A 53351-nucleotide genomic window follows, 5' to 3' on the forward strand; every position below is an offset into this window, starting at 1 on the left:
CCGCCGAATACGAAACCCTCTACCGCGCAGAAATCAAGTCAGCTACTCTCGCCCCAGCCACGTAACCCGGTCTCCAACAAACCCGGCGCGGTTCAAGGGGGAGATTGAACGGCCGCCTGGAGCGAACATGTTCACATCCCCGGTGTGCCCGATGGGGTGGGGAAGCAGAGGGAACGGCGGGGAGTCACGGGGAATGCGACCTGCGTGCTGAGCGGCGTCGTTGCAGGTTGAAGTTGCCGCGAAGGTCCGCGCTTGCCGAGGAAGACGAAGGCGTCGTCCGGTAGGACGCTCAGTGAGCCGCGCTGAGGGATTGTCGATCGCCCCGGCGGCTGGCCACGCAGCGGTGATCGTAGGGCTACATCCAACCCCCAGCCGGGTTGGTTCAGTCCAGCTCCACGCCGAGGAGGCGCTCCAGCCTCGGGAGCAATCACGAGATGACGGTCAAGACAGCTTCGGAGAGGCGGCGGTTCTGCGGAGGGCCGCCTCGTATTGCTGCCTGTCGAAGACAAAAGGACCAAGCGCCACGAGATCCCAGTTGGGACGGTGGCCGTTACGGAATCCAGACCAAGTGACGGTCTGCTCGGTTACCGCGACCTGGGCGGTCAACGGCCAGCTTTGAACAAGGCGTCTCAAGGGAGGAGCCTCCCCGAAATCGGTTCGCTCATCGAGGCGGTCGAGGCTCAGGGATGGCGATTGGAGCACATGGCCACCAGCGTCCTGCCGTCCGCCGTCAACCGCCGTAACAACATCACATGCTTGTTCCGCCGGAGTGAATGAGACCTGAGCGGCGGTGTCGTCGTAGCTGTGCCTTCGCAGCGCGTCGGTGATCTGCCGGCTACGCGAAGAAGGTCTGCTCCGCACCGGGCTGAACCTCGTCGCTGCGCGGAACCCGTAGGTCCAGTCGGACTGCGACGCGAGTGCCTGTCATCCGTACGTGCCTCCCACGTTGTAGTCATCGCCGGAGACGACGAGACGGAGATGACTGATGGACGACGGGTTCGCCAAGTACGTGGCGCATCGCCATCTACGGCTGTGCCGGATGGCGTACCTCCTCACCCGGGACTGGGGCACCGCCGAGGACCTGGTGCAGACGGCGTTGGCCAAGGCATGGGTGGCCTGGCGGCGGATCGAGGGCAACCCCGATCCGTACGTCTATCGCATCATCGTCAACACCCACGCCACCTGGTGGCGCCGGCTGTGGCGCGGCGAGGTGCCGGTCGAGACCCTGCCCGAGACGGCCGACCCGCAGGACCACGCGGCCGCCGTGGGGGACCAGGCGGCGCTGTGGAAAGCCATCGCCGCCCTGTCGCCCCGCCAGCGGGCGGTGATCGTCCTGCACTATTTCGAGGGACGGACGCTCACCCAGATCGCCGACATCATCGGCTGCTCGCTGGGCGCGGTCAAGAGCCAGCTCGGCAGGGCCCTGACGCGTCTGCGCGTCGATCCGGACATCCGCACCATGAACCTGGAGGAGCTCCAGCGATGAGGCACACGGAGAGCAACCTGCGCACGCTCCTGGACACGTACGCCCACGACGCGACCGGTAGGGAACCGGTCCCCCACCTCGATGCGATCATCCGCCGAGGCCGCCGGATGCGGCGGGCCCGACGTTCGCTGAACGTCGGGGTGCTGGCCGTCGCCATCGCCGCTGCCGTCATGCTGACGGGCCCCGACCGGGCCGACCAGGCCGCGGTGGCCCAGCCGCCCAGCTCGGCGCGGATCCAGACGCCCCCGGAACCGCCCGAGACGTACCCCGTAGTGCTGGGAGCCGAGAGGTTCACCCTTCCCCTCATCCACTCCCAGAGCTTCGGTACGACAGGCGTCCGCCGGACCGTGACGTTCACACCGACGAGCGCCTCCACCGGTTACAACGTGGTCTGTGCTGATCCCCGAGCCTGGGTCGTCGTCTCGGTCCCGCTCAAGGGTGGTGAATCGGGCGGCACGTCCGGGCGGTGCGGAGCCGGGGTGGGCGGCCACCACGACCGGCTGTCGGCGCCCGCCAAATGGCTCAAGCACCGGCAGACGATCCAGGTATGGGTCTTCCCCTCGGACGCCCCCGTCGTCAGGGTCGTCGAAGAACTCGGCCGCTGCCGGCCGTTCCAGAAGGGGGCGGCGTGCGACGAGCGGGCGGCCGGCGTCTCGCTTCCTCGCCCGGACGTGCTCGAACGCCTCTCGGCGGAGGTCGGTGAGCAGCCCGGCGAGTGGGCGGTCGGCGTCTACGACCGCCCGATCACCGCCCCCGCCACCGTCGATCGTTCCTGATCGCCGGACACGATGATGGCCGGCGTCCCGCCCGACAGGGGCACCGGACGAACGGGACCGCGACCCTCTACCTGGAGCCGGTCCCGGACGGCGGGCGGGACACGACGTGGCCGGCCGGCGTCTGTGCTCGGGTGATCGGGAGCGTGGTTGATCGCCGCGTCCACCGAATGTGGCCGGCAGCCGAACTTCCCGCGCACCTGCCCCGCCCACTAGGCTCCAGCCGTGATCACGGTTGTCGACTACGACCCCACATGGCCGGATCGGTTCGAGGCACTGCGCAGGGAGTACGCCAAGGCGTTGGCAGCCGCCGAAGTCGCCGTGATCTCCATCGAACACGTCGGCAGCACGTCGGTCCCCGGGCTGGCCGCCAAGCCGATCATCGACTGCGACATCGTGGTGGCCGAACAAGATGTCGCGGCCGCCACGGACGTCCTGATCGGCCTGGGGTTCTCGCCGTTGGGCGAGCGGGGGATCCCCCAGAGATGGGCGTTCAGGGAACCCGCACGACTCGCCGGGACCCACACCTACGTCATCGTTGACGGTTCGCTGTCGCTGCGCAATCACCTCGCGGTCAGAGACGTCCTGCGAACCAACTCGAGACTTCGCGACCAGTACGCCATGGTGAAGAAGCACGTCGCCGGGAACGCCGCCGACGGCGACGAATACGGGCGAGGGAAGAACGCGACGGTGCAGGCCATCCTCGCGGAAGCCGGTCTGACTGACGCTGAACGAGCATCGATGAATGACAACCAGGTGCCGTCACACGATGAGATTCCGAAGTGACATGCCCGGTCGCGAGCTTTCGTCGGGCTCGGCGTGAACACGCGAGGTCAGGTGTAGTCCGCGTACGCCAGGTGGATCCCGCAGTTGCGGCATCTGAACAGGTAGCCGGTCGGGTTTCCGTCTTTGTCGAGCGCGGCAAGGAATTCCTCCACCTGCCCGGAAGACCATCCGCCCGTGGATTGCTCGAAGCGCAGCATTTCCCGTGCGTCCGGGTAAGCGGCGAGTTCCGATGCCCCGACCGCGCCGAGGAAAGCGGCTCCGTCGCCACAATGGAACAGCCAACGGTTCCCCTGCCAAGTGGAGAAACCGGGGGTTCGGCGACTGATGACCTCGATCGCCTCCGTCGGGACGTCGCCTGGGGCGTCATACACGTCCACGAGGGTGGCATCGAAGCGGGTTGCGAGACTTCCGTCCGCGACGCACCAGGGGCAGGGCTCGCCGGCGAGAGATTCGACGCAGTAGACCGGCCCTGTATAGACGTAGCCTCTCTGTCTCTCACAGCACACACAGGCGGCATCAGAGGCCGTCACCGATCCCGTATTGAGCGGGTCAGGGTGATAGGCGAAATCGGGCAGCATGGCGGTAGCGTACGCGGGGCTCATGGGGGATCAGGGGCGCGGCGCCACGGGCCGGGCCCGTCCACCGGGCGCCATATCATGATTCGCTGTCTGTGCTGCTGAACTCTTTTGCTCTCGTCGTGCATGATGAGATGCTCTGCCGTGTGAATGAGCCCGATGACGCCGCCACCCCTGAAACCGCGACGGGTGACGCCCTGACTGTGAAGTCCCTGGGGAACGCCGCACTCATACTTGCAGCAGTGGTAATCGCTTTCGGTTTCATTCTCCAGAAAGAGCTCTCCACCAATGCTTTCCTCGGGTCGCTCATTTTCGCTGGAATCGGTGTCGGGCTTCGTATCGAAGCCGCGATTCGCCTGCGCGACTGATGGGCCGTCCCGCTTCAAGCCGCCTGTAGGTGTGGCACGGGGGCAGGTCAGCCGACGACGCCGCTCATGAGCGGTCCTTTCGCGATGTCCGGGGTCAGGAGCACGCCGGTCAGCCGGGCCGCGAGGAGCAGCGCTCCCGACGCCGACGACGGTGCTTCGGCACCGGTTCCGGGTCCGTCCTCGGGGGCGAGGCCCGACTCCCTCATCAGGTCGTTGAGGCGATCAGGATCGCTTCCGTGCCGCCATTCCGGGGTCTTGGGGTTGAAGTAGGTGATCAGCTCTCCGTCCACCGCGTCCGGCGAGCACGGTCTCCGGGGAGAGGCCGTCGTCCAGCAGCTCGTCATGGGTGAGCGGTCGGATGCTGTTCTGGTCAGCGCCCAGTCGGAGAAGCGCCTCCACCTCGCCGACCCCGCGTACGAAGGTCAGGCACCACAGATCGCCCAGCTCATCGTCCTCGGCCAGCCAGGCCACATCGGCGTAGGTGTACGCCATCCGCACCACCTCATCTGTTGATCGTCGTGCCATGAGCGTGCCAGAAGGAGCGGTCGGCAACGGTCGCTCAGACGTGCCCCCTCCGTCGCCGGCCGGGGGTGGGGCGCCGGTGCGTGCGTAAGGCCCGTACGCTCCGAATGTGGCCGATGTCGACCCCGGTGGGCTACCAGGAGCAGAGGGTTTCAGGACGGGCCCGCCTGCTCGGCGCGAGGGACGGGCAACGAGCGGGCTCCTGGGCCCAGCCCTGGTCAACCTCGCGCTCGGCGTGCCCGCGACCCTGCCGCTCGCTCTGGCACGGTGGCTGCTGACCGACTACCTGCCGATGGACTGCAGGAGCACGGAGGACCTTGCCAAACCGGTCCTGGTGAACTGCAACTACACGACGCTCGATCACGCGGGCATCGTCATGTTCCTCCTGGCGGTGACCGGGATCGTCATCCTGACGCTGGTGGTGGTGGTCGACGTGGTTCTCCCGGTCCGGCGCGGGCGGGGGCTTGCGGCACGGCTCGGCACGGCAGTGCTCATCCCCCTTCCGTTCGCGATCTGCCTGGCGCTGCTCTGACGCCGGGACCCGGGCTGTCCGTCGACGGGGGGTGCCCAGCCGAGGTCGGCGGCGAACCGCGGGCCCGAGTGGGCGAACCTGCCTCTCACCGATGGCCTGCTTCACGTGAGTTGTGAATGCCGACAAGCTCGGGCAATGTGGCCGTGATCATGCTGCTCAGCTGTGAGAGGCCGCCCATGTACGTGGTCTATCGATCCTGGAACCAAGGGTTGTTGGGGAAGTCGGTCCGGCGCCTGGCTGAGCCGACGGTGCTGGAGTGGGTCCGGAACGTTTGGAGTGCTGCCGCCGGTCAGGACCTCCATGACTGGCTCATGCGGGAGTTGGGTGCGGATCTCGATGGACTGCCCTGGCTCTTCTCGGAGGGCGGCCCGGCTCCCGAGACCATGCAGGAGCTCCGCACTCTTGCCAGAACGCGGATCCCGGACGTCTATCAGTGCAACGTCGACGAGCACAGCGTTCGCGTCCTCGCCAACGGGCTGGACTACGACGTGGCCTACTATCTCGTCGACGACGCCGCGGTCGCGGCGGCTCCGGAGCGGTGGGCCTTCGCCGTGCACGAGGGGCCGCTGCCCGAGGTCGTCGATCCCGTTGCGGGCGCCACGACGTTCACACCGCCCCTGCGGGTCACCGAGCTGACCGGCCGATCGCCTACGGGGGAAGGGTGCGTCTTCGCGGTACTGCTCACCTGCAAGGCGAGGCACGACAGCATCGGCTGGAATCCCACTCATGCGTTGCCCGGTGTGCGACTGCCGCAGTTCGGTGCGGCGCTACGGGACCTGGACGCCTCCACCGAGGAGTGGCCTGAAGAACTGGACGTGCTGCGCCTGCTGGTCGCACCCGGCGAGGACGGCATAGAGGCCGCGCTGGAGCGCTGCAGCCGATGGCCCGAGCACCCGCGGGGGTCGGGCGAGGAGCGTGCCCTGCCTGACTCGCATGCCGAAGCGGTGCGGCTCCTTGCGGCCGATCAGGAAGGGACCGTCGTCCGGACCGGTGAACACGTGGCCCAGATGTTCGTCCACGGCGGCGACGGGACGTACGAACAGTGGTTCTTCTTCGACGACCGGTGGGCCGGCGCCCACCCTGAGCTCGCCGCGTCGCTGACCTGGTTCGCCTACCACTGGGATCCGCTCTGCTCAGGTGGTCACCTGTACCTCACTCCGTGCGCCGACAACCGGGTCCGGTACGTCGTCGTAGTGGAGGACGACGGCCAGACGCACGTACGACAGGCGCAACCCCACGACGAACCACGGGTGTGGGACCTTCGCCGCTGGTCCTACGAGAAGCGGCCGCCGGGCGATCTGGTGGCCGGAGAAGTGCTCGGCACGGTGGAGATCCAGTTGCAGCAGCCGTCACCGGACACGTGCAGGTTCACCGAGTTCAAGGTCACCCGCAGCCGCCATGGGCAGGCGGTCGCCAACTTGCTCGGCCGGCACGTCCGCCAGGATCTGCAAGGGGCCGGTATCAGCCGCACCACCGGTTGGCTTCCCGTGAACAGCCTGTATCTGCATGGTCGCCGTTTCCTGCGGGTGCTCGGCCGCACTCGTGAAGGCTCTGACGGGGCTCATGTCCTGATCGGCGAGTGACGCATGGCCCGCCTCCGGTGCGGGGCCGGAGGCGGGCGTGGTGGGCGGGGGTGGGATCGCAGTCAGGCGGGGAGCAGGCCGATGGCTGCCTTGGTCTGGCGGATCTTGGCGCCGGCCAGGTCGCGGGCTCGTTCGGCGCCGGACCGCAGGGCCTTCTGGACGTGGCCGGGGTCTTCCGACAGGTGCAGGTAGCGGTCGCGGATGGGGGCGAGGGTGGTCACCACCGCGTCGGCCACCGCCTCCTTGAGCTCGCCGTAGCGGTCGAACCGGGACGCCAGGTCCTCGGGGGCGCGGCCGGTGCAGGCGGCCAGGATGGCCAGCAGGTTCGAGACGCCGGGTTTGCGGTCGGGGTCGTACGCGACCGTGTTGTCCGCGTCGGTGACCGCGCGCATCACCTTGCGCCGCAGCACGTCGGGCTCGTCGAGCAGGCGCAGGACGCCGCCCGGCGTGGCGGCCGACTTGCTCATCTTGTCGGCGGGGGCGGTCAGGTCCATGAGACGGGCGGCCACCGGCGGGTTGACCGTCGTGGGCACGGTGAAGACAGGGGCGTACCGGGTGTTGAACCGCTGGGCGACGGTTCTGGCCAGCTCGACGTGCTGGCGTTGGTCCTCACCGACGGGGACCTCGTCGGTGTCGTACAGCAGGATGTCGGCGGCCATGAGGATCGGGTACGTCAGCAGCGACATGCGGACCTGCTGCTGGCGGCCGGACTTCTCCTTGAACTGGATCATCCGCTGGGCCTCGCCGTAGCCCGTGGTGCATTCGAGCAGGTAGTGCAGTTCGGTGTGCTCCGGGACGTGCGACTGGACGAGGAACAGACAGGACTCGGGGTCCGTGCCGGCGGCCAGCAGCAGGGTGGCGAACTCCAGAGTTCGCCGGTGCACCTGGGTGGGGTCGTGGTCCAGGGTGAGCGCGTGCAGGTCGGAGATGAAGACGACGGTGTCCGTGGTGGTCTGTCCGGCGATGATCGGGGCGATGGCGCCGAAGTAGTTGCCGAGGTGCAGGTCGCCGGACGGCGTGAAACCCGTGAGACGTCGTGGCATCGGTGGAGCTCCCTCAGGTCGGGAGCCGCCTCTCGTCCTGGATCGGCCGAGGGATGAGGACACCGACGGGCCGCCCGGGACTGGGCGGCCGCTGTGTCAGGTCTGCGCGGATGAGCAGTGCCGCCCTGTTAGGGGCGCCACCAACCGAGAAATGAGTGGATCATCCGCATGACGCATACCGTACCACCCGGTTTGGAACGGGCGGTCCGCTGGTCGATGAGTATGGTTAAACGTCTGGTGGTTTGGTGGGTTGGTCCGGGATCATGTGCCCGTGGCGATGCGCCTGGAGATAGGGCAGTTCGTGCTCGCCGTGAAAGGCGTGTGGGCGCGGACTCCTGGTTATCTGCTGGGAACGGTCACGACCCTTTTCGGGGTGCTGGTCGCCACTCAGGCATGGGCCATGGGCGAATGGGCCAAGAATGGCCCGCCCGGGATAGGCGATCCGGACGGCGAAAACGGCTTGGCGTTTCTGGCCACCGCTTCCGGTGCGGTGACGACGGTCGTCGGCCTGTCCATCTTGATGGTGCGATGGTCCGGCTACGACTCCCGGACCGCGCCGGTACGCCGGCGACGCCCCCGCAGCAGGACTGGTTCGTGGAAACAAGGAGTTCGGTGAAGCGCTGGTCATGGCGGTTGCTGTTCGCGGTTGTGTTGGCGTTCTCGGGAATGGCGGGGCAGGCCGAGGCCGGGCCCGTTCCCGAGAGCGATGTCGGCGATGACCAGGAGATCGCGGTCTTCCTGTGCGCGCCGACCGTGTCCAGGTGTGACAAACGGCATGCGACGGCGAGACAGCGGCGCGACATGGAGGCTTTCCTGAACTCCACGCCTGGCGTGACCGAGGTCAGGTTCGTGAGCCGGGCGGCGTCCTATGCGGAGTTCCGGCGGGAGTTCGCCGGTCAGCGGAAGATGCTGGACGAGGTGCGGGCCAAGGACATGCCGGAGTCGTTCTGGATCCGGGTCTCCGAGGTGGCTGATCGGGCTCACATCGTGAATGCGGCCGATCGGCGGCCCGGGGTCGGGCTGGTGGTCGATCAGCTGGAGACCCGTCGCGTGACCCGGCCGGACTGGAGTGTGGAAGTCTCCGTGTTCCTCTGCACGGGCGATTCCTCCTTGCCCGAGTGCCGGCACGGGCGGGGAGGGGCGAACAAGAAAGCCGCCACCGCCAAGGAGAAGAAGGCGATCGTCGCCGTCATCGAGCGGATTCCCGGCCTCGAATCGTATGAATACGAGGACCAGAAGACGGCCTATCGCCACTTCGTCGAGACGTACGCGGACAATGAGACGTTGATCGCGGCTACCAGGGTGTCGGACATGCCCGAGTCGTATCGGCTGTCGATACAGCCGGAGGTGAACCGCGGTCCCTGGCGTCACCGTCTCGCGAAGATGCCGGGGGTCAGCCAGGTGGGGGACCACGAGTGCGTGTCGCAAGGGGCGCGGCTCTGGTCCGAGTACGGGCTGCAGGACGTCGAAGCCCGAACCCGGGAATGCGAGTAGCAGCGTCGACGCGCGAGCGTTCTGTTCAAGACCGGGGGGCGGCGTACGGCTGAGACTGCGCTCATGTCGCAACAGACCTTCACCCCAGCCCTCGGACGGCTGAAGTTCACCCGCCTGTACGACCCGGTCGTCGCTCTGACGCGGGAACGCCTGTGGCGCAGCCTGGTGGCCATGCACGTCGCCCCCAGACCCGACGACACGATCGTGGACGTCGGCTGCGGCACCGGTTCGCAGGCCATGCTGCTCCACCGCCTCGAACCGCGGGCCCGGATCGTCGGCGTCGACCCCGATCCGGAAACGCTGGCCCAGGCGCGGCGCAAGAGCAGGGCGAACGGCACGGCCCCGGAATGGCGGCTCGGCATGGGGGACGCGCTGACCGGCCTGCTGGGGCCGGGTTCGGCCGACACGGCGGTGTCGAGCCTGGTCCTCCACCAATGTCCGCTGCCGATGAAACGCGCGATCCTCGCCTCGATGCACGCCGTGCTGCGGCCGGGCGGCAGGCTGGTGATCGCCGACTACGGGTGGCAGCGGACGGCGTCGATGCGGCTGGCGTTCCGTGTCGTGCAACTGGCCGACGGGGTGCGGGACACGCAGCCCAACGCGGACGGCGTGCTGCCGGAGCTGATGACCGACGCGGGGTTCGCGGACGTCCGCGAGGCGGAGGTCGTGCGGACGGTGACCGGCTCAATCTCCGTCTACGTCGCCGACCGCGGCTGACCGGCGCAGCAGCGGCAGCACGGTCGCCGGCGTGAGCCCCAGCATGTCGCGCAGCTGCCGGTGGAAGTGGGCCTGGTCGGCGAAGCCGCCGTCGAGCGCCGCCTCGGCGATCGAGCGGCCGTCGGCCAGGGCGCGGGCCGCGCGGGTGAGCCGCCGCCAGATGCGCCATCGGGCGAGCGGCATGCCGAGTTGCAGCCGGGCCAGCGCGCGCAGGCGTTGGGGGGAGAGCCCGGCCTGCGCGGCCGCGTCGGCGACAAGGAGGTTGCGCGACGTCAGCACCTCCATCGCCACCACCAGGCGCGGATCGAGCGCCCCGGACGGCCGAGGCGACGCGACGAGACGGAAGTCCTCCTCGCGGAGGGCATGCAGGTCGGCGGCCACGGTGATCACACCGCCGGCGGACGAGGCGCCGGGCTCGGAGGCGCAGCGGTCGCGCAGGGCGGACGCGTACGAGCACTGCGGCTCGACGAACCAGATGCGGACGTGCGGCGCCCCGGGCATGCGGTGCCGGACCATGGGCGGGATGATCAGGGCCGGGCCGCGATGACACGTGCCCCGCTCGTCGATGACGGCCACCTCGCCCGCCACGGCGGCCGTCACCTGGTACGCGGCGTGACGATGGAGCGAGTTGTCCGCCGACGGCCCCTGGTACGACGCGTACCCCTCACCGATGAAGAACCGGCTCGTCATTCCTCACCCCCTCTGCCGGACCACCGCCCATCGTGCCGGAGATCAGGACCCGGGGGATCAGCTCCACGTGGCGCGCTTGAGCACGCCGGCCAGCCCGTAGGTGTTCCAGGCGTCCACCACCAGGATCCTGGACTGCGGCAGGAACCACTCCTTCTCGTTCCACCTGGCGGTGGTGCGGCCGGTGTCGTTCGTCACGCAGCGGTTCGGCCAGGTGGTGTACTTCGCCTTGTGCCCGGCGCCCATCGGCCGCAGCCCGCGGTAGGACGCCTTCTCGCCGGGATACCAGCTCAGGTTGGAGTTGAACGGGCACGGGATCACCCCGCTGAACGGATGGAACTGCTGCTTGCCCGTGTACGTGACGGAACCGCCGCCGACCGGCACGTTCGTGTAGTCCTTCGGCCCGAAGATCCAGAAGCCCTCGCAGTCGGGCGCGAACGGCTCCGGCTTCTTGCACAACAACCCGGTCACCACCACGACGTGGTCGCCCGACCGGTACACCCTCCAGTCGGCGGGGATCCGCAGCGTCATGCCGCGGAAGGAGAGCGTCTTCCCGGCGGAGGAGGCCGAGGCGAGGGACGCGGTCGCGGGCAGCACGGTGGCGGAGGCAGCGGTCAGGGCGGCGAGGAGGAGAGGGATCTTTCTCATGGTTCGGGAAGGTACGCAGCCCCACTTGCGGAGGGCTGGCCATCTACTTGGAGGAGGTCCGTCGTGGGTGGGTATGGGGTAAAGCATGATCTTCCTGAGACGGGCCGCGCTGATGGCCGTCCTCGCCTTTCTGGTCATCCCGATCACCGAGGTCGTCGCCGCGCCGCAGCCGGCCGCGGCGCAGTCCGGCGCGCGCACCCAGGCAGGCGCCGAGGCCAGTACGGCGCGGGCCCGGCGCATGCTGGCCCAGCTACGGGTCGCCAGGCCCTTATCCCTGCGCGGCTACACCCATCGCCGGTTCCAGCCCAAATGGGGACGTCACAAGGGAAGGTGTGACGTACGCGAGACCGTCCTGGCCCGGGACGGGCGGCGGGTGCGCAGGAACGCGGCCTGCCATCCGGTCAAGGGCGTCTGGTACAGCCCGTACGACGGCAGGCGGCTGAAGAGCGAGCGCCTGGTGGACGTCGACCACGTCGTCCCGCTGGCCTACGCCTGGCGCTCCGGCGCCAAGAGGTGGAGCCAGGCGCGGCGGCGGGCCTTCGCCAACGACCTCACCCGTCCTGAGCTGGTCACCGTCAGCCATTCGGCCAACATCGCCAAGGGCGGGCAGGGGCCGCAGAGCTGGCGTCCGCGCCGCCGCGCCTACTGGTGCCGCTACGCGACCTCGTGGATCACCGTGAAACACCACTACCGCCTGTTCGTGACGCGCAGCGAGCGCGTGGCGCTGTCCAACATGCTGCGCACCTGCGGCCGCTGACCGCCCGTGCATCCGGCCGGCCGTACGTTCACGCCTGGCCGGGAGCGAGCAGTTCCTTGAGCGCCCGAGCCGTCGCGCGCGGGAAGGCCGTGTTGCCGTTGTGGCCGCCCGGCAGCGTGACGGGCTCGGTGCCGAGCAGCTCCGCCAGCGCGAGCGCGCAGCGGTAGGTGTGCACCGAAGGCCGGGTGGCACGGCCGATCGCCGGGATCACCCGGGTCCCGGTGCCCACCGTCTCCGCCGGGGCGAGGTCGTCCTCCATGACGGCTGTGAACTCCGTCCCGATGAAGAACCCGAAGTTGGCCTGCCGCCTGGCCGTGAGCGGCTGCGGGGTGAGCCCGTCCTCGCTTTCGTCGTGGGCCGGGTCGATGCCGAGGTGCCGGGTGATCGCGGGGACGGCCGCGGCCAGCCCCCCTTCCGCGTGCGCCCGCTGGATGGCCGCCAGCTCGGCCACGTGCTCGGCGCGGCCGGCGGCGGGCAGCAGGTTCGGCAGCACGGGCTCGTGCGCGATCAGCGTGCCGAGCACGCCGGGGTGGCGGGCCGCGACCCGCAGGCCGATCGCGGCCCCCATGCTGAACCCGGCCATCAGGGCGGGCCCGTCGGCGACCTCGGCGAGCAGCCGCGCGACGTCGTCGGCGTGGTCGGCCATGGTGACGGGCGGCGCGGCGGGGTCGAGGGTGCTGCGTGACAGGCCGCGCCGGTCGTAGGTGACGACGGTGAAGGCGTCGGCCAGGAGCGGCACGAGGTCGGCGGTGCGGTCGGCGTCGCCCTCGCCGCTCTGCGACAACAACAGGACCGGGCCGCTGCCCTCGACCTGGAAGTGAAGGGTGGCGCCTGGGACGGGAAGGGCGTTCATGTGGGTCTCCTCCGTGAGAGAAAAGCATCTAAATCGATGCATCGATATAGATGTATCATGACTTCATGAACGGAGTCGAACTGTTCCTGCTCGGCCGCACCCTCATGAAGATCGGCGAGCAGGCGATGCCTCAACCGAAGGGCGACGGCCCGCGCGGCTCGGTCCGTACGGTGCTCGTCGTCCTCGGCGACGTGGTGGCCCATCCCGGCACGACGGTCAGCGAGATCGCGGCGCGGACCGGCCTGCCGCAGAGCCAGGTGTCCACGGCCGTCGCCCGGCTGGAGTCCACGGGGTCGGTCGAGGGCGTGCCCGATCCGGCCGACCGGCGGCGGCGGCTCATCCGTCCCGCGGCGACGCCGTCCGCCCGGGTCGCCGAGGTCAGGGCCGCCACGATCGACGACGCCCTCGCCGCCGTCCTGCCCGATCCGGGCCCCGAGGCGGTCCGCGAGGTCACCGCCGCCCTGGAGGTGCTGGCCCGCCATCTCACGCCGGAGGTCGCCGCCCGCGTGCGCGATGTCGAGGGGGCGGCGGGCGTCCTACGATCTCAACCGTGAAGACACCGGCACGCAGTCTCTATGTCATCGTGTGCGCGGCCGGTCCGGCCGGCGACGTGGCCAGGCTCGTCGTCCCGGCCCAGGACGAGGGCTGGGCCGTCCAGGTCGTCGCCACGCCTTCGGCGCTCGACTTCGTCGACGTGCCGGAGCTGGAGCGCCTGACCGGGCGCCCGGTCCGCAGCCGCTACCGCAGGCCGCACGAGCCCAGGCCGCCCAGGGCCGACGCGATCATCGTCGCTCCGGCCACGTACAACACGATCAACAAGTTCGCCATGGGCGTCGCCGACACCTACGCGCTCGGGCTGCTGGCCGAGGCTCCGGGGCTCGGCATCCCCGTGGTCGTCCTGCCGTTCGTCAACAGCGCGCTCGCCTCCCGCGCGCCCTTCCGGCGCAGCGTGGAGGAGCTGCGGTCGGAAGGGGTGCGCGTCCTGATCGGGCCGGGGCAGTTCGAGCCGCACGCCCCGAGCGCGGGCGACGGCAACGACACCTACGTCTGGGAGAGCGCCCTCACGGCGCTGCGCCCCTGACGGGAGGCCGGCGGGCCGCGGGCCTTGTCGAACGAGATTCGCGAATGACATTCTGGAATTCGGAACCTCGTCCCCGGAGGACGCATGGACAAGGAAGCCCTCCGCCGCAAATACCTCGAAGAGCGCGACAAGCGGCTCCGCCCGGACGGCAACGACCAGTACGTCCGCCTCACCGGCCGCTTCGCCCACTACCTCGACGACCCGTACACGCCGAGGACCGAGCGCGCACCGAAGACCGACCACGTGACGGTGGCCGTCGTCGGCGGCGGGTTCGCCGGGCTCGTCACCGGCGCCCGGCTCAGGGAGGCGGGGGTCGACGACGTGCGGATCGTCGAGAAGGGCGGCGACTTCGGCGGCACCTGGTACTGGAACCGCTACCCGGGAGCCCAGTGCGACACCGCGTCGTTCGTGTACATGCCGCTCCTGGAGGAGACCGGCCACATGCCGACAGAGAAGTACGCGCACGCCCCCGAGATCCTCGAACACTGCCGCCGCATCGGCAAGCACTACGGCCTGTACGACGACGCGCTCTTCCACACCGAGGTCCAGGACCTGGAGTGGGACGCGTCCCGGTCGCGCTGGACAGTCCGCACGAACCGCGGCGACGCGTTCACCGCCCGGTTCGTGGTCATGGGCATCGGCCCCCTGCACGTGCCCAAACTCCCCGGCATCCCGGGCATCGACGACTTCCGCGGGCACGCGTTCCACACCAGCCGCTGGGACTACGACTACACCGGCGGCGACCCCACGGGCGCGCCCATGGACCGGCTGGCGGACAAGCGCGTCGCCGTCATCGGCACGGGCGCGACGGCCGTCCAGTGCGTGCCGCACCTGGCCCGCGCCTGCGCCGAGCTGTACGTGTTCCAGCGCACCCCCTCCTCGGTGGACGTACGCGACAACCGGCCCACCGACCCCGCCTGGTTCGCCGGGATCGCCACCCCGGGCTGGCAGCAGCGCTGGCTGGAGAACTTCACCGGCAACCAGACCGGCGGCCTGGTCGACGAGGACCTGGTGATGGACGGCTGGACCGACATCGCCCGCCGCGTCCGCGCCCGCATCGCGGCCCTCCCGCCCGAGGACCTGACCCCGGAGAAGATGGCGCAGGCGTACGAGGACTCCGACTTCGAGAAGATGGAGGAGATCCGGGCCCGCGTCGACGCGATCGTCGCCGACCCGGAGACCGCCGCGAGGCTCAAGGCCTGGTATCGCCAGCTCTGCAAGCGTCCCTGCTTCCACGACGAGTACCTGCAGTCCTTCAACGTGCCGGGCACCCACCTGGTGGACAGCGACGGCAAGGGCGTCGAGCGCGTCACCGGGCGCGGGGTGGTGGCCGCGGGCGTCGAGTACGAGGTCGACTGCGTCATCTACGCCTCGGGCTTCGAGGTGACCACCGACTACACCCGGCGCGCCGGCTACGAGCTGACCGGCCGCGACGGCGTCCGGCTCACCGACCGCTGGGCGGACGGCATGCGCACCCTGCACGGCATCCACGCGCACGGCTTCCCGAACGCCTTCGTCGTCCAGCCCACGCAGGGCGCGAACCTCATCTCCAACATCCCGCACAACCTCACCGAGGCCGGCCGGACGATCGCCACGATCGTCAGCCACGCGCTCGACCAGGGCTTCGACGAGGTCGAGGCGACGCGGGAGGCCGAGGACGCCTGGATCGAGCTGCTGCTGTCGGGCCCGGGAAGCATCCTGGGCGCCTCCGCCGACTGCACGCCCGGCTACTACAACAACGAGGGCCACGACCCCGGCAGGAAAGGTCGGCTGAACATCGGCCATCCACAGGGGGCGATGGCGTACTTCGCCTACATCGACAGCTGGCGCACGTCGGGGGCGTTCGAGGGGCTGGAGTTCCGCAAGCGCGCAGAGGCGGAATGATCCGGCCGCTCGCGCTCGGGCGCGGGCTCGGGCTCGGGCGCGGGCTCGGGCGAACGCGATATTTGCGCGGATTCGTCAGGGATGGGCACTAGTTTCGTCCACCATGAGCTACGACCTGTACTTCGGCTCGGAGGGCGACGAGCCGCGCCCGCCGGACATGGTGGCCTGGAACAACGTCGTCACCCAGGCCCGCGCGCTCCTCGGCGACGTGACGATCTTCGAGGACCCGCCCAACTGGGACCTCGAGCACGAGGGCACCGGCATCTCCGTGAACCACTGGGAGGGCGGCTGGGGGATCAGCGTGCCGTACCGGTGGCACGGTGAGGCCGCGAGCCGGGTCGTGGACCTGATGTACCAGGTGGCGCGGATCGTCGAGCGGGAGTCGGGGCTCGACGGCAACGATCCCCAGCTCGGCCGCCCGCTCGCGGACGCGGACGCCGCGGCGGCGGTCAGCATGTTCGACGCGGTCGCGGTGCGCTACGGGAGGGCCTGACCCCACCTATCTGAACGATCGGTCGTTAATGTATGCTGGCGACATGGCCGACGTGAAGGAAGACGGTCGCCGGGCGCGCGGGCAGCGCAGCCGCGAGGCGATCCTCGGGCAGGCCGTGTCGCTGGCCTCGGTGCACGGTCTGGACGGGCTGACCCTGGGCCGGCTGGCCGAAGCCGCCGGGGTCAGCAAATCCGGATTTTTCGCACACTGGCGGGATAAGGAGCAACTCCAGCTCGACACCATCGAGTGGGCCGTCCGCCAATGGACCGACGAGATCGTCAAGCCCGCGCTCAAGGCCCCTCCCGGCGTGGCCCGCGTCCTGGCCCTGCACGAGGCCCGCCTGCGCTTCTACGAGAAGGGCGTCCTGCCCGGCGGGTGCTTCTTCTACACGGCGCGGGTGGAGTTCGACGACCGTCCAGGTCCGGTCAAGGACCGGGTGGCCGAGTCGATGGCCGACTGGCTGAGGTTCATCGAGCGGCTGGTCCGGGAGGCGGTCGAGCTGGGGGAGCTGCCCCCGGAGACCGACCCGGCGCAGCTCGCGTACGAGATCGACGCCCTGGGCGAGGCCGTGGTCACCCACACCCGCCTGCTCGGCAGGGGCGAGGCCGCCTACGAGCGGGCCCGCCGAGCCGTCCACGACCGACTGAAGGAGCTCGCGTGACCCAGACCCGCCCTGCCCAGGTGCACTTCGACGACCTCGACGCGATGGGCCTGCTGCACAACTCGCGTTACGCCCTGCTGGTCGAGCGCGCGATCTCCGCCTACTGGGCCGAGCAGGGCTGGAGCTTCGACCCGGCGATCTCCAAGTTCAAGGACCTCTACCTGGCCGTACGCGAGTTCAAGATCACCTACAGCGCGCCGGTCATGGGGGCGGGCGAGGTGCTGGTCGACTTCTGGATCGACCGCATGGGCCGCACCAGCGGCGTCTACGGCTTCCGCGTCCTGTCCGAGGACCGCTCGGTCGTGCACGCCGAGGGCTACCGCGTCAACGTCAACCTCGACCCGCAGACCTTCCGGCCCACGCCGTTCAGCGCCGAGCTGCGTACCGCCGCCGAGCCGCTGATGGTGGGCTGAGCCGCCGACGGTAGACCCTGCACTACTGCGGGCCGCTCCCGTCCCCGGATACGGTCACCGGGTGGGAAACAGGACCGCGCTCGAAGCGCTCACGCAGCGGCCGCCCGCCTTCCTGCGGTCGGCCTGGCCGTGGCGGTGCGTGGCGTACCTGCTGGGCAGCGTGGTCCCGGGGGCGGCCGTCGCCCTCGGGGTCACGGTGGTCGGGCTCACCGAATCGCCGGCCGGCCTGCTGCTCGTACCGGTGCTGCTGGCGCTGGTCGTGCCGCTGATCGCCCGGTTCGAACGCGTGCGGCTGCGCCTGGTGGACACCGTGCCGCTGCCGCAGGTGCCCGACCGGCGCCGGCGGGAGGCCGGGGTCGCGGTCATGACGGTGTTCGCCATGTGGTGGATCGACCTGGTCATGCTGGGGTTCACCGTCGGGGGGCCGGTCCTGCTGATCCTGTCCCCCGTGGTCCAGCCGGAGGCCGTGCCGGCATTCGGCGCCGTGGCGAGCGTGGCGGGGGTGCTGCTGCTGCCGGTGGCGGCGTACACGATCACGGCGTGGGGCGGGGCGCGCGGCGCGATGGTCAGGGCGGTGCTCGCGCCGGCCGGGTCGGAGCTGAGCGAGGTCATGCGGTCGCGGGCGCGCCTGGTGGACGCGTTCGAGACCGAGCGCCGCCGGATCGAGCGGGACCTGCACGACGGCGCGCAGCAGCGGCTGGTCGCCCTGTCGATGACGCTCGGCCTCGCCCGGCTGGACGTGCCCGAGGACTCGCCGACGGCCCGGATGCTCGACGCGGCGCACGACGAGGCCAGGCAGGCGCTGGCCGAGCTGCGCGAGCTGATCCGGGGCGTGCACTCGCAGGTGCTCACCGACCGGGGGCTGGGCGCGGCGATCCGCGACGTGGCCGGACGCTCGCCCGTCCCCGTGGACGTGGACGCCGAGGAGCTCGGCCGGCTGCCCGCGCCCGTCGAGGTCACCGCGTACTACGTGGTCAGCGAGGCGCTGGCGAACGTGGCCAGGCACAGCGGAGCCACCAGGGCCGCGGTCACCGCCCGGACGGCGGCCGGCACGCTGGCCGTCGAGGTGCGCGACGACGGCGTCGGCGGCGCGGACCCGGCCAGCGGCACCGGGCTGACCGGCCTGGCCGACAGGCTGGCCGTGGTGGCGGGAAGATTGTCGGTGTCCAGCCCGCCGGGCGGCCCGACCCTGGTACGAGTGGAGATCCCGTGCGCGTCGTGATCGCTGAGGATGCCGTGCTGCTCCGCGAGGGGCTGGCCGGGCTGCTCGAACGCTTCGGCCACACCGTGACGGCCTCGGTCGGCGACGCCGACGCCCTGGTCGCGGCGGTCGCCGAGCACCGCCCCGACGCCGTGGTGACCGACGTGCGGATGCCCCCGAACTTCACCGACGAGGGCCTGCGCGCCGCGCTCGCCCTGCGCCGCCGCCACCCCGAGCTGGCCGTGCTCGTGCTCAGCCAGTACGTCGAGCAGACCTACGCGGCCGAGCTGCTGGAGTCCGGCGACGGCGCGGGCGTCGGCTACCTGCTGAAGGACCGGATCGGCGACGTGCGCGAGTTCGTCGACGCGCTCGACCGGGTGGCCGCGGGCGGCACGGTCGTGGACCCGGAGGTGGTGCGCCAGCTGCTGCGCCGGCGGCGCGACCCGCTGGCCCGGCTCACCCCACGCGAGCAGCAGGTGCTCGGCCTGATCGCCGAGGGCCGCGCGAACGCCTCGATCGCCAGGGAGCTGGTCGTCACCGACGCCGCCGTGGCCAAGCACATCGCCGGCATCTTCACCAAGCTCGACCTGCCGCCGGAGGCCGACGGCCACCGCCGGGTCCTGGCCGTGCTGGCCTACCTTCAGGGATGACCGGCGGGAAGTCCGAAAAGTAAGGTTCGTTGGCATGAACGAGCAGTGGCAGGAGGTCGGCGACCGGGTCTACGTGCGTCGCCATGAGTCCTTCGACCTGAACACGGGCCTGATCGTGGGCGACGGGCACTGCCTGGTGCTCGACACCCGCAGCTCCCACCGGGAGGCGGCCGACCTGATCGACGCGATCAGGACGATCACCGGTTACCCGTGGACGGTCGTGAACAGCCATTCACATTTCGACCACTACTTCGGCAACGCGCTCTTCCGTCCCGCCGAGATCTGGAGCCACGTCCGGTGCGCCGAGGAGATCGACGTCTACGGCGAGCGGCACCGCGCGGACGTCATGGAACGGCTGCCCGACCGCCGCGCGGAGATGGAGGAGGTCGCCGTCGTGCCGCCCGACCACACCTTCACCGCCTCGGCCAGCCTCGACATCGGCGGACGCATGGTGCACCTGCGGCACTTCGGGCTCGGCCACAGCAGCAACGACATCGTCGTGCACGTGCCGGACGCCGGCGTGGTGTTCGCCGGTGACCTGGTCGAGGAGGGCGCGCCGCCGGCGTTCGGCGACTCCTACCCGCTCGACTGGCCGGTCACGACGGCCGCGATGCTCGCCGCGCTGCCCGATCCGGTGTTCGTGCCGGGGCACGGCGCGGTGGTCGGCCGGGCCTTCGTCCAGGAGCAGCAGGCCGAGCTGGCGCTGGTGGCGGAGCTGGCCGCGAAGGCCCACGTGGAGGGGCTGCGCGACTCGATCACGCGCTTCCCGTACCCGGAGGAGGTGGCGCGGCAGGCGATCGAGCGGGCCTTCCTCCAGCTCGACAGGTGAGCTATATTGCAAGTTGCAATATAGGGGGAGGCAACATGGCACAACGCAATGGCCTGGTCGACCTGACCGTGCTCGCCCTGCTCACGCTGCACCCGAGCCACCCCTACGAGCTCCACCGCTTCATCATCGACACGCACAAGGACTACATCACCGGCCTGCCGCGCAGCCTCTACCACGCGGTCGAGCGGCTGGCCAGGGACGAGCTGATCGCCCCCGCCGCGACCGGCCGCGAGGGCCGCCGGCCCGAGCGCACGGTCTACGAGATCACCGACGAGGGCCGCGAGGAGCTGATCACCCGGCTCCGGCGGCTGCTGGAGCAGCCCGACCCCGACCGGCGCGCCTTCGTGGCGGCCATCTCGCTGATCGGCTGCCTGCCGCTGCCCGAGGCGCAGCGGGCGCTGCGCACCCGCGCCGCCACCCTCGAAGGCACGCTCGCCGGGATGGAAGGACACATCAAGGCCATGAACGACAGTGGCCTGCCCGAGATCCTCATGCTGGAGGTCGAGTGCGAGCAGGCGCTGCACGCCGCCGAGCTCGCCTGGATCAGAAGACTTCTCGACCGGCTCGACCAGGGCGAGCTCGCCTGGACGAGCACGACCGAGGGGTGAGAGAAGGGCCGCCGGGGTGCGCCAACACCCCGGCGGCCGGACATCCGAACACGGCGCCTGCCCTGCCCGGACGCGCAACTCCCAGGATAGGCGCCGCGACGAAAGGAGCTGTGCCATGTCCGAAGAGATCATCCGCCTGGTGGCGCGGATGACGGAGACCTGGAACGCCGGCGACTCCGCCGCCTACGCCGGCCTGTTCACCGAGGACGCCGACTACATCACGTTCTTCGGCCTGCACCTGCAGGGCAGGAAGGCGATCGAGGAGACCCACCGCGCGCTGTTCGAGACCTCCATCAAGCTCGCCGAGGGCGGCCCCGCGCCGATCGTCAGGCCGCTGACCGACGACGTCGCGCTGGTGATCGCCGGCGGCAACTCGTCGGTGGCCGGCGTGCCCGACCCGAGCAGGGAGTCCGTCGTCACGCTGACCGCGCTGCGCACGCCGGAAGGCTGGCGGTTCGCCTCCTTCCAGAACAGCCGGGTGCGCAAGCCATGAGGAAGCGGCTGATCACCGAGGTGGCCGGGGTGATCGGCGCCCCGGCCGAGCAGGTGTGGCAGGCCCTGACGCGCTCGCTGCCCGCACACCACATGACCGTCGAGAAGGACGGGTACACCGTCGCCTACCAGGGCGGCTGGTGGTACCGGGGCGAGTGGACCGTGCTCCCGCACCCCGAGGGCGCCCGCGTGGAGCACCGCGTTTACGACGTGGCCGAGTGGGGACGCTGGGGCGTGCCCCTGGCCAACCGGTTCTTCATCGGGTTCGGGCAGCGGACGAGGAAGGGCTTCGCCGAGGGCATCGCCCGCATAGGGAGAGAATTGGGGTGCTCCGCCAGGCTGTCCTAGGCTGCTGGCCATGAGCCTGGTGTGGGAACCGTTGACCCCTGACGACGCCGAGGCGCTCGCCGCCCTCCTGGCCGCGATCGAGGCCGAGGATCGCACGGGCGAGGTCCACGACCTCGACGACGTCAGGGAGCAGCTCGGTCACCGCCTGATCGACCTGGCCGCGGGGACGCTCGCGGCCAGGGAGGGCGGCAGCATCGTCGCCTACGGCTACCTGCCGGCCCGGCAGTCCGCCACCGACACCCACGTCATGCGGCTGTCGGGCGGCGTGCACCCGGCCCACCGCAGGCACGGGCTCGGCCGGCGGATCGTCGACTGGAGCCTGGCCGCGGCGCCGGGGCTGAGCGAGCGGGCCTTCCCCGGCGTCCAGCCGGAGATCCACCTCTACGTGCCCGACACCAACCTCGGGCTGAAGGCGCTGGCCGAGGGCGCCGGTTTCGTCGCCAACCGCTGGTTCGCCCACATGGGACGTTCGCTGTCGGGCGACCTGCCGGCCTTCGCGCCGCCCGCCGGGGTGACCGTCACCCCCTGGTCTCCCGACCTGGACGAGGGCGCCCGCCGCGTACGCAACGAGGCGTTCCTCGACCACTGGGGCAGCGTCCCGCACACCCCGGAGAGCTGGCGCGACTACATCGTCGGCTCCCAGAACTTCCTGCCCGAATCGTCGTTCGTGGCCCTGCACGAGGGGCGGGTGGTGGGCACGCTCATCACCCACACCTTCGAGGGCTACAACGAGCTGGCCGGCGAGCGCCGGGCCTGGATCCAGATCATCGGCACGCTCAGGGAGTGGCGGGGCAAGGGCGTGGCCAGCGCGCTGATCGCGCACGCCCTGGCCGCCTTCCGCGCGCAGGGGTTCGACACGACCGGGCTGGGCGTCGACGCCGACAACCCCACGGGAGCCGTCAGCGTCTACTCCCGCGCCGGCTTCGAGATCTTCCAGCGCAGTACGAACTACGCCCTGGCCGTCAAACCGGGCTGAGCGCCGCCTCCGCGAGGGGGAACCGGGCCACGAAACCGGCGTCCGTGTACGTGAGCGTGCCGCCGTGCAGGTGGGCGATGTCCCTGGCGATGGGCAGGCCGAGCCCGGCGCCGCCGGCGTCCCTCGCCCGCGCCTCGTCCAGGCGGGTGAAGCGGCCGAAGACGGCCTCGCGCTGCTCCGGCGGGATCCCCGGGCCGTCGTCGTGCACCTCCAGCACGGCCTGGCCCTCCTCGGCGCGCACCCGTACGCGTACGGCCGAGGCGGCGTGCCGTACGGCGTTGTCGGCCAGGTTGGTGACCAGCCGGTCGAGGTGGGCGCGGGAGCCGTTCAGCACCACGTCGGGCTCGACGTCCAGCTCGACCCTGATCTCCGGCCGCCGCCTGGCGCGCAGCGACTCCTCGGCCGCCACCTGACCCAGGTCCAGCTCGTCGGTGCGCAGCGGCTCGCCGGCGTCCAGCTTGGCCAGCATGAGCAGGTCGGCGGCCAGCGACTGCAGGCGTTCGACGTCGGCCAGCGCCTCGCGGGTGAGCTCGCTCTGCTCGGCCAGTTCGAGCCGGGCACGCAGGGTGGCGATGGGGCTGCGCAGCTCGTGCGCGGCGTCGGCGACGAACCGCTTGTGCCGGCCCACCGCCGTCTCCAGGCGGTCGAGGGTGCCGTTCACGGTGGTGGCCAGGGCCGCGATCTCGTCCTTGGAGCCCGGCACCGGCACGCGCTGGTGCAGGTCGCGGGCCGTGATGTCGGCCACCTTGGCCCTGATCGCGGCCACGGGGGCCAGCGCGCGGCCCACCGAGAACCAGGTCATCCCGGCCACCACGAGCAGCAGGGCGGGCACGCCGGGCAGCAACGCGCCGTACAGGGCCTGGACGGCCTTCTGCACGCCGTCCAGGGAGACCCGCGACCAGAGCGTGGCCGGGCCGGTCGGCGTGCTCACCTGGAGCCCCGCGACGGCGTAGTCGGCCGGCTGCGCCCACAGGGCGGGCGAGCCGGTGGCGCGGCCGGCCAGGACGAGGTCGGGATCGGCGAGCCGTACCACGGACAGGTCGTCCACCAGGATCGTGCTCGACTGGGCGGCGGTCGTCCTGGCCGCCGGCGTCGCCCCGTCGGGCATGATCGGCACAGTCTCCGCGTACGGCATCGCCGCCGCGGCGCGCCGGGCCGCCTCCTCGCCCGCGTTGCCCTCCAGCGTGCCGCGCAACGCCATGACCAGCACCAGGGCGGCCACGCCGAGTGCCAGGGCGACCACCAGCGTCGCCGCGACGGTGGCCCGCACCCGCACCGACGACAGCCCGGCCGGCACCCGCCCCCACTTCGGCCGTCGTTCGAGCAGCGCCCTCATGCCGCCTCCAACCGGTAGCCCGCTCCCCGTACGGTCACCAGCGTCGTCCGGCCGAACGGCAGGTCGATCTTCCTGCGCAGGGCGCTGATGTACACCTCGACGATGTTCGGGTCGCCGTCGTAGGAGAAGTCCCACGCCTGGGCCAGCAGCTCGCTCTTGGAGACCACCTCGCCGGGGCGGCGGGCGAGCGCGTGCAGCACCGCGAACTCCTTCGGCGTCAGCCCGACCTCCACCCCGCCCCTGCGGCAGCGCAGGCCGGCCGGGTCCACCACCAGGTCGCCGACCGTGATCGTCACCGGCCGCTCGGTCCCGCCGCGCCGCACCAGGGCGCGCAGCCGGGCCAGCAGCACCACGTACGAGAACGGCTTGGCCAGGTAGTCGTCGGCGCCGTTGTCGAGCGACTCGGCCTCGTCGTAGACGCCGTCCTTGGCGGTGAGCATCATGATCGGGGTCCAGTCGCCCGCCTCGCGCAGCCGGGAGCAGACCGTGTAGCCGTTCATCCTGGGCAGCATCACGTCCAGGACGATCACGTCGTAGGCGTTCTCGGTCGCCATCCACAGGCCGTCGCGCCCGTCGTGGGCCACGTCCACGGCGAAGCCCTCGCCCGCCAGCCCGCCCTTGATCAGGCCGGCCAGCCGTTCCTCGTCCTCCACCAGCAGCACTCGCACGACGTCCAGAGTGCCTGAGCGAACCTAAAGCCAACCTGAAGATCATTTAGGGCGCGTTCAGGGTCGCTTCAGGTGCGGGCGAGCACGCTCGGGGCGTTCGGATGGATTCCACTGAGGAGAATGCATGTTCAAGCGACGTCTCGCGGTCCTCGGCACGGTGGGGGTGCTCGCGCTCTCGGTCCTGGGCGGCTCCGCCCTGGCCGACGGAACCCCGGCCCCCGACGCCACCACCGCCACCGCCACCACGGCCGCGGTGTCCTGCCGGACGCCGGACGGCAAGGAGGTCAAGCTCGCCGATGGCCCGGCGGCCCGCGTGTTCGTCCTGCGCGACGAGAAGGGGGAGCGGGCGGACGGCGCGCCGAAGCTCAGGGCCGAGCAGGGACGCGTGATCGAGCTCGCCCCCGGGACCGTCACCGAGGCCGCACCGACCACCCCTCAGGCCGGCACCGAGGCCGCGCCCACCGTCCCGGCGACCCCCCTGACCGACGCCGAGAGCGGGCCCACCGAGCCGAGCGACACCCTTTCCGAGGGTGAGGCGGTACGGATGGTCCCGGCGCTGCCCGCGACCGAGCTTCCTCCGGGCGCCGTGAAGCTGGACGACCCCAGCAAGGTCGTCCACATCGTCTGCGCGCCCGCCGAGCCCGCCAAGTAGGTTCACTCAGGGAACGACGGGTGCGGGCCGAGCGCCCAGTACTCGTACAGGCCGTGGCCGACGAGCCCGTCGTACTCGAAACGGCCGACGGCGTCGACCAGGCCCCACATCCTGGCGGCGTCGTCGGGCAGCCGGTACGTCACCCCCTGCACGACCGGCCCCGGCCCCTGGTACATGCCGTGCCGCCACTCCGGCTCCAGCCCGTATCCGGTGCCGGCCATGAGGTGGACCGGCAGCACCGGCGTGCAGCGCACCTCGAACGGCTTGCCGCCCGGCGGCGAGAAGGCGATCACGGCGTCCACGACGTCCCGGGTGCCCGGGGCGTAGACCGGACGGTAGTCCGGCCGGCCGAGGTACTCCTCCTCCCGCCCGTCCGTCCAGACGCGTACGGCCTCCTCCAGCAGCCGCCGGCCACGGTGGTCCTCCTGGATGATGCACAGGATGGCGTGGTCGTCGAACTTCATCGGGGTGTACAGCCAGTAGAACGTGCCGGGGTTGTTCGCCTGGATGCCGGGCGGCTCGGGCTCGCCGACCGGCCGCACGCCCCATGACCGGTCCCTGGTGCCGAGCCAGCGGTCGGGGGTGACCGGGATCACCTGGTCGCCGACGGTGATGCTGCCGGACCAGCGGCCGGTCTGGGCGAGCCGCACCGAGTCGAACATCACCCGTTCCTGCCATCGCAGGAAGTGGCGGGGTTCGAGGGTCGCCGGGATCGTCCCCTCCCAGTCGAGCTCGAAGGACAGGCCATGCTCGGACGGCTCCAGGATCACCCGGAGCCGCTTGAGCCCTTCGATCACCTCGACCCGGAAGGGGCCGATCCTGGTGTCCATCCGGTCGGGGCCCAGCTCGCGCGAGGCCCGCACGACCCGGTGCAGGTCGCCGTGCCGTACGCAGGCGAAGGCGTCGGTGACGCCGAGGTTGGGGTACTGGCCGAGGCCGACGATCAGCATGAGCTCGTCGGTGCCGGCGTGGCAGTTGAAGTAGTAGCGGTCGTAGAAGTTGCGGTCGGAGGTGGCGACGTGCCGCATGACCTGGGCGGTCTGGTGCACGGGGTGATCGTCGAGCGGTGACAGCGCCATGCTCGGGTTTGTAGCAAGCGCTTGGTGAACAGTCAACGGGCCGGAACGCGGAAGCGCGCCCCCGCTCTGGTGAGAGCGGGGGCGCGCTTCCGGTCCGGATCAGGGCATGTTGTGCGATGCCTGGTCCGTCTTGTTCTGCACGTTGGACGCCATCCGGTCCGCGGAATGCGCGGTCCTGTCCGCCTTTTCACCGACCCAGCGTGATGCATCGGAGGCAGAGTCCTTCATGTGCTCGGTCCACTGCTGGGCGTTGCGACGGTAGGCCATGTAGCCGATCGCGCCGACCGCAAGACCGGTCAGCAGCACCATCGTCGGCCACCGCCGTGACCGGGACGGTTTCGGGTCGATTCTCTTGGCCGCCGCCGACAGCATCCTGCTGACCTTGGGGGCGACCTGATCCTCGAACCCGTGCGCCGCGGCGTCGAGCCGGGGCGCCGCCCAGTAACGGGCGTCTTCGATGCGCTGTACGGTGGCCACCTTGGCCTGGTCCGCCATTGGCGCCATGCGATGGCCGGTCTTGACGGCCTGGGCCTTCATGCGGCCCATCCACGTGGCGGGTACCTCTATTACCACGCGGCGTCTCTTCAGTGTCAGGGACACGACAACCTCCCCTGTCGTTGGGGCCCCGCGCTTGACCTTCCCTGGACAAGGCGGCTCAATCATGGCGGTCCATGGGAGGATGGCTCAGGAGGCCGAACGGCCATATTCCGCAGAACATCACATACAACCCTGTACATAGAGGGGGGCAGCTGTCTCGTGGCTGAGAAGCTGATCGCAAATCTGAAGACCAATCGCGGCGATATCAAGGTCGAGCTTTTCCCGAACCAGGCGCCGAAGACCGTCCGGAACTTCGTGGAGCTCGCCGAGGGCACCCGTGAGTGGACCCATCCGGAGTCGGGCGAGAAGAGCACCGCCCGTCTGTACGACGGGACCATCTTCCACCGGGTCATCTCCGGTTTCATGATCCAGGGCGGCGACCCGCTCGGTCAGGGCATCGGCGGCCCCGGCTACGAGTTCGACGACGAGATCCACCCGGACCTCTACTTCAACCGGCCCTACCTGCTGGCCATGGCCAACGCGGGCGTCCGGTTCGGCAAGGGCACCAACGGCTCGCAGTTCTTCATCACGGTCGTGCCCACGCCGCACCTCAACGGCAAGCACACGATCTTCGGTGAGGTCGTCCAGGGCCAGGACATCGTCGACGCCATCGCCAAGACCGACACCGACCGGCGCGACCGTCCCGTCCAGGACGTCGTCCTGGAGTCGGTCACCATCGAGCGCGTACAGGGCTGAGCCGATCCCTGACGGGGGCGGGCCATCCACGGGTCCCGCCCCCTTCGGGCAGGCCCGTCACAGCCCTGATCGACCGCACACAGCTGGGTCCGGTACGTCATAGGCTCTGGACATGACCAGCCAGCCGCCCAGCCCGCCCTCGCAGCCCGAGCAGCCCGCCGAGGCGGTCCCCACGTGCTACCGGCATCCCGGCAGGGAGACCTGGGTCCGCTGCCAGCGCTGCGACCGGCCCATCTGCCCCGACTGCATGCGCGACGCCGCCGTGGGCTTCCAGTGCCCCGAATGCGTCGCCCAGGGCAACCAGGGCTTCCGCCAGGCCCGCTCCACCTTCGGCGGCCAGGTCGTCAGCACGCCGTACGTCACGTGGGCCATCCTGGCCATCAACGTCCTCGTCTTCGGCGCCCAGTACCTCGTGCCCGCCGTCACCGGCGCGCTGCAGATGTGGCCGGCCGGAGTGGCGGTCTTCGGCGACTACTACCGGCTGGTCAGCGCCGCGTTCGTGCACGCCGGCGTCTTCCACATCCTGTTCAACTGCTGGGCGCTCTACGTCGTCGGCCCCTATCTGGAGCGCGCCTTCGGCCACGTGCGTTACACGGCCCTCTACCTCGTCAGCGCCGTCGGCGGCAGCGTGCTCAGCCTCTGGCTCGATCCGCTCGGCCAGCCGACCGTGGGCGCGTCCGGAGCCATCTTCGGCCTCTTCGGCGCCGTCTTCGTGGTGGGCCGCAAGCTCAACATGGACGTACGCGGCATCGCCATGCTCATCGTGATCAACCTGGTGATCACCTTCGTGTTCCCCGGCATCAGCTGGACCGGGCACGTCGGCGGCCTGATCACCGGCTCGGTGCTGGCGGGAGCGATGGCCTACGCCCCCAAGAACAACCGGACCCTGTGGCAGGTGCTGGCGATCGCGGGAGCGCTGGCCGTGCTTGCCGTGCTTGTGATGGCCCGGACCTCGGCGATCCTGAGCTCGATCTGACTTCCCCAGGCTGTGGAAAAGACTGTGGAAAGAACTAACGCCAGCGGGTGGAAAGAACCACACCGAAGATGATGAATACAAACCCGATCAGCAGGTTCCAGTTCTGGAGGTCGCTGAAGAAGGGCGCCTGCGGGGCGACGTAGTAGATCGCGATCCACAGGATGCCGATGATCCAGGACACCACCATGGTGGGGGCCAGCCAGCGCGGGCTGACCTTGACCTGCTGGGACTTCTGGGGCGGCGTGTAAACCGCCTTCTTGCGAGCCTTGGGCTTGGGCACTGGGTAACTCCTGCTGAGGGCCTGGGCTTCCGGATCGTCCACAGGCTCTTCGTTAAGCGTAGTTGTAGCGTGCCCCAGGATAGTCGCCACGCGCACGACATGGCGATCCCCCACGTCGGGAGATGTCATGAATACGCTGACGACATGCGGTCCATCTTCCGGGCCGTGGGGGAGCTGAGCATCACCGCCGGCCTGGTCCTCATGTTGTTCTGCGCCTACCTGCTCTGGGGCACCGGCGCCTACACCAAGAGCCAGCAGTTGTTGCTCCAGCGCGAGCTGGCCGCCGACAAGGCGGAGCGCGACCGCGGCCGCATCGACAAGATCGAGCTCGGCAAGGCCGTCGCCATGCTGAGCATCCCGAGGCTCGGCCGCGACTACCGGTACGCCATCGTCGAGGGCGTGGACGCCGAGCACCTGAAGAAGGGCCCGGGACACTACCCCGACAGCGCCATGCCCGGCCAGATCGGCAACTTCGTGGTCTCGGGCCACCGGACCACGTACGCGGCCCCGTTCAACGAGCTCGACGAGCTCGAACGCGGTGACGAGATCGTCGTGGACGCCCGCGAGGCCCGCTACACCTACCGCGTCACGTCCCAGGACGTCGTGGAGCCAACGGAGGTGGAGGTGCTCGCCCCCGTGCCCGGCAAGCCCGACATCCGTCCCATCCGCGCCTACATCACCCTCTCCACCTGCCACCCCGAGTACTCCGCCGCCCAGCGCCTCATCGTGTACGGGGTCCTCAAGAAGACCGAGCTCAGAAAGGAATGACATGTACGGCTGGATCTGGCGCAAACTGCCCGAGGATCCCCGCCGCAAGGTACTGGTGGCCGCCTTGCTGGTCGCTGTCGTGGGGGTCGTACTCTGGTATGCCGTGTTCCCGCTCCTGGAGCCGGCGGTGACGCTCGACGAGGTGACCGTAAGAAGATGACCCGCGTGCTGGTCGTGGACAACCACGACAGCTTCGTCCACACGATCGTCCAGTACCTGCGCGTGCTGGGCGCCGACTGCGACGTGCGCCCGCGCGACGTCGTGAGCGTGCGCGACGGCGACGCCTTCGACGGCGTGCTCGTCAGCCCCGGGCCGGGCACCCCGGAGGCGGCCGGCGTGAGCGTGCCCCTGGTGCTGCGCGCGGCCGAGCGCGGCACGCCCCTGCTCGGCGTCTGCCTCGGCCACCAGGCCATCGCGGTCGCCTTCGGCGCCACCGTGGCCCGCGCGCCCGAGCTGGTCCACGGGCGCACCAGCGCCGTGCACCATGACGGCAAGGGGGTCTTCGAGGGCCTGCCGTCGCCGGTGCCGATGACCCGCTACCACTCGCTCGCCGTGCTGCCGGAGACCGTCCCCGAAGTCCTCGACGTGACCGCCCGCACCGACGACGGGGTCATCATGGGCCTGCGCCACCGCCGGGCGCCCATCGAGGGCATCCAGTTCCACCCGGAGTCGGTGCTGTCCGAGCACGGCCACCGGCTGCTCGGGAACTGGCTGCACGGGATCGTGTAACGCCCGGCTCGCACAGAGCGACTACCAAATGAACGCCCCCGCCGTTGCCCCCGAGCGGCGGGGGCGTTCTTCGCGCCCGCCCTCCAGAAGAACCCCCCACCACCTCTGACCTTCCGGCAAGGCGGGACGCCCGCCGTCCCCAGGCCCGCTGTCCTCCGGCCCGCTGTCCTCCGGCCCTCCGGCCCTCCGGCACGCCGGGACGCCCGCCGTCCCCGGCCCTCCGGCACGCCGGACGCCCGCGCCTCCCGGTCTCCTGGCAAGGCGGGACGCCCGCCACCCTCTGCCCTCCCTGCAATGCGGGGCGCTTGCCGGGCCCTTCGGAGCCTTGTGGTGGAACGACGAAGGCCGCCCTTCCCGGGTGGGGAGGGCGGCCCGTGGTGCTCGGTCAGCCGTTGAGGCCGTCGTCGCCGATCGGGTTGTCCTCGGTCGGCTCGTCGGACGGGAAGTCCGTCTGCTCGTCGGTCGGTTCCTCGGTCGGCTGCTCGTTGGTGGGCGGCGGGGCCGTCTCGGGGCCGGTGGACACCACGATCGTGATCGTCGTGTTCGGCTGCAGCTTCTGGCCCGCACCCGGGTTCTGCTGGATGACCGTGCCCTCGGCCTGGTCACTGGCCTGCGGCGACACCTTCACCTTGAAACCGGCGCCCTTGAGCGCGGCGATGGCGTCCTGCTGGGTGTAGCCGATCACGTCGGGCAGCTCGGTCAGCTCGAACGGCACGTAGAGGGTGACGCTGGCGTCCTTCTCGATCTCGGTGCCGGCCGCCGGCTTGGTCTCGAAGACCTTGCCCTGAGGCTTGGCGGACTGCTTGGTCTTGACCACGCCCTTCAGCCCGGCGTCGTCGAGGGCCTTCATCGCGTCCTCGGTGCTCATGCCGATGAGCCCGGCCGGTACGGCGACCTTCTCCTTGCCCTTGGACACGACCAGCTTGACCGTGGCGCCCTTCTCGACCTTCTCGCCCTCCGCCGGCTCGGTGCGGATCACCGTGCCCTTGCCGAACTCGTCGCTGGCCTCCTGCACCACCTCGGGCTTCAGGCCCAGGGTGATGAGCGCCTTCTGCGCGGGATCCAGCTTCTGCGTGGCCAGGGCCGGGATGGTGACCGAGGCGTCGGTGGGCGCGGCCTTGGTGCCGAACACCAGGTAGCCGACCGTGACGAAGGCGCCGATGATCAGCAGCGGGATGATGATCCACAAGGCTGTCTTGACCGCGTTGCCGCCACCGCCGGAGGCCCTGCGCCGCCCCACGCGGCTGCCGTCGCCGTCGCCGTACTCGTACGGCGGGACCGCGCCGGTGCGCTGCGTGGCCGGGTCCTGCGCCGCCTGGGTGGCGGTCATCATGCGGGTGCCCTGGTTGAAGTTCCCGGTCATCGCCATCGTCTGGGCGTCGACCGGCATGCCGGACATGGCCCGCTGGATGTCGGCCCGCATCTCGCCGGAGTTCTGGTAGCGGTGGGCCGGGTCCTTGGCCATGGCCTTGAGCACGATCGCGTCGGCCCACGCCGGGATCTCGCGGTCGATCTGCGAGGGCGGGATCGGGTCTTCGCGGACGTGCTGGTAGGCGATCGCCACCGGGGAGTCGCCGGTGAACGGCGGCTGGCCGGTGAGCAGCTCGTACAGCACGCAACCGGTGGAGTAGATGTCGCTGCGGGCGTCGACGCGCTCGCCGCGGGCCTGCTCGGGCGACAGGTACTGGGCGGTCCCTATCACCTGCGCCGTCTGGGTCATGGTGGCGGCCGAGTCGGCCATCGCGCGCGCGATGCCGAAGTCCATCACCTTGACGTCGCCGGCACGCGTGATCATCACGTTGGCCGGCTTGATGTCACGGTGGACGATGCCGCCGCGGTGGCTGTAGTCGAGCGCGCGCAGGATGCCGTCGACCAGCTCGGCCGCCCGCTCGGGCAGCAGCCGGCGGTCCTGGCGCAGCAGGTCGCGCAGCGTCCGGCCGTCGACGTACTCCATGACGATGTAGGGCACCGGGGTGCCGTCGGTGACGTCTTCGCCGGTGTCGTAGACCGCGACGACGGCGGGGTGGTTCAGTGAGGCCGCCGACTGCGCCTCGCGGCGGAAACGGGCCTGGAAGGTGTGATCGCGCGCAAGGTCGGAGCGGAGGGTCTTGATCGCGACTATGCGGTCCAGCCGGATGTCTCGGGCGCGATACACCTCGGCCATGCCGCCGCGCCCGACGACACCGTCGAGCTCGTAACGACCTCCGAGTAGCCGAGGCTGAGTCATTTCCTGCACTGTCCCTTACCGTTCATCTTGGGTACCGGCCTGCTCGGGGGGCCGCCGGTGTCCATCATCGACCCCGTAGCGCATCACGTCTCCTCCTTCGGCGGGTTTGTGCCACCCGGGTCCGGCGAAGCGGTTGGTGTCGGAGTTGTCGGTGTCCTGCTGGGCGTTGGGGTGGTGGGGGTGGGAGTCGGGGTACGGGTGGTCGGGGTTGGCTTCGGTGTCGGCTTCTTCGTAGGAGTAGCCGACTTGCTTACCGTAGCCGACCGCGAGGGTACCGGCCGCGTCGACTTCACCGGTAGCGCCGGGGGGCGGCGCGTGTGTTTCTTCGTCCGCGTGGGCCTGAGCAGCTCAGGCGACTGCATCGGGGAGTGGCTGGGTTCGGCGATCTCCGGCAGGGGCGGCGGCGTCGTATCGCGGTTGGCGAACGTGATCGCGCTCAGCCCCACCGCGGCCACGCAACCGGCCGTCGCGACCAGCGCCAGCGTCCGCGCGCCGCGGCGGCTGCGGGCCGGCGGATCGGGCGGGCTCTGGACCGTCGTCGCGGGGGCGAGGCTCTCGGTCGCCCGCTGGTCCTCCGTGGCCGGCTCGCGCACCCGGAAGCCCGCGGGATCGGTGAACATGCTCAGGTCGGCGCCCTGCTCGACGCCCTCGACCAGCGACTGGCGCAGCACGTACGCCCGGTCGGCCGCCTCCAGCGCCGAGGCCGGACGCATCCCCGGCTCCTTGGCCAGCAGCGTCATGACCAGGTCGCGCACCGGGACGGGCACGTCCGCGCCGAGCGGCGGCGGCTGCTCGTTGAGGTGCAGCAGCGCGATCGCCACCTGGCTGTCGGCCCGGAACGGCGTGTGGCCCGCCAGGCACTCGTAGGCCACCACGCCCAGCGAGTAGAGGTCGGTCGCGGGCGTGAGCGGGAAGCCCTGGGCCTGCTCGGGGCTGACGTACTGGGCCGTGCCGAGGACCGTGCCGGTCTGCGTGACCGGCGCGGCCTCCAGGGCGCGGGCGATGCCGAAGTCGGTGACCTTGATCGTGCCCTCGCGGGTGACCAGCAGGTTGCCGGGCTTGACGTCCCTGTGGATGATCCCTGAGGAGTGGGCCGCGTGCAGCGCCTTGGCGGTCTGGTGCACCACGTCGAGTGCCACCTCGGGCCCGAGCGCGCCGTTGCGCCCCAGGATGGCCGACAGCGGCTCGCCGTGCACCAGCTCCATCACGAGATAGGCCAGGTCGCTCTGCTCGCCGTAGTCGAAGATCTGGGCCACCCCGGGGTCGGCCAGGGCGGCGGTGAGTCGCGCCTCGTTGCGGAAGCGCTCGCGGAACGTGGGGTCGGCGTGCATGTGACTGCGCAGGATCTTGACCGCGACCTCGCGGCCCAGAAGCTCGTCACGGGCGCGCCACACCTCTCCCATACCGCCCGTGGCGATGCGGGAGAGCAGGAGATAGCGGTTACGGAGCCGCATGACTCAGCACGTTACCGTCACTCACTTGTTCAGCACCGCCTCCAGCACAGCCTTTGCGATCGGGGCGGCGGTGTGGCCGCCCGTGGCCTCCGCGCCGACGTTGGCCGCGCCCGACTCGACGATGACCGCCAGCGCCACCTTCGGGTTCTCGGCGGGCGCGAAGGAGATGAACCAGGCGTGCGGCGGCGCGCCGTCGGCGGTCTCCGCGGTGCCGGTCTTGCCTCCCACTTGGACGCCCGACACCTGCGCGAGGTTGGCCGTGCCGTTGTTGACCACGCTGACCATCATGTCGCGCAGCTTGCTCGCCGTCTCGGAACTGACCGCCTCGGTCAGCTCCTCGGGCTTGGCCTCCTCCATGACGTCGTTCTTGGAGTCGGTGATCTTGTTCACCAGGTACGGCTTCATGACCTTGCCGTCGTTGGCGATGCCGGCCGCGATCATGGCCATCTGCAGGGGCGTCATCCGGTTGTCGCGCTGGCCGATCGAGGCCATCGCGAGCGCGGCGTCGTCGTACTTGCTGCCGAAGTCGCTCTGGGCCACCGACATCGGCACGCCGAGCTGCTTGCCCATGCCGAACTTCTCGGTCTGCTCGTTGAGCTTGTCGTAGCCCAGCTGCATGCCGATCTTGGCGAACGGCGTGTTGCAGGACTTCTCCAGCGCGTACACGAGCTGGACCTGGCCGGCGCCGCAGGCCGCGCCGCCGTAGTTGGGCAGGCTGATGTTCGTGTTGGGCAGCGGCAGCCGCTGCGGCGCGTCGACCGTGGTGTCGCCGCCGCGCGAGGAGTCGTCCTCCAGGTACGCCGCCGCCGTCACCACCTTGAACGTCGACCCCGGCGGGTACGTCTGGGCGATGGCCCGGTTGAGCAGCGGCTGGTTCTTGTCCTTGTCCAGCTCGTTGTAGCGGGAGAACACCGTGCCCTTGTCGGTGCCCGACAGCTCGGCGGGGTCGAAGGTGGGCAGCGAGACCATGGCCAGGATCCCGCCCGTCCGCGGGTCGAGCGCCACCAGCGCGCCGCGCTTGCCGCTGGCGCGCAGCGCGTCGTAGGCCGCCTTCTGGGCCTTGGGGTTGATCGTGAGGTCGACGTTCGCGCCCCTGGTCGGCTCGCCCGTGAACAGGTCGATGCTCCGCCGCAGCAGCAGGTCGGCGCTGGAGCCGTCGAGCAGCTTGTTCTCGGCCCCCTCGATCGCGCTCGCGCTCTCGGGCGAGAAGTAGCCCGTGACGTGCGCGTAGAGCTTCCCGTCGGTGTACTTCCTGATGAACCTGAAGTTCTTGTTGTCGGTCTCCACCGACTGGGCGATCACCTTGCCGCCGGCGGTGATCCGGCCGCGTTCGACGGCGTAGCGCTCGTAGTAGTTGCGGCGGTTGCTCGGGTTGGAGCGGTAGTCGTCGGCCCGGACCGCCTGGAGGATGTTCACGTTGATCATCAGGAGCGCGAACATGACCAGGCAGGCCACGGCCGTGCGCTTCAGAGTGCTGTTCATCGCTGGAACACCTGGGTGAGTCCTTCGTTCTGGATCGCCTGGGGCGGGGGCCGTCGCGCCGCGTCTGACATGCGTACCAGGAGCGCGATAAGGATCCAGTTAGCCAGCAGCGCCGAGCCGCCCTGTGACATGAACGGCGTGACCAGGCCGGTCAGGGGGATGAGGTTCGTCACGCCGCCGACGATGATGAACACCTGCCAGGCCAGGATGAACGACAGGCCGCCCGCCAGCAGCTTCGAGAACGGGTCGCGGGCCACGAGCGAGGTGCGCAGGCCGCGCTCGACCAGCAGCGCGTAGAGCATGAGCAGCGCCATCAGGCCGGTCAGCCCGAGCTCCTCGCCGGTCGCGGCGAAGATGAAGTCGGAGAAGCTCAGCGGGATCAGGTCGGGGTGGCCCTGGCCGAGCCCGGTGCCGAGGATGCCGCCCGCGCCGAACCCGAACAGCCCCTGCATGATCTGGTAGCTCTTGCTGCACATCGGGTCGCCCGGCGGGTCCTCCAGGCAGACGGGGGCGGTGCCGTAGTAGACCGGGTTGCTCGGGTCGAGCCAGGCGTCGAAACGCGCGCCCACGTGGTCGAAGACCTGCCCGGCGAGGAAGGCGCCGCCGACGAACAGCAGGATGCCGATGAGCACCCACGAGGTGCGCTGGGTGGCGATGTAGAGCATCGCGATGAACGTGCCGAACAGCAGCAGCGAGGTGCCCAGGTCTTTTTCGAAGACCAGCACCAGCAGGCTGAGGCCCCAGGTGACCAGGACCGGGCCGAGGTCTCGGGCCCGCGGCAGGTCGATGAAGAGCAGCCGCCGCCCGGCCAGCGCCAGCACGTCACGCTTGGCCACCAGGTAGCCGGCGAAGAAGACCACCAGCGCCAGCTTGGCGAACTCGCCCGGCTGGATGGAGAAGCCGCCGATGCGGATCCAGATCTTGGCGCCCTGGACCTCGCTGAGCGAGCCGGGCAGCAGCGCCGGGATCGCCAGCAGCACCAGGCCCACCGCGCCCGCCGTGTACGTCAGGCGTTGCAGCATGCGGTGGTCGCGCAGCACGATCAGCGTGATCGAGAACATCACGACGCCGACGCCGGTCCACATGATCTGGTTGGTCGTGGAGGCGCCGCCCATGTCGGCCGACTCCAGCCGGTAGATCATCACCAGCCCGAGGCCGTTGATCAGCGTCACCAGCGGCAGGATCAGCGGGTCGGCCCATGGCGCGAACTTGGCCAGCACCAGGTAGGCCGCCAGCATCAGGCCGCCCAGGCCCAGCCCGTAGGCCAGCATGCCGGCGGGCACCTTGCCGTCGACGGCCAGGCCGACGTTGGCGTAGGCGCCCATGATGATCAGCACCGCCATGGCGAGCAGGACCAGCTGGGCCACCCGCCGTTTGGCCGGCATCGGGACGGGGGTCGCGAGCATTTCTGCCATTTATTGCGATTTCGTCTTGGTGGCGGAGGGAGTCGGGGACGTGGCCGTGGTGGAGCTCGTGTCGCCCGCGTCGCCCTTGTCGTCCTGGGAGAACTTCAATCCGTTTATCTTCGTCACGCCTTCGTTGACGTCGGTGACGGGTATGCCGCTCTTGATCAGGGCCTGGTCCGCCGGGGACAGCTTGGAGAGCGGACGGCCGGTGCGCTTCTCCACGTGGAAGAACTCGATCGGCCCCACCTCCTGCTTGATCCCCTGGAAGATGACCACTTCGTCGCCCCTGGCACCGACGAAGAACTGGTCCTGGGTCCACTGCCATCCGAGGTAACCGCCGGCGCCCAAGGCGACGGCGCCCACCCCGAGCACGGTGACCAGCACGGGCCACACACGACGGCGCCGCCCCGACCGCCGGGTCGCCTGCGCGACCGGCTCATCGAAGTCGTCACCGTCGGCGATCGCCGGCTGGGGTGCGGTCACCGCGCTCACTCGCCCCGGCTGGGTCTCCGGGGCGCCTCCTCGCAGCCTGGTCATCCCCGCGGCGCCGACGACCGCCGCCTCCACGGGAACTTCCTGGCCGTCGCTGATCTCCAGCACGTCGGCGAGCACGCACGTGATGTTGTCGGGCCCGCCGCCCCGGTTCGCCAGATCGATGAGCTGGCGGACCACCTCTTCGGGGTCGTCGATGTTGGTCAGCGTGGCGTGCAGCGTCTCGGCGCTCACCACGCCCGACAGGCCGTCGGAACAGAGCAGGTAGCGGTCGCCCACCTGCGCCTCGCGCAGCGTGAGGTCGGGATCGACCTCGCCGCTGCCGTCGAGCGCGCGCAGCAGGATCGATCGTTGGGGGTGCGTGGCCGCCTCTTCGGGCGTGATGCGCCCGTCGTCGACGAGCTGCTGCACCAGGGTGTGGTCATGGGTGATCTGGTAGAGCTCGCCGCGTCTCAGGAGGTAGGCGCGCGAGTCGCCCACGTGCACCAGGGCGACCTGGGTGCCGTTCCAGAGCATGGCGGTGAGCGTCGTGCCCATGCCTTTGAGGCTGGGATCCCGCCCGACCATCTCGTGCAGCCGGCGATTGGCGTCGCGCACCGCTGCCTCGATGGCGTTGAGCAGGTCACCCCCCTGTTGGGCCTCTTCCAGAGAGGCCATGGCGGCGATGGCGACAGAACTCGCCACCTCGCCGTGTGCGTGCCCGCCCATGCCGTCGGCGACGGCCAGCAGGCGGCCGCTAGCGTACGCCGAGTCCTCGTTCCCTTCGCGGAGGAGGCCGACGTCCGAGCGGGCGGCGTAGCGGAGTGCGATGGTCATTTGCGCAATTCAATGACTGTCTTGCCGACGCGGATCGGAACACCGAGCGGCACCGGGGTCGGACGGGTGACTTTCGAGCGGTCGAGATACGTGCCGTTGGTCGAACCGAGATCTTCCACGATCCACTGACCGTCCTGAGGGAAGAGCCGGGCATGCCGGCTGGATGCGTAGTCGTCGCTGACTACCAGCGTGGCGTCGTTCGCCCGGCCAATGGTGATGGGCGTCTCCGTGAGGTTAATGGTGGTGCCCTGCAATGGGCCACCGGTAACGATGAGCTGGCGTGGCTCGCCCTTCTTGCTCTTGGGCTTGGCCACCGGTTTGGCGGGCTTCACGGCTTTGCGCGGGCCCGCGGGAGCCGTGCGTGAACCGAACAAGTCAGTCCGGATCACGCCGACTGCGGCAATGACGAAAAACCACAGCACCGCCAGGAAGGCGAGCCGGATCAGCAGCAGCGTGAGCTCGGACATGGACCGTCTGTCTACCCCTAATCGCGCCGGAACACCAGAGTCGTGCGTCCCAGCGTCACTCGCGTGCCGTTCTGGAGCTCGATTCTGCGTACCGGCTGGCCGTTGACGAAGGTGCCGTTCGTCGAACCGAGATCGACGAGCGCCACGAGCTGGCCCTCGACGCGCAGCTCCGCATGGTGCCGCGAGACTCCCGGATCGACAAGACGAAGATCGCAGTCGGTGCCCCTGCCTAGCAAGGTCACCGGAGTGGTGAGCTCGTAGGAGCGGTCGCCCTGCGGGTCGTCCTGGGTGGAGACGAGCAGCCTGGGCCGCCCGTTGAAGGCCCCGGGCCTGGACGGGGGCAGGTCGCTCGCCGGCTGGCGGATCTCGTCCTGCTCGACCGTTGCGCCGCGGATGACGCCGGACCGGATGCGGAACAGGCCCACAGCCAGGTCTCCGGCGGTCTCGAAGCGCACCCGGACCGGTCCCACGAAGGAGTAGCCCTGTTCCTTGGCGTACTCCCTGGCGAGGTTGGCCAGCTCGTGGCTGATGCTGTCGGCGTAGACCTCAAGCCGTTCGCTGTCGGTCGTGGACAGTTCCACCACGAAGTCGTTGGGCACGAGCGTCCGGCCTTGTGCGACGATCGCCGCCCGCTCGTCCATCTCCCGCTGAACCGCGCTGGCGACCTCGACCGGCTGAAGGTCAGATTTGAACGCCCGCGCAAAGGCCCCCTCAACCAAGCCTTCGAGCCTTCGCTCGAAGCGCTGAAGGACTCCCACCGGGTACCTCCCTTCTTCCCTGCATATGATCGCGGCCCCAGACGCTTCCGGCGCCCGGTTTCCGCTCGTCCCACGTGGCGGCGTCGTGACGCTCGTTGCCAGTCGCGCCCAGCTCCTCCGCTCCCGTGTCTTATGCGATCGTATCCGGGTTCAGTACCAGTGGCTGTTCCGTGCTACTGTTTCTCCGCACCCACAAACGGGCGGGTGGCGGAACGGCAGACGCGCACGGTTCAGGTCCGTGTGTCCGAAAGGACGTGAGGGTTCAAATCCCTCCTCGCCCACTTGGTGACTAGGGGATCCTTGGTCGCCGACCTTAACAGGTCGGCTTCCTTGGGTCCCCTCGTCATATCTGCCCGGGGGATAACCCCCGGACCCCCAGGGGGGACAAGCGTTCGGGGGATTCTCCCCCGGACCCCCATCCATGGTGGTGGCTCATCTCCTGGGGCTGGCCCCCTAGTTCCTGGGGCTGGCCCCCTAGTTCCTGGGTCTGGCCCCCTAGTTCCTGGGTCTGGCCCCCTAGTTCCTGGGTCTGGCCCACAGTTTCGTACGGGGTCCTGGTGCGCAAGGGTCCTGGGATTTCTTTCTTGTGACGTGGCTCCTGGACTTTAGGCCGGGGAGCTTGCAGGGAACTTTCTGGTGGCTTTCGTGATTTAGGTCACATTGGTTTGGTGGGCGGGTTCGGGTGATCCTGAGGGCTACGGCAAACTGTGGCCGCTGGGTTTCTGTTCAGGGGGTTGCCGCACATGGATGACTCGATGGTTCAGCTGCTCACGCCCTCCGGTGAGCGCGTGGAGCATCCGGAATATCCGCTGGTCGTCTCGGATGATGAGATCCGGGATCTTTATCGGGATCTCGTGGCCGTCCGGCGGATCGACTCCGAGGCCGTCGCGCTTGCGCGGCAGGGCGAGCTGGGGCTGTGGACGTCCCTGCTCGGGCAGGAGGCCGCGCAGGTGGGCTCCGGGCGCGCCATCGGGGATCTGGACGCCGTCTTCCCCTCCTACCGGGAGCACGGGGTCGCCTACTGCCGGGGGATGGACCCCCTCGACGTGGTCGCCATGTGGCGCGGCGTCAACCACGGCGGCTGGGACCCGTCCCGGCACAACTTCTTCCTGTACACGATCGTCATCGGGACGCAGGCGCTGCACGCCACCGGTTACGCGATGGGCATGCAGCGCGACGGCGTCATCGGCACCGACAAGGCCGGGGCGACCATCGTCTACTTCGGCGACGGCGCCACCTCCCAGGGCGACGTGAACGAGGCCTTCGTCTTCGCGGGGGCCGGCCACGCGCCGATCGTGTTCTTCTGCCAGAACAACCAGTGGGCCATCTCCGAGCCCCAGGAACGGCAGTCGCGGATCCCGCTGTACCGCCGGGCCGAGGGCTTCGGGTTCCCCGGCGTCCGGGTCGACGGGAACGACGTGCTGGCCTGCCTCGCGGTGACCCGCAAGGCGCTGGCCGACGCCCGGTCAGGGCAGGGGCCCACGCTCATCGAGGCGTTCACGTACCGGATGGGGGCGCACACCACCTCCGACGACCCCACCCGCTACCGGGCCAAGGACGACGTCGAGGCGTGGCGGCGGCGCGACCCCATCGAGCGGGTCAGGGCGTACCTGACCGCGGCCGGCACCGGCGACGACTTCTTCCTGGAGGTCGAGGCCGACGCCGCCAAGGTCGGGGCCGAGCTGCGCAGGCGCCTTCTCGAACTCCCCGACCCCGCCCCTTCGGCGATCTTCGAACACGTCTACGCCGAGCCGCACGCGCTGATCGAGGCCGAGCGGGCCCAGCACGCCGCCTACCTCGACGGGTTCGCCGCCGGGGAGTAGGCGCGCGAGGCGGCCTTGGTGTCCAGGAGCTCGCCCAGCAGGTCCGTGAGGCTCACCATGCCGATGACCGCGCCGCCCTGGCCGGTGACCAACGCCAGGTGCGCGCGGGCCTCCTGAAGGGCCGTCACGGCCTCGGGGACCTGCGTGACGCACGCGAGCCTCGGCAGCGGCCTGGCGAGCTCACCGGCCGTACGCGTGGGCTGCAGGAGGGCGTCACGGGCGTGCAGGACGCCCTCGATCCCGGCCGGACCGCCCACCAGCAGCCGCAGGTGGCCGCTGCCCGCCGCCCTGGCCCTGATCTGGGCCGAGCCGGCGGCCGGGGGCACCTTCACGGCCCGGTCGATCGGCACCATCAGGCGCTCGATGCCCTCGGCCTGCAGCCGCAGCGCGCGGGTGAGCAGGTCGTGCTCCTCCCGGTCGAGCAGGCCCATCCGGCCCGACTCGCCCACCAGCATGGCGAGCTGCCGGGGCGTCCTGGTGGTGGCCAGCTCGTCGCGCGGCTGCACGCCGAACAGGCGCAGTATCAGGTTGGTCAGCCCGTTGAGCGACGACAGCAGCGGGCGCATGAGCTGCGTGAACCCGCGGAACGGCAGCGTCAGCACCAGCGCCGCCCGCTCGGGGTGCGTCAGCGCCCACGACTTGGGCGCCATCTCGCCCACCACCATGTGCAGGAACGTCACCAGCGCCAGCGCGATCGTCAGCGCGATCGGCATGCGCAGCGACTCCGGCACGCCGACGGCGGCGAAGACCGGCTCCAGGAAGTGCTCGATGGCCGGCTCGGTGACCTGGCCGAGGCCCAGCGTGCACAGCGTGATGCCGAGCTGCGCGCCGGCCAGCATGAGCGAGAGCTGACGCCCGCCGCCCACGGCCGACTTGGCCGCGACCCGGACCAGGCGGTTGCCGCCCGAGGCCATCTCCTCCAGGCGGTGCCGCCTGGCGGAGACGAACGCGAACTCGGCGGCCACGAACAACGCGTTGAAGAACAGCAGCGCGAGGCTGACCAGGATCATCGTCATCGGGACGCCTCCGCGTGCTGCACGGGCGCGAGCCGCACCCATTCGGGCACCCGGCGGTTGAGCGACATGACGGTCAGCTCGGCCAGGTGCTCGGCCGCGTCGTCGGCGAACGGGTCGGCGTCCCCCTCGATCGGGACGGTCACCACGTCGCCGGGGTCGGGCATCCGGCCCAGCCGGGCCAGCACCAGGCCGGCGAGGGTGTCGTAGTCGTCGCTCTCCGGCAGTGCGACGCCGGTGGCGCGCTCGACCTCGTCCAGCCTGAGCCAGCCGGGCACCTCCCAGACGCCGCCGGGCTGCTCGACGGCGCCCGCCGGCTCGGGGTCGTTCTCGTCGACGAGCTCGCCGACCAGCTCCTCGGCCAGGTCCTCGACAGTGAGCACGCCGGCCAGGCCGCCGTACTCGTCGATGACGCAGACGATGTCGTCGTTGGCCGCGCGCATCCGGTCGAGGACGGCGGGCAGCGGCAACGAGTCGGGCACCAGCAGCGCGGGGCGGGTGATGCTGCCGACCAGGCCCTCGTCCAGGCCGGACTCCAGCAGCTCGCGCACCCCCGTCACGCCCACCACGTCGCCGTCGTCACCGACGACGGGGTAGCGGGAGTGGCCGCGCTCGCGCATGACCTCCAGCAGGTCGGAGATGGGCTGGGAGTCGCGCAGCGCCACCACGCGGGGGCGCGGCACCATGATCTCCTCGGCGCTGTGGTCGCCGAACTCCAGGGCGCGCTCCAGCAGCTCCGACAACCTCGGGGGCAGCTCGCCCGCCTGGGTCGACTCCTCGATGATCCGGGAGAGCTCCTCCGGGGTGGCCCCGTGCTCGACCTCCTCGACCGGCTCGATGCCGACGCGGCGGAGCAGCCCGGTGGCGGCCGAGTCGAACAGCTTGACCACCGGCCCCACGACCGTCAGGTAGACCAGCGTGGACCCGGCCAGGAACTTGGCCACCGTCTCGGGCCTGGCGATGCCGAGGTTCTTCGGCGCCAGCTCGCCGAGCACCATCTGCACCACGGTCGCCACGAACACGCCGGCGGCCACGGACAGCCCCGTGATCGCGGCGTCGGGCAGGCCCGTGGTGTCGAGCCAGGGCCGTACCAGGACGGAGATGGCGGGCTCGGCCAGGAAGCCGACGAGCAGTGCCGTGACGGTGATGCCGAGCTGGGCGCCCGAGAGCATGAACGAGAGCCGGGAGGTCACCTGGAGCGCCTTTTCGGCCTGGGTGTCACCGGCGGCGGCCTGCTCGCGCAGGAGGCCCCGGTCGGCGGCGACGAAGGCGAACTCCTGGGCGACGAAGTACCCGGTGGCGGCGGTGAGGAGGAAAAGGGCCAGCAGGCCGAGATAGGCGCTCACCTGAGTGAGCCCTCAGAGGAACCCGTGCCGAGGCACGGGCCAAGACTCCACGAGTCCGGAGCGGACACGATCATCCCTTCGATAGAGGTCGTCCATAACGCTAACGACGCAGTCCGCGTCTATGTTTCCGCAGTGACTCTCCGCTAGTTGTGTGTACTTATCCGTGGGAGAAACTTGGTGAGATGTCTTCACTGCCAGGGGGTTGGACGTAGCGTCTATGGCATACCGAAGGGAAGAAGGCGAAGTGTCTGAGGACGACCGTACGCGGGCCATGCGCTCGCCGGGCGACGGCCGCCCGCTGCCACCGAGGCCCGGCGACGGGCCGCGCTCCGGTGGCGCACCCGCCCACCGGGTCCCGCCAGGCGTGCCGAACGCGGCCACGTCCAAGCTGCCCGCCTACTCCGACGAGCAGCAGTCGCCGCCGCCTCCGCCACCTCCCCGATCGGGAAAGGTCTACGGACGCGAGCGTGCCGGGAACAGCCCGGTCAAACCGCTCAGGGCGGCGGGCGACCCCGCGCCGAAGGAGCCGCGCGGGCCCAGGGGGCCGCGGGTGCGCGGCCGGACCGTCCTGAAGATCGTCGCGGGCCTGGTCGCGCTGCTCCTGGTGGCGGCCGTGGGCCTGTTCTTCTGGATCAACTCCCGGCTGGCGGGCATCGACGGGGTGCTCGACGAGTACAAGGGCCGGCCCGCCGACACTCCCGGCACCAACTGGCTGCTGGTCGGCTCCGACAGCCGCAAGGGCCTGACCGCGGCCGAGCGCAAGAAGCTGGCCACCGGGCGCGCGGTCGGGCAGCGCACCGACTCGATGATGCTGCTGCACATCTCCGACAACGGCGACAAGCCCACCCTGGTCAGCCTTCCGCGTGACTCGGCGGTGACCATTCCGGGGCGCGGGCGCGACAAGCTCAACGCGGCGTACGCGTCCGGCGGGCCGAAGCTGCTGGTCCGCACGGTCGAGACCGTCACCGGCGTGCACATCGACAACTACATGGAGATCGGCTTCGCCGGCTTCGTGGACATCGTGGACGCGATCGGCGGCGTCGAGATCAACGTCCGGGCCGACGTCGACGACCCCAAGGCCGGGCTCAAGCTCAAGAAGGGCACGCAGGTGCTCAACGGATCCCAGGCCCTCGGCTACGTACGCACCCGCAAGGGCGGCGCGCTGCCGGACTTCGAGCGCACCAAACGGCAGCGGCAGTTCCTCGGCGCGGTGGTGAAGAAGGCCGCCAGCCCGGGCGTGCTGATCAACCCGTTCACGTCGATCCCGCTGGCCATGAGCGCCACGGACGCGGTCGAGGTCGACTCCAGCACCGGCGCGTTCGACATGCTCTCGCTGGGGCTGGCGATGGGCGACAGCCCGGTCACGACCGTGGTGCCGTTCGGCGGGAACGAGATCGTCGCCGGCGGCGGCGCGGCGATCAAGTGGGACCGGCTCAAGGCGCTGGCCCTCTTCGACGCGCTGAAGGCCGACAAGCCGGTGCCGAAGGAGATCGTGGACGCCGGTTGACCTGCCCCGCGAGGCGCGAGCCTCGCGGGAGCGGCCCTGCCCGGCTGGCCCCGCCCGGCTCAGCTCGTGGCGGCGACGATCGCGGCGGTGGAGGCGGTGACGGCGACGGCCGCGGTGATGGCGGTGATCGTCTTGGCGACCGCCTGACCGGCCCACTCGCCCTCGGCGATCTCCTTGACGCGCTCGCGGTCGGCGCCGGGGAAGGCTTTGCGGTCGAGCTTGGCCGCGTGCATGATCGCGATCAGCGTGGCGGTGCGCTCGTCGGGGTCGGCGCCCGCGAGGACGGACGTCACGCGTTCGCGCACGTCGGCCTCCACCTGGGGGTCCGACTCCGGCCAGCGGGTGGTCGGGAAGATGCCCAGCACCCGGCCGCGCTCCTCGGCCAGCACGCCCGCCTCGGCGAGCCTGGTGAGCAGGCGCCTGCGCAGCTTGTCCGTCTGCAGCCGCTGCACCCACCACGCGGGCTTCCTGGCCTTGCCGTCCTCGGCCATGCGGGCGAGGGCGGCGTCGAGCTCCGCGTCGCCCAGCGGGGTGGGGTCCTTGACCGTCACCTTGTCGTCGGCCAGCTCGACGCGGCCCGCGGCGGCCAGCTCGGCGAGGATCGCGCCGCCGAGCGCGGGGTTGAGCTGGACGCCCCCGATGAGCTGCTTGCCCTCTTCCTCGTCGTGGGCGAGGAGGAGGAGTTCTTCGGCAATCGTCACGGTCATGCCCCGACACTAACCTCCCAGCATGAGCATTTCGGAAAGACTTCACGCGATCGGCCGGCCGCTGCTCCAGGCGCAGCTCGACCACCCCACGGTGGCCGGCATCGGGCGGGGCGACCTGCCGGAGCCGGTCTTCCGCTCCTGGCTGGAGCAGGACTACCTGTACCTGCTCGACTATGTGCGGGTGTTCTCCAGGCTGGCCTGGCAGGCGCCGGACGGGCATCTGGGGGACCTGGTGGATCTGGCGCATGCGACGTACCACGACGAACTGCGGCTGCATCGGTCGTTGTCGGCGGAGTTCGGGGCCGATCTGGACAACGCGGTGAAGGGGCCGGCGTGTGCGGCGTACACGGCGTTCCTGCTGGAGGCGGCGGGGTCGTACGGGGAGGGGTTGGCGGCGCTCTATCCGTGCATGTGGGGATATTCGAGTCTTGGGAAGATCCTTGCCGAGAATCCGCCCGCCGAGCCGCGGTACCGGGCCTGGGTGGACACCTACGCAGACCCGGCGTTCGCGGCGCTGACCGTACGGATCGGGCAGATGATCGACGAGGCCGACCCCGACCCCGTACGGGCGGAGGCGCTGTTCGCCGAGGGCATGGCACACGAGCTCGCCTTCTGGGACGTGCCGTAGTCGCGTGCCGGCCCGGTGCGCGCCATACCCTGGTGGCATGCCGGAACTTCCCGAGGTGGAGTCGCTCACGAACTTCCTGCGCGAGCGGGCGGTCGGCCGTTCGATCGCCGGCGTCGACGTCGTCGGCTTCCAGGCGCTCAAGACGTTCGACCCGCCGGTCACCGCGCTCGGCGGGCTCACCGTCACGGGCGTGTCGAGGCACGGCAAGTTCCTCGACCTCGACTGCGACGGCCTGCACCTGATCATCCATCTGGCCCGCGCCGGCTGGCTGCGCTGGCGCGACGACCTGACCGGCGCGCGGCCGGTGCGGCCGGGCAAAGGGCCGCTGGCCGTACGCGTACGGCTGGCGCCCGACGACGACGGCCTGGCCCCCGGGTTCGAGCTGACCGAGGCAGGCACGCAGAAACGGCTGGCCGTCTACGTCACCGACAAGCCGGAGGACGTGCCCGGCGTCGCCGCCCTGGGCCCCGACCCGCTCGACGACGCCTTCACCGTCGAGGCGCTCAAACGCATCGTGGGCGGCAACCGCACCCAGATCAAGGGGCTGCTGCGCGACCAGAAGGTGATCGCGGGCATCGGCAACGCCTACTCCGACGAGGTGCTGCACGCGGCGAAGATGTCGCCGTTCAAGATCGCGGCGACGCTGACCGACGCGCAGATCGCCGACCTGCACGAGGCCATCGTGACGACGTTGCGCGACGCCGTCGAACGGGCGCACGGGCTGGCCGCCAAAGACCTCAAGGCGGAGAAGAAGTCCGGGCTGCGCGTGCACAACCGGGCGGGCCAGCCGTGCGACGTGTGCGGCGACACGATCCGCGAGGTGTCCTTCGCCGACTCCGCGCTCCAGTACTGCCCGACCTGCCAGACGGGCGGCAAGCCGCTGGCCGACCGGCGGATGTCGCGCCTGCTCAAGTAGGGTCCCGGGCGCGGGATGATGGAGGCATGACCGTTCCTGAGATCGAGGCCACCGCCGTTCCCGACGACGCCTACCTGCTCGACGTCCGCGAGCAGGACGAATGGCTCGCCGGCCACGCCCCCGAGGCCGTGCACATCCCCATGTCGCAGATCCAGGGCCGGGTCGAGGAGGTGCCCGCCGACCGCACCGTCTACGTGGTGTGCCGGGTCGGCGGCCGGTCGATGCAGGTCGCGGCGTGGCTCAACCAGCTCGGGCGCGACGCCGTCAACGTGGGCGGCGGCATGCAGTCGTGGGAGTTCGCGCGCCGTCCGATGGTGAGCGAGACCGGGCAGGAGCCTTTCGTGGCCTGAATGCCCCACTGTGGCGGTTCTGCCGCCATTAAGGCATGATGAGGGCGCCAACTGCATAGTCGCGGGAGCTCGGGGTGCCGGGCTGAGAGGGCAGCAACACAGCCGCTGCCGACCGCCTGAACCTGTCCGGATAATGCCGGCGTAGGGAGTGTGCGATGACGCATGTCGTCGACGAAGTTCCGCTGACCCTTGACGGCGCGCCCCCCAAGACCCTCGGCGTCCTCGACCAGGGTGCGCTCTGGGCCAACCTCGGTGTCAGCCTTCTCGGCTTCTCCGGTGCGCTCGTCCTGATCGACCCCCTGGGCGGCGCGCCGCTCAGCCTCGTGGCCGCGCTCACGGCCGCCGTGGTCGGCAGCCTCATCGGCACGGCCATGGTGGGCCTGTCGGCCATCCCCGGCACGCAGACCGGGCGGCCGGCGATGGTGCTGCTGCGCGGGCTGTTCGGGGCGAAGATGTCGTACGTCCCGTCCGTGCTGAACATCGTGCAGATGCTCGGCTGGGGGGCCTTCGAGCTCTGGGTGATCGCCAAGGCCGCGAACGCGATCTTCGGCAGCGTCCCGTACCAGGTGTGGGTGGTGGCGGCGGGGGTGCTGACCACCGCGCTCGCCGTCTGGCCGCTCGGGTCGATCAGGCTGCTGCGCCGGTACGTGACCGTCGGCGTGATCCTGTCGCTGATCTGGTTCACCGTGTCGTTCCTGGGCGAGGCGCCGACGTACACGGGCGGGTCGTGGACGGCCTTCGCCCCGGCCGTCGACTACGTCATCGCCCTGTCGGTGTCGTGGGTGCCGATGGCCGCCGACTTCGCCAGGCACTCGCGTTCCAGCCGGGCCGCCTTCACCGGGGTCGTCGGCGGCTACACCGTCGCCCAGGTGGCCTGCCTGGCCCTCGGCGTGTACGCGGTGGCCATCGCGGGCGCCCAGGCGGTCCAGGCCGACGGCATGGTCGTGTTCCAGCCGTTCGTCGCGGCGCCGCTGGGCGCGCTGTTCTTCGGCATCCTGGTGCTGCGCGAGACCGACCAGTCCTTCGCCAACGTCTACTCCACCACCGTCTCGCTGCAGAACCTCATGCCGAACGTCGACCGCCGGATCGTCTCGACCGCGATCGGCGTGCTCACCACCGCGATCGCCCTGGTCGTGGACGTCACCTCCTACGGCGCGTTCCTCGGGGTGATCGGCGCGGTGTTCGTGCCGATGTTCGCGGTGCTGGCCGTCGACTACTTCGTGCTCGGCGGCGCCGCCCGCTGGAACACCGCCGAGGACGCGCCCTCGCGCTGGCTGATGCTGCTGCCGTGGGCGCTGGGCTTCGCCGCCTACTGGTTCACCACCTCGACGCCCACGGTCGCCGGCTGGGACGGCTTCTGGGCCTCCGCCCGCGACGCCGTCGGCTTCACGAGGGAGCCGTGGATGAACGGCGCGCTCGGCGGCGCGCTGGTGGCGGCCCTGGTGACGCTGCTCATCGGCGTGCTCGGCCGACGCCGGTCAGCGGCCCGCTGAGGCCCGGCGTTCGACGTTGAGCAGGTGCTGCTTGGCGGCCACGCCTCCGGCGTAGTCGCCGAGCTCGCCGTCCTCACGGACCACCCGATGACAGGGGACGATCACGCACACGGGGTTGGCGCCGACCGCGTTGCCGACCGCGCGAAGGGCGCGCGGCCGTCCGATGCTCGCGCCGATCTCCTCGTACGTCGTGGTCGTGCCGTAGGGCACGGCCATGGTCTTCTGCAGCACGGTACGGGCGAACGGCGTGGCCAGCGCGAGGTCCACCGGCGTCGCGAAGGTGCGCAGGCGGCCGGAGAAGTACGCGTCGAGCTCCCGGCGCACCGGGTCGAGGCGGCGGGCGTCGGGCCCGATGAACGTGCCGACCTCCTTGGCCACCCGCTCGAACACGGTGTTCTCGGCCTCGAAACTGCAGGCCGCGATGCCCTTGCCGGTCACCGCGAGCACCAGCCTGCCCACCGCGCCGTCGTAGGTGCCGAACGCGATGTCCGGTGGCCCCTCGCCCTTGTAGGTGCTGGAGGTCACTCTCAGCAGGGCATCGAGGTCGCTGCTCGACATGCCTCTCACCCGTTTCAGCCACCGGAATCTTCGTGAGCGCAGCGTATCGGACGGATCGCCCGTCAGACCCACCACGCCACGTGCACTATGGAGGTGTGGGGTACGCATGGGTCGGTAGTGACGAGGAGATCGCTCGTGCCGTGCTCGCCGGCTCCCCCAACGCCGTGGTGGCGCTCGACCGCGACCAGAGCGTGCTGGTCTGGAACCCGGCGGCCGAGCATCTGTTCGGCTGGACGGCGGCCGAGATGCTGGGGCGCCGGGCGCCGATCGTCCCCGACGAGCTGGCCGCCGAGCACAACGCGGTGCTGGAGCGCGTACGCACCGGGGGGCAGGTGTCGCTGCGCACCAAGCGCGTCCACAAGGACGGCAGGTCGCTCGACCTGCGGGTGGACATCAACGCCCTGCGCATGGGCAACTCCGTGGTCGGCTACGTCCTGGCCCACCATCCCGCGCGGGCCGACGAGGTCGCCGGGCTGCGCATGGAACGCCGGGCCAGGCTGGTGCGCCGGCTCACCGACGTGGTCGGCGACATCAACTCCGAGCTGGAGCTGCCGGCCGTGCTCGACCGCATCTCGGCCAGCCTCACCGAGCTGACGGGCGCGGACGCGGGCGGGTTCGTGCTGATCGAGGGGGAGCGGCTGCGGCTGGTCAGCACGTACCGGCTGCCGGAGACGCTCAGGGGCACCACCACCGGCCTGCGGACGAGCCTGGTGGACAAACTCTTACGTACGGGCAAGACCGTCATGCTGGAGTCCCAGGGGCTCGGCGACCTGGTGTGGGCCAGGCTCAACGGGCTGCACACGATCGCGCTCGGCCTGGCCGCGGTCGGCGGCCGTCCTTACGGCGCCCTCTACGCGCTGTTCGCCGGTCCCGCACCCGGCCACCTGGAGCTGGAGCTGCTCGAACTGCTGGCCGGGCACGCCGGCATCGCGGTCGGCAACGCGGTGGCCTACCAGGAGGCGGTGCGGCAGCGGGCGCACGAGCGGGCCGTGTTCGACGCCAGCGCCGACGGCATCGCCGTGCTGGACGACGCCGGCCGGGTCGTGCGCTGGAACCCCGCCGCGGCCGAGCTGACCGCCTTCCCCGCCGACGCGGTGATCGGCGGCCCCCCGCCGTTCCCGCTGCCCAGCCCCGGCGAGAAGCTCACGTTCCAGATGGAGAACGGGCGCTGGCTGGACGTGGTGAGCGCGCGGATCGAGGAGACCGGCGAGATCGTCATCGACTTCCGCGACGTCACCCAGGCCAAGGAGCTGGAGGAGGCGAAAGACCTCTTCCTGGCCACGACCAGCCACGAGCTGCGTACGCCGATCACGATCGTGCGCGGGTTCGCCGGCACGCTGGACGCGCGCTGGGACAAGATGAGCGACGCGGAACGGCGCTCGGCCGTGCACACGATCGCCGAGCGGGCCGGATCGTTGGGGCAGCTCATGGACCACCTGCTGCTGGGGGCCAGGGCGGGCGCGGACGAGCTGGCCGTGCGGATCGAGGCGTTCGACCTCGCGGCCCGGATCCACGCGGCCACGCTCGGCCTTCCCGTGTTGTCCGACCGGCACCGCGTCGAGGTGCGCATCCCGGACGGATTGCCACCGGTGCTGGGTGACGCCCTGGCAACCGACATCGTTTTGGGGCAATTGCTGGAGAACGCGTTTAAATATTCCCCAATGGGTGGATTGATCTGTGTTGAAGCTTGGCCTGAGGACGACGGCGTGGTCGTAGTGGTGGATGACGAGGGGGTCGGAATCGCACCGCCTGACCGCGAACGGATCTTTGAGCGCTTCGTCCAGGTGGACAGCGGGGACCGGAGACGCTTTGGTGGAGTGGGGCTCGGCCTCTACATCGTGCGCAGTCTGGCCAGGGCGCAGGGGGGAGAAGTGAGTGCTCAATCGAGGCCCGGAGGGGGTACGAGAATGCGCCTGATCCTGAGACGTGCTTCCCCTATCCGATCCGACACACCGATGCGGTAACGAGGTGGTCACAGTTGAGCTGATCTATCGTCCAATGTGTACAAGCTGTGATCGAGATGCGGTTTCTGCGATTGGCTAACGGGGCATTTCGGTCGTACCGGGGAGTGTTCCCGCGGGGGGCACAGGGAACGGGGAGGTGGGTGTGTCAAGCGTGGTGCTGCTGCCGTACGCGCCGTCCAGCGTCGCCGTCGCCCGCCAGCGTCTGAGCACTGACCTGCAGGATTGTGGGGTCTACACCGCCGCGATCGACGATGCGGTGCTCGTGGTGAGCGAGTTGCTGAGCAACGCGCTGCGGCACGCGCATCCGCTGCCTTCAGGCATGGTGAGGGTCGCCTGGATGCGTAGCGACGATCACATAGAGGTGGCGGTCAGTGACGGGGGTGCGGCGACAGAGCCGCGGGCGGGACGCCCGACCCTGTCTTCGCTCGGGGGCCGGGGGCTGGGGATCGTCGAATACGTGGCCGAGAGCTGGGGGGTTCGTCACGACGGTGACACGACGACGGTGTGGGCGATCCTGCCCGCACCCAACGGGGCGGCGGTGAACGGGCAGGTCGCGGCCCTGAAGGAGGCCGGTTAGGCGGTTCTGGCCGCCAGTACGGCCCGTTCGGTGACGGCCCATGCCGTGGACACCAGCAGGTACAGGCCGGCCGCCAGGGGGAGCACCAGCACGGCCAGCGCGGAGCCGTACGGCAACAGCGGCATGACCTTGCGCAGCAGCTCCGGCTGCTCCTCCGACACCTTGATCGAGCGTGCCGACAGCCATGCCAGCAGCACGAGCCCCGCGATCACGATGACAAAGACCGAAACCGGCCAACTGATCAGACCGAAATTGGCCACCACACCCGCGAGCTGCTGGCCCAGCGGTGCCCCGAACAGAGTGTGACCGGCCAGTGCCGTCGGATGCGTGGCCACCCTGAACATCAGCCACATGAACGGCAATTGCGCCAGCATCGGCAAGATCCCCGCGAACGGCGACGTGCCCTCCCGGGCGTACAGCGCGGTCAGCTCCTTGGACAACCGCTCGGGATCGCGTCCGTGGCGCTTGCGCAGCTCCTGCAGCTTCGGCGCGAGCCGCTGCCGGACCTGGCCGGCCCGCGCCTGGCGGACGTTGAGCGGCAGCAGGACCAGGCGTACGGCGAGGGTGAACAGCACGATGGCGAGCGCGGCGTGGCCGCCGGACACGCCGATGACGAACGTGACAAGTGAATCGATCATGAGCCCTTCAGACATGACGACGGACCAGGGCTCACACATGACGATGAGCCCCGCTTTGACGGGAAGCGGGGCTCGCCTAAGGCGCTCGTGGACGCGGGCGTCCGGCCGCGTCGGGATCGCGCAGCCGCTGGAAGGCGGTGCGGCGCGCGTAGGTCAGCGGGAAGCCCGGAGACTCACCGCCGAGGGTGGGCAGCAACGTGGCCGCCCACGTGGCCAGCAGGAGGATCGCCATCATGGTGATCCCCACCAGCCACGGATCGAACAGGAACGACGTCACTGCGACGAACGGGACTTACCGACGACGGTGACCGCGATGAAGACGACCAGGGCGACGACCCCGACGATCAGGACCAGCTTGAACAGACCCGCCAGCAGGGGCAGGAGGAAGTTGAACAGCACGAAGAGACCGAGAAGGGTCCCTAAAACGAGCATCACGACTCTACTCATGAGGCCACCGTACGTCCTCGGGGCATGATCCGCGAGGCTTA

General features: G+C 70.2%; 63 protein-coding genes, 1 tRNA gene and 1 riboswitch. Of the genes, 39 read left to right on the forward strand and 25 right to left on the reverse strand.

Translation table 11 applies throughout. The features are described 5' to 3' along the window. Positions 1–985 precede the first annotated feature (985 nt). From ABZ459_RS41130 to ABZ459_RS41140, 3 genes are all read left to right on the forward strand, one after another. Complete coding sequence (locus ABZ459_RS41130; RefSeq protein ID WP_357982814.1) at positions 986–1486, forward strand: SigE family RNA polymerase sigma factor; 501 nt, start codon at positions 986–988, stop codon at positions 1484–1486. Next, complete coding sequence (locus tag ABZ459_RS41135; protein ID WP_357982817.1) at positions 1483–2262, forward strand: hypothetical protein; 780 nt, start codon at positions 1483–1485, stop codon at positions 2260–2262. The genes ABZ459_RS41130 and ABZ459_RS41135 overlap by 4 nt, the downstream gene beginning before the upstream one ends. A gap of 222 nt (positions 2263–2484) precedes the next feature. Continuing rightward, positions 2485–3045 carry a GrpB family protein gene (locus tag ABZ459_RS41140; RefSeq protein WP_357982819.1) on the forward strand — a complete coding sequence of 187 codons (561 nt, stop codon included), beginning with the start codon at positions 2485–2487 and terminating at the stop codon, positions 3043–3045. 47 nt (positions 3046–3092) lie between these two features. On the opposite strand, the gene ABZ459_RS41145 is transcribed toward ABZ459_RS41140, so the two are convergent. Continuing rightward, positions 3093–3623, reverse strand: a complete 531-nt coding sequence (locus tag ABZ459_RS41145) for a CbrC family protein (RefSeq protein WP_357982822.1) — start codon at positions 3621–3623, stop codon at positions 3093–3095. Between the two features lie 92 nt (positions 3624–3715). Here ABZ459_RS41145 and ABZ459_RS41150 point away from each other — a divergent pair, with 92 nt between their 5' ends. Beyond that, positions 3716–3988 (forward strand): hypothetical protein, encoded by a 273-nt coding sequence (locus ABZ459_RS41150; protein ID WP_357982825.1) that lies wholly within the window; start codon positions 3716–3718, stop codon positions 3986–3988. Between the two features lie 47 nt (positions 3989–4035). Here the strand turns inward: ABZ459_RS41150 and ABZ459_RS41155 are convergent, their stop codons facing one another. Next, a complete protein-coding gene (locus tag ABZ459_RS41155; protein ID WP_357982828.1) occupies positions 4036–4278 on the reverse strand; it encodes a DUF6461 domain-containing protein in 243 nt (80 codons plus the stop codon). On the opposite strand from ABZ459_RS41155, the gene ABZ459_RS41160 reads away from it, so the two are divergent. The 3 genes from ABZ459_RS41160 to ABZ459_RS41170 all read left to right on the forward strand — a co-directional run bounded on the left by ABZ459_RS41160 (position 4259) and on the right by ABZ459_RS41170 (position 6625). Beyond that, positions 4259–4501 carry a hypothetical protein gene (locus ABZ459_RS41160; RefSeq protein ID WP_357982831.1) on the forward strand — a complete coding sequence of 81 codons (243 nt, stop codon included), beginning with the start codon at positions 4259–4261 and terminating at the stop codon, positions 4499–4501. The two genes, ABZ459_RS41155 and ABZ459_RS41160, sit on opposite strands and share 20 nt — an antisense overlap. A 118-nt stretch (positions 4502–4619) precedes the next feature. Beyond that, positions 4620–5042, forward strand: a complete 423-nt coding sequence (locus ABZ459_RS41165; protein WP_357982834.1) for a hypothetical protein — start codon at positions 4620–4622, stop codon at positions 5040–5042. Positions 5043–5185: 143 nt separating this feature from the next. After that, a complete protein-coding gene (locus tag ABZ459_RS41170) occupies positions 5186–6625 on the forward strand; it encodes a hypothetical protein (RefSeq protein ID WP_357982836.1) in 1440 nt (479 codons plus the stop codon). Positions 6626–6687: 62 nt separating this feature from the next. Here ABZ459_RS41170 and trpS read toward each other — a convergent pair whose 3' ends face one another. Then, the gene (gene trpS, locus ABZ459_RS41175; protein ID WP_357982838.1) at positions 6688–7668 is read right to left on the reverse strand and encodes a tryptophan--tRNA ligase; all 981 of its coding nucleotides are present in this window, start codon (positions 7666–7668) and stop codon (positions 6688–6690) included. A 271-nt stretch (positions 7669–7939) separates the two neighbouring features. On the opposite strand from trpS, the gene ABZ459_RS41180 reads away from it, so the two are divergent. The 3 genes from ABZ459_RS41180 (at position 7940) to ABZ459_RS41190 (ending at position 9879) form a co-directional block, all read left to right on the forward strand. Continuing rightward, the gene (locus ABZ459_RS41180) at positions 7940–8284 is read left to right on the forward strand and encodes a hypothetical protein (protein WP_357982841.1); all 345 of its coding nucleotides are present in this window, start codon (positions 7940–7942) and stop codon (positions 8282–8284) included. Beyond that, on the forward strand, positions 8281–9162 hold the full coding sequence (locus ABZ459_RS41185; RefSeq protein WP_357982843.1) for a permease-like cell division protein FtsX: 882 nt from the start codon (positions 8281–8283) through the stop codon (positions 9160–9162). The genes ABZ459_RS41180 and ABZ459_RS41185 overlap by 4 nt, the downstream gene beginning before the upstream one ends. A 63-nt stretch (positions 9163–9225) precedes the next feature. Beyond that, on the forward strand, positions 9226–9879 hold the full coding sequence (locus ABZ459_RS41190; protein WP_357982846.1) for a methyltransferase domain-containing protein: 654 nt from the start codon (positions 9226–9228) through the stop codon (positions 9877–9879). Here the strand turns inward: ABZ459_RS41190 and ABZ459_RS41195 are convergent. Then, the gene (locus ABZ459_RS41195) at positions 9847–10569 is read right to left on the reverse strand and encodes a helix-turn-helix domain-containing protein (RefSeq protein WP_357982849.1); all 723 of its coding nucleotides are present in this window, start codon (positions 10567–10569) and stop codon (positions 9847–9849) included. The two genes, ABZ459_RS41190 and ABZ459_RS41195, sit on opposite strands and share 33 nt — an antisense overlap. 57 nt (positions 10570–10626) lie before the next feature. After that, positions 10627–11214: a hypothetical protein gene (locus tag ABZ459_RS41200; protein ID WP_357982851.1), complete on the reverse strand. Its 588-nt coding sequence runs from the start codon at positions 11212–11214 to the stop codon at positions 10627–10629. Between the two features lie 85 nt (positions 11215–11299). On the opposite strand from ABZ459_RS41200, the gene ABZ459_RS41205 reads away from it, so the two are divergent. After that, the gene (locus ABZ459_RS41205) at positions 11300–11971 is read left to right on the forward strand and encodes an HNH endonuclease family protein (protein ID WP_357982854.1); all 672 of its coding nucleotides are present in this window, start codon (positions 11300–11302) and stop codon (positions 11969–11971) included. A 28-nt stretch (positions 11972–11999) separates the two neighbouring features. On the opposite strand, the gene ABZ459_RS41210 is transcribed toward ABZ459_RS41205, so the two are convergent. Further along, a complete protein-coding gene (locus ABZ459_RS41210; RefSeq protein ID WP_357982857.1) occupies positions 12000–12824 on the reverse strand; it encodes an alpha/beta hydrolase in 825 nt (274 codons plus the stop codon). Positions 12825–12889: 65 nt separating this feature from the next. Between ABZ459_RS41210 and ABZ459_RS41215 the strand changes: the two genes are divergently transcribed. The 13 genes from ABZ459_RS41215 (at position 12890) to ABZ459_RS41275 (ending at position 22460) form a co-directional block, all read left to right on the forward strand. Next, positions 12890–13378 (forward strand): helix-turn-helix domain-containing protein, encoded by a 489-nt coding sequence (locus ABZ459_RS41215; protein WP_357982860.1) that lies wholly within the window; start codon positions 12890–12892, stop codon positions 13376–13378. Beyond that, on the forward strand, positions 13375–13905 hold the full coding sequence (locus ABZ459_RS41220) for a flavoprotein (protein ID WP_357982863.1): 531 nt from the start codon (positions 13375–13377) through the stop codon (positions 13903–13905). The genes ABZ459_RS41215 and ABZ459_RS41220 overlap by 4 nt, the downstream gene beginning before the upstream one ends. An 84-nt stretch (positions 13906–13989) precedes the next feature. Then, positions 13990–15789, forward strand: coding sequence for an NAD(P)/FAD-dependent oxidoreductase (locus ABZ459_RS41225; RefSeq protein ID WP_357982866.1), 1800 nt, complete (start codon positions 13990–13992; stop codon positions 15787–15789). 103 nt (positions 15790–15892) lie between these two features. Next, a complete protein-coding gene (locus tag ABZ459_RS41230; protein ID WP_357982869.1) occupies positions 15893–16282 on the forward strand; it encodes a hypothetical protein in 390 nt (129 codons plus the stop codon). A gap of 43 nt (positions 16283–16325) precedes the next feature. Continuing rightward, positions 16326–16943 carry a TetR/AcrR family transcriptional regulator gene (locus ABZ459_RS41235; protein ID WP_357982873.1) on the forward strand — a complete coding sequence of 206 codons (618 nt, stop codon included), beginning with the start codon at positions 16326–16328 and terminating at the stop codon, positions 16941–16943. Continuing rightward, on the forward strand, positions 16940–17356 hold the full coding sequence (locus ABZ459_RS41240; RefSeq protein WP_357982876.1) for a thioesterase family protein: 417 nt from the start codon (positions 16940–16942) through the stop codon (positions 17354–17356). The genes ABZ459_RS41235 and ABZ459_RS41240 overlap by 4 nt, the downstream gene beginning before the upstream one ends. 61 nt (positions 17357–17417) lie before the next feature. Next, a complete protein-coding gene (locus ABZ459_RS41245; RefSeq protein ID WP_357982879.1) occupies positions 17418–18578 on the forward strand; it encodes a histidine kinase in 1161 nt (386 codons plus the stop codon). Beyond that, positions 18566–19207 carry a response regulator transcription factor gene (locus ABZ459_RS41250; protein WP_357982882.1) on the forward strand — a complete coding sequence of 214 codons (642 nt, stop codon included), beginning with the start codon at positions 18566–18568 and terminating at the stop codon, positions 19205–19207. Before ABZ459_RS41245 ends, ABZ459_RS41250 begins: the two co-directional genes overlap by 13 nt. 34 nt (positions 19208–19241) lie before the next feature. After that, positions 19242–20036: an MBL fold metallo-hydrolase gene (locus tag ABZ459_RS41255; RefSeq protein ID WP_357982885.1), complete on the forward strand. Its 795-nt coding sequence runs from the start codon at positions 19242–19244 to the stop codon at positions 20034–20036. A 35-nt stretch (positions 20037–20071) separates the two neighbouring features. Then, positions 20072–20644 carry a PadR family transcriptional regulator gene (locus tag ABZ459_RS41260; protein ID WP_357982888.1) on the forward strand — a complete coding sequence of 191 codons (573 nt, stop codon included), beginning with the start codon at positions 20072–20074 and terminating at the stop codon, positions 20642–20644. A gap of 115 nt (positions 20645–20759) precedes the next feature. Then, entirely contained in the window at positions 20760–21137 is a 378-nt protein-coding gene (locus ABZ459_RS41265) for an SgcJ/EcaC family oxidoreductase (protein WP_357982891.1), read from the forward strand. Then, entirely contained in the window at positions 21134–21484 is a 351-nt protein-coding gene (locus tag ABZ459_RS41270) for a hypothetical protein (protein ID WP_357982894.1), read from the forward strand. The genes ABZ459_RS41265 and ABZ459_RS41270 overlap by 4 nt, the downstream gene beginning before the upstream one ends. Before the next feature lie 10 nt (positions 21485–21494). Further along, the gene (locus ABZ459_RS41275; protein ID WP_357982897.1) at positions 21495–22460 is read left to right on the forward strand and encodes a GNAT family N-acetyltransferase; all 966 of its coding nucleotides are present in this window, start codon (positions 21495–21497) and stop codon (positions 22458–22460) included. Here the strand turns inward: ABZ459_RS41275 and ABZ459_RS41280 are convergent. Next, a complete protein-coding gene (locus tag ABZ459_RS41280) occupies positions 22447–23796 on the reverse strand; it encodes a HAMP domain-containing sensor histidine kinase (protein WP_357982900.1) in 1350 nt (449 codons plus the stop codon). The two genes, ABZ459_RS41275 and ABZ459_RS41280, sit on opposite strands and share 14 nt — an antisense overlap. Next, positions 23793–24464 carry a response regulator transcription factor gene (locus tag ABZ459_RS41285; protein ID WP_352363329.1) on the reverse strand — a complete coding sequence of 224 codons (672 nt, stop codon included), beginning with the start codon at positions 24462–24464 and terminating at the stop codon, positions 23793–23795. The genes ABZ459_RS41280 and ABZ459_RS41285 overlap by 4 nt, the downstream gene beginning before the upstream one ends. Before the next feature lie 124 nt (positions 24465–24588). Between ABZ459_RS41285 and ABZ459_RS41290 the strand changes: the two genes are divergently transcribed. After that, the gene (locus tag ABZ459_RS41290) at positions 24589–25116 is read left to right on the forward strand and encodes a hypothetical protein (RefSeq protein WP_357982903.1); all 528 of its coding nucleotides are present in this window, start codon (positions 24589–24591) and stop codon (positions 25114–25116) included. Positions 25117–25118: 2 nt separating this feature from the next. On the opposite strand, the gene ABZ459_RS41295 is transcribed toward ABZ459_RS41290, so the two are convergent. Further along, positions 25119–26195 carry a hypothetical protein gene (locus tag ABZ459_RS41295; RefSeq protein WP_357982906.1) on the reverse strand — a complete coding sequence of 359 codons (1077 nt, stop codon included), beginning with the start codon at positions 26193–26195 and terminating at the stop codon, positions 25119–25121. 99 nt (positions 26196–26294) lie between these two features. After that, complete coding sequence (locus ABZ459_RS41300) at positions 26295–26732, reverse strand: hypothetical protein (protein WP_357982909.1); 438 nt, start codon at positions 26730–26732, stop codon at positions 26295–26297. A 219-nt stretch (positions 26733–26951) separates the two neighbouring features. Here ABZ459_RS41300 and ABZ459_RS41305 point away from each other — a divergent pair, with 219 nt between their 5' ends. Both ABZ459_RS41305 and ABZ459_RS41310 read left to right on the forward strand, forming a co-directional pair. Beyond that, positions 26952–27488 (forward strand): peptidylprolyl isomerase, encoded by a 537-nt coding sequence (locus ABZ459_RS41305; protein WP_357982912.1) that lies wholly within the window; start codon positions 26952–26954, stop codon positions 27486–27488. A gap of 112 nt (positions 27489–27600) precedes the next feature. Further along, positions 27601–28464 carry a rhomboid family intramembrane serine protease gene (locus ABZ459_RS41310; RefSeq protein WP_357982915.1) on the forward strand — a complete coding sequence of 288 codons (864 nt, stop codon included), beginning with the start codon at positions 27601–27603 and terminating at the stop codon, positions 28462–28464. Positions 28465–28498: 34 nt separating this feature from the next. On the opposite strand, the gene ABZ459_RS41315 is transcribed toward ABZ459_RS41310, so the two are convergent. Further along, entirely contained in the window at positions 28499–28744 is a 246-nt protein-coding gene (locus ABZ459_RS41315; protein WP_357982918.1) for a cell division protein CrgA, read from the reverse strand. A gap of 144 nt (positions 28745–28888) precedes the next feature. On the opposite strand from ABZ459_RS41315, the gene ABZ459_RS41320 reads away from it, so the two are divergent. The 3 genes from ABZ459_RS41320 to ABZ459_RS41330 are packed head-to-tail and all read left to right on the forward strand — an operon-like array spanning position 28889 to position 30241. Further along, a complete protein-coding gene (locus ABZ459_RS41320; protein WP_357982922.1) occupies positions 28889–29512 on the forward strand; it encodes a class E sortase in 624 nt (207 codons plus the stop codon). Position 29513: 1 nt separating this feature from the next. After that, positions 29514–29672, forward strand: coding sequence for a hypothetical protein (locus ABZ459_RS41325; protein WP_357982925.1), 159 nt, complete (start codon positions 29514–29516; stop codon positions 29670–29672). Next, positions 29669–30241 carry a gamma-glutamyl-gamma-aminobutyrate hydrolase family protein gene (locus tag ABZ459_RS41330; RefSeq protein WP_357982928.1) on the forward strand — a complete coding sequence of 191 codons (573 nt, stop codon included), beginning with the start codon at positions 29669–29671 and terminating at the stop codon, positions 30239–30241. Before ABZ459_RS41325 ends, ABZ459_RS41330 begins: the two co-directional genes overlap by 4 nt. 385 nt (positions 30242–30626) lie before the next feature. Here the strand turns inward: ABZ459_RS41330 and pknB are convergent, their stop codons facing one another. The 7 genes from pknB to ABZ459_RS41365 all read right to left on the reverse strand — a co-directional run bounded on the left by pknB (position 30627) and on the right by ABZ459_RS41365 (position 39343). Then, positions 30627–32468 (reverse strand): Stk1 family PASTA domain-containing Ser/Thr kinase, encoded by a 1842-nt coding sequence (gene pknB / locus ABZ459_RS41335; RefSeq protein ID WP_357982931.1) that lies wholly within the window; start codon positions 32466–32468, stop codon positions 30627–30629. Positions 32469–32551: 83 nt separating this feature from the next. Continuing rightward, positions 32552–33922, reverse strand: a complete 1371-nt coding sequence (locus tag ABZ459_RS41340; protein ID WP_357982935.1) for a protein kinase — start codon at positions 33920–33922, stop codon at positions 32552–32554. Positions 33923–33943: 21 nt separating this feature from the next. Beyond that, positions 33944–35404, reverse strand: coding sequence for a penicillin-binding protein 2 (locus tag ABZ459_RS41345; protein ID WP_357982938.1), 1461 nt, complete (start codon positions 35402–35404; stop codon positions 33944–33946). Further along, positions 35401–36819, reverse strand: a complete 1419-nt coding sequence (locus tag ABZ459_RS41350) for an FtsW/RodA/SpoVE family cell cycle protein (RefSeq protein WP_357982941.1) — start codon at positions 36817–36819, stop codon at positions 35401–35403. The genes ABZ459_RS41345 and ABZ459_RS41350 overlap by 4 nt, the downstream gene beginning before the upstream one ends. Next, positions 36820–38118, reverse strand: coding sequence for a Stp1/IreP family PP2C-type Ser/Thr phosphatase (locus ABZ459_RS41355; protein ID WP_357982944.1), 1299 nt, complete (start codon positions 38116–38118; stop codon positions 36820–36822). Then, positions 38115–38585: an FHA domain-containing protein gene (locus tag ABZ459_RS41360; RefSeq protein ID WP_357693136.1), complete on the reverse strand. Its 471-nt coding sequence runs from the start codon at positions 38583–38585 to the stop codon at positions 38115–38117. The genes ABZ459_RS41355 and ABZ459_RS41360 overlap by 4 nt, the downstream gene beginning before the upstream one ends. 17 nt (positions 38586–38602) lie before the next feature. Next, complete coding sequence (locus ABZ459_RS41365; protein WP_125640997.1) at positions 38603–39343, reverse strand: DUF3662 and FHA domain-containing protein; 741 nt, start codon at positions 39341–39343, stop codon at positions 38603–38605. 198 nt (positions 39344–39541) lie between these two features. On the opposite strand from ABZ459_RS41365, the gene ABZ459_RS41370 reads away from it, so the two are divergent. Together ABZ459_RS41370 and pdhA are read left to right on the forward strand one after the other, a co-directional pair. Then, positions 39542–39624, forward strand: a tRNA-Leu gene (locus ABZ459_RS41370). A 474-nt stretch (positions 39625–40098) separates the two neighbouring features. Beyond that, positions 40099–41166: a pyruvate dehydrogenase (acetyl-transferring) E1 component subunit alpha gene (gene pdhA / locus ABZ459_RS41375; RefSeq protein WP_357982947.1), complete on the forward strand. Its 1068-nt coding sequence runs from the start codon at positions 40099–40101 to the stop codon at positions 41164–41166. Here the strand turns inward: pdhA and ABZ459_RS41380 are convergent. Together ABZ459_RS41380 and ABZ459_RS41385 are read right to left on the reverse strand one after the other, a co-directional pair. After that, the gene (locus ABZ459_RS41380; RefSeq protein ID WP_357982951.1) at positions 41136–42182 is read right to left on the reverse strand and encodes a hemolysin family protein; all 1047 of its coding nucleotides are present in this window, start codon (positions 42180–42182) and stop codon (positions 41136–41138) included. The two genes, pdhA and ABZ459_RS41380, sit on opposite strands and share 31 nt — an antisense overlap. Continuing rightward, complete coding sequence (locus ABZ459_RS41385; RefSeq protein ID WP_357982954.1) at positions 42179–43525, reverse strand: hemolysin family protein; 1347 nt, start codon at positions 43523–43525, stop codon at positions 42179–42181. The genes ABZ459_RS41380 and ABZ459_RS41385 overlap by 4 nt, the downstream gene beginning before the upstream one ends. 244 nt (positions 43526–43769) lie before the next feature. Between ABZ459_RS41385 and ABZ459_RS41390 the strand changes: the two genes are divergently transcribed. Then, the gene (locus ABZ459_RS41390) at positions 43770–45032 is read left to right on the forward strand and encodes an LCP family protein (RefSeq protein WP_357982957.1); all 1263 of its coding nucleotides are present in this window, start codon (positions 43770–43772) and stop codon (positions 45030–45032) included. Positions 45033–45091: 59 nt separating this feature from the next. On the opposite strand, the gene ABZ459_RS41395 is transcribed toward ABZ459_RS41390, so the two are convergent. Then, entirely contained in the window at positions 45092–45739 is a 648-nt protein-coding gene (locus ABZ459_RS41395) for a GPP34 family phosphoprotein (RefSeq protein WP_357982960.1), read from the reverse strand. Positions 45740–45761: 22 nt separating this feature from the next. On the opposite strand from ABZ459_RS41395, the gene ABZ459_RS41400 reads away from it, so the two are divergent. The 4 genes from ABZ459_RS41400 to ABZ459_RS41415 all read left to right on the forward strand — a co-directional run bounded on the left by ABZ459_RS41400 (position 45762) and on the right by ABZ459_RS41415 (position 49126). Beyond that, complete coding sequence (locus tag ABZ459_RS41400) at positions 45762–46367, forward strand: TenA family protein (protein ID WP_357982963.1); 606 nt, start codon at positions 45762–45764, stop codon at positions 46365–46367. A 37-nt stretch (positions 46368–46404) separates the two neighbouring features. Beyond that, positions 46405–47283 carry a DNA-formamidopyrimidine glycosylase family protein gene (locus ABZ459_RS41405; RefSeq protein ID WP_352363289.1) on the forward strand — a complete coding sequence of 293 codons (879 nt, stop codon included), beginning with the start codon at positions 46405–46407 and terminating at the stop codon, positions 47281–47283. A gap of 26 nt (positions 47284–47309) precedes the next feature. Next, complete coding sequence (locus ABZ459_RS41410) at positions 47310–47633, forward strand: rhodanese-like domain-containing protein (RefSeq protein ID WP_357982967.1); 324 nt, start codon at positions 47310–47312, stop codon at positions 47631–47633. Between the two features lie 51 nt (positions 47634–47684). Then, a riboswitch (TPP riboswitch) is annotated at positions 47685–47798 on the forward strand. Further along, entirely contained in the window at positions 47789–49126 is a 1338-nt protein-coding gene (locus ABZ459_RS41415) for a cytosine permease (protein WP_357982970.1), read from the forward strand. Its footprint overlaps the riboswitch before it by 10 nt. Here the strand turns inward: ABZ459_RS41415 and ABZ459_RS41420 are convergent. Then, on the reverse strand, positions 49112–49684 hold the full coding sequence (locus ABZ459_RS41420) for a methylated-DNA--[protein]-cysteine S-methyltransferase (protein ID WP_357982973.1): 573 nt from the start codon (positions 49682–49684) through the stop codon (positions 49112–49114). The two genes, ABZ459_RS41415 and ABZ459_RS41420, sit on opposite strands and share 15 nt — an antisense overlap. Positions 49685–49779: 95 nt before the next feature. Here ABZ459_RS41420 and ABZ459_RS41425 point away from each other — a divergent pair, with 95 nt between their 5' ends. Continuing rightward, the gene (locus ABZ459_RS41425) at positions 49780–51648 is read left to right on the forward strand and encodes a PAS domain-containing sensor histidine kinase (protein WP_357982976.1); all 1869 of its coding nucleotides are present in this window, start codon (positions 49780–49782) and stop codon (positions 51646–51648) included. A gap of 151 nt (positions 51649–51799) precedes the next feature. Beyond that, the gene (locus ABZ459_RS41430) at positions 51800–52225 is read left to right on the forward strand and encodes an ATP-binding protein (RefSeq protein ID WP_352363279.1); all 426 of its coding nucleotides are present in this window, start codon (positions 51800–51802) and stop codon (positions 52223–52225) included. Here the strand turns inward: ABZ459_RS41430 and ABZ459_RS41435 are convergent. The 3 genes from ABZ459_RS41435 to ABZ459_RS41445 all read right to left on the reverse strand — a co-directional run bounded on the left by ABZ459_RS41435 (position 52222) and on the right by ABZ459_RS41445 (position 53295). Continuing rightward, positions 52222–52863, reverse strand: coding sequence for a YidC/Oxa1 family membrane protein insertase (locus ABZ459_RS41435; protein WP_357982979.1), 642 nt, complete (start codon positions 52861–52863; stop codon positions 52222–52224). The genes ABZ459_RS41430 and ABZ459_RS41435 overlap by 4 nt on opposite strands. Positions 52864–52939: 76 nt before the next feature. After that, on the reverse strand, positions 52940–53140 hold the full coding sequence (locus ABZ459_RS41440; RefSeq protein ID WP_357982982.1) for a DUF6412 domain-containing protein: 201 nt from the start codon (positions 53138–53140) through the stop codon (positions 52940–52942). After that, complete coding sequence (locus ABZ459_RS41445; protein WP_357982985.1) at positions 53137–53295, reverse strand: hypothetical protein; 159 nt, start codon at positions 53293–53295, stop codon at positions 53137–53139. Before ABZ459_RS41445 ends, ABZ459_RS41440 begins: the two co-directional genes overlap by 4 nt. Between the last annotated feature and the right edge of the window lie 56 nt (positions 53296–53351).

This window comes from Nonomuraea sp. NPDC005692, from assembly GCF_040631115.1.
In the GTDB taxonomy this organism is placed as follows: domain Bacteria; phylum Actinomycetota; class Actinomycetes; order Streptosporangiales; family Streptosporangiaceae; genus Nonomuraea.

Excerpts from the sequence above, each read along its gene's own strand:
- ABZ459_RS41130 (WP_357982814.1), top strand. The coding sequence starts at position 986 with ATGGACGACGGGTTCGCCAAGTACGTGGCGCATCGCCATCTACGGCTG.
- ABZ459_RS41135 (WP_357982817.1), top strand. The coding sequence starts at position 1,483 with ATGAGGCACACGGAGAGCAACCTGCGCACGCTCCTGGACACGTACGCC.
- ABZ459_RS41145 (WP_357982822.1), bottom strand. The coding sequence starts at position 3,623 with ATGCTGCCCGATTTCGCCTATCACCCTGACCCGCTCAATACGGGATCG.
- trpS (WP_357982838.1), bottom strand. The coding sequence starts at position 7,668 with ATGCCACGACGTCTCACGGGTTTCACGCCGTCCGGCGACCTGCACCTC.
- ABZ459_RS41190 (WP_357982846.1), top strand. The coding sequence starts at position 9,226 with ATGTCGCAACAGACCTTCACCCCAGCCCTCGGACGGCTGAAGTTCACC.
- ABZ459_RS41195 (WP_357982849.1), bottom strand. The coding sequence starts at position 10,569 with ATGACGAGCCGGTTCTTCATCGGTGAGGGGTACGCGTCGTACCAGGGG.
- ABZ459_RS41200 (WP_357982851.1), bottom strand. The coding sequence starts at position 11,214 with ATGAGAAAGATCCCTCTCCTCCTCGCCGCCCTGACCGCTGCCTCCGCC.
- ABZ459_RS41205 (WP_357982854.1), top strand. The coding sequence starts at position 11,300 with ATGATCTTCCTGAGACGGGCCGCGCTGATGGCCGTCCTCGCCTTTCTG.
- ABZ459_RS41210 (WP_357982857.1), bottom strand. The coding sequence starts at position 12,824 with ATGAACGCCCTTCCCGTCCCAGGCGCCACCCTTCACTTCCAGGTCGAG.
- ABZ459_RS41215 (WP_357982860.1), top strand. The coding sequence starts at position 12,890 with ATGAACGGAGTCGAACTGTTCCTGCTCGGCCGCACCCTCATGAAGATC.
- ABZ459_RS41225 (WP_357982866.1), top strand. The coding sequence starts at position 13,990 with ATGGACAAGGAAGCCCTCCGCCGCAAATACCTCGAAGAGCGCGACAAG.
- ABZ459_RS41230 (WP_357982869.1), top strand. The coding sequence starts at position 15,893 with ATGAGCTACGACCTGTACTTCGGCTCGGAGGGCGACGAGCCGCGCCCG.
- ABZ459_RS41235 (WP_357982873.1), top strand. The coding sequence starts at position 16,326 with ATGGCCGACGTGAAGGAAGACGGTCGCCGGGCGCGCGGGCAGCGCAGC.
- ABZ459_RS41255 (WP_357982885.1), top strand. The coding sequence starts at position 19,242 with ATGAACGAGCAGTGGCAGGAGGTCGGCGACCGGGTCTACGTGCGTCGC.
- ABZ459_RS41260 (WP_357982888.1), top strand. The coding sequence starts at position 20,072 with ATGGCACAACGCAATGGCCTGGTCGACCTGACCGTGCTCGCCCTGCTC.
- ABZ459_RS41265 (WP_357982891.1), top strand. The coding sequence starts at position 20,760 with ATGTCCGAAGAGATCATCCGCCTGGTGGCGCGGATGACGGAGACCTGG.
- ABZ459_RS41270 (WP_357982894.1), top strand. The coding sequence starts at position 21,134 with ATGAGGAAGCGGCTGATCACCGAGGTGGCCGGGGTGATCGGCGCCCCG.
- ABZ459_RS41275 (WP_357982897.1), top strand. The coding sequence starts at position 21,495 with ATGAGCCTGGTGTGGGAACCGTTGACCCCTGACGACGCCGAGGCGCTC.
- ABZ459_RS41280 (WP_357982900.1), bottom strand. The coding sequence starts at position 23,796 with ATGAGGGCGCTGCTCGAACGACGGCCGAAGTGGGGGCGGGTGCCGGCC.
- ABZ459_RS41290 (WP_357982903.1), top strand. The coding sequence starts at position 24,589 with ATGTTCAAGCGACGTCTCGCGGTCCTCGGCACGGTGGGGGTGCTCGCG.
- ABZ459_RS41295 (WP_357982906.1), bottom strand. The coding sequence starts at position 26,195 with ATGGCGCTGTCACCGCTCGACGATCACCCCGTGCACCAGACCGCCCAG.
- ABZ459_RS41300 (WP_357982909.1), bottom strand. The coding sequence starts at position 26,732 with ATGAAGGCCCAGGCCGTCAAGACCGGCCATCGCATGGCGCCAATGGCG.
- ABZ459_RS41310 (WP_357982915.1), top strand. The coding sequence starts at position 27,601 with ATGACCAGCCAGCCGCCCAGCCCGCCCTCGCAGCCCGAGCAGCCCGCC.
- ABZ459_RS41320 (WP_357982922.1), top strand. The coding sequence starts at position 28,889 with ATGCGGTCCATCTTCCGGGCCGTGGGGGAGCTGAGCATCACCGCCGGC.
- ABZ459_RS41325 (WP_357982925.1), top strand. The coding sequence starts at position 29,514 with ATGTACGGCTGGATCTGGCGCAAACTGCCCGAGGATCCCCGCCGCAAG.
- ABZ459_RS41330 (WP_357982928.1), top strand. The coding sequence starts at position 29,669 with ATGACCCGCGTGCTGGTCGTGGACAACCACGACAGCTTCGTCCACACG.
- pknB (WP_357982931.1), bottom strand. The coding sequence starts at position 32,468 with ATGACTCAGCCTCGGCTACTCGGAGGTCGTTACGAGCTCGACGGTGTC.
- ABZ459_RS41340 (WP_357982935.1), bottom strand. The coding sequence starts at position 33,922 with ATGCGGCTCCGTAACCGCTATCTCCTGCTCTCCCGCATCGCCACGGGC.
- ABZ459_RS41345 (WP_357982938.1), bottom strand. The coding sequence starts at position 35,404 with ATGAACAGCACTCTGAAGCGCACGGCCGTGGCCTGCCTGGTCATGTTC.
- ABZ459_RS41350 (WP_357982941.1), bottom strand. The coding sequence starts at position 36,819 with ATGGCAGAAATGCTCGCGACCCCCGTCCCGATGCCGGCCAAACGGCGG.
- ABZ459_RS41355 (WP_357982944.1), bottom strand. The coding sequence starts at position 38,118 with ATGACCATCGCACTCCGCTACGCCGCCCGCTCGGACGTCGGCCTCCTC.
- ABZ459_RS41360 (WP_357693136.1), bottom strand. The coding sequence starts at position 38,585 with ATGTCCGAGCTCACGCTGCTGCTGATCCGGCTCGCCTTCCTGGCGGTG.
- pdhA (WP_357982947.1), top strand. The coding sequence starts at position 40,099 with ATGGTTCAGCTGCTCACGCCCTCCGGTGAGCGCGTGGAGCATCCGGAA.
- ABZ459_RS41380 (WP_357982951.1), bottom strand. The coding sequence starts at position 42,182 with ATGACGATGATCCTGGTCAGCCTCGCGCTGCTGTTCTTCAACGCGTTG.
- ABZ459_RS41395 (WP_357982960.1), bottom strand. The coding sequence starts at position 45,739 with ATGACCGTGACGATTGCCGAAGAACTCCTCCTCCTCGCCCACGACGAG.
- ABZ459_RS41400 (WP_357982963.1), top strand. The coding sequence starts at position 45,762 with ATGAGCATTTCGGAAAGACTTCACGCGATCGGCCGGCCGCTGCTCCAG.
- ABZ459_RS41405 (WP_352363289.1), top strand. The coding sequence starts at position 46,405 with ATGCCGGAACTTCCCGAGGTGGAGTCGCTCACGAACTTCCTGCGCGAG.
- ABZ459_RS41410 (WP_357982967.1), top strand. The coding sequence starts at position 47,310 with ATGACCGTTCCTGAGATCGAGGCCACCGCCGTTCCCGACGACGCCTAC.
- ABZ459_RS41415 (WP_357982970.1), top strand. The coding sequence starts at position 47,789 with ATGACGCATGTCGTCGACGAAGTTCCGCTGACCCTTGACGGCGCGCCC.
- ABZ459_RS41420 (WP_357982973.1), bottom strand. The coding sequence starts at position 49,684 with ATGTCGAGCAGCGACCTCGATGCCCTGCTGAGAGTGACCTCCAGCACC.
- ABZ459_RS41435 (WP_357982979.1), bottom strand. The coding sequence starts at position 52,863 with ATGATCGATTCACTTGTCACGTTCGTCATCGGCGTGTCCGGCGGCCAC.
- ABZ459_RS41445 (WP_357982985.1), bottom strand. The coding sequence starts at position 53,295 with ATGCTCGTTTTAGGGACCCTTCTCGGTCTCTTCGTGCTGTTCAACTTC.